The sequence below is a fragment of the Variovorax defluvii genome, from assembly GCF_039541515.1.
Taxonomy (GTDB): Bacteria; Pseudomonadota; Gammaproteobacteria; order Burkholderiales; family Burkholderiaceae_C; genus Variovorax; species Variovorax defluvii.
Window position 1 is genome coordinate 1 of the sequence record NZ_BAABGJ010000002.1, and the last position, 56,845, is coordinate 56,845.

The 56,845-nt window shown below is 68.4% G+C and carries 45 protein-coding genes, 1 rRNA gene and 1 other RNA gene (1 of these 47 cut by a window edge); 14 read left to right on the top strand and 33 right to left on the bottom strand.

The genetic code is table 11. The features are described 5' to 3' along the window. Nucleotides 1-108: 108 nt before the first annotated feature. Nucleotides 109-221: ribosomal RNA gene (rrf, locus tag ABEA07_RS01400) — 5S ribosomal RNA — on the top strand. Between the two features lie 65 nt (nucleotides 222-286). Here rrf and ABEA07_RS01405 read toward each other — a convergent pair. The 6 genes from ABEA07_RS01405 to ABEA07_RS01430 form a co-directional block, all read right to left on the bottom strand. Then, nucleotides 287-1,414 carry a DNA topoisomerase IB gene (locus ABEA07_RS01405; protein WP_345535400.1) on the bottom strand — a complete coding sequence of 376 codons (1,128 nt, stop codon included), beginning with the start codon at nucleotides 1,412-1,414 and terminating at the stop codon, nucleotides 287-289. Between the two features lie 171 nt (nucleotides 1,415-1,585). Next, nucleotides 1,586-3,586: a hypothetical protein gene (locus ABEA07_RS01410; RefSeq protein WP_345535401.1), complete on the bottom strand. Its 2,001-nt coding sequence runs from the start codon at nucleotides 3,584-3,586 to the stop codon at nucleotides 1,586-1,588. Nucleotides 3,587-3,595: 9 nt separating this feature from the next. Next, nucleotides 3,596-8,143 (bottom strand): hypothetical protein, encoded by a 4,548-nt coding sequence (locus ABEA07_RS01415; protein WP_345535402.1) that lies wholly within the window; start codon nucleotides 8,141-8,143, stop codon nucleotides 3,596-3,598. A gap of 4 nt (nucleotides 8,144-8,147) precedes the next feature. Then, nucleotides 8,148-10,964, bottom strand: a complete 2,817-nt coding sequence (locus tag ABEA07_RS01420) for a hypothetical protein (protein WP_345535403.1) — start codon at nucleotides 10,962-10,964, stop codon at nucleotides 8,148-8,150. A gap of 23 nt (nucleotides 10,965-10,987) precedes the next feature. Then, complete coding sequence (locus ABEA07_RS01425) at nucleotides 10,988-14,473, bottom strand: DUF6603 domain-containing protein (protein ID WP_345535404.1); 3,486 nt, start codon at nucleotides 14,471-14,473, stop codon at nucleotides 10,988-10,990. Continuing rightward, nucleotides 14,470-16,983 carry a hypothetical protein gene (locus ABEA07_RS01430; RefSeq protein ID WP_345535405.1) on the bottom strand — a complete coding sequence of 838 codons (2,514 nt, stop codon included), beginning with the start codon at nucleotides 16,981-16,983 and terminating at the stop codon, nucleotides 14,470-14,472. The genes ABEA07_RS01425 and ABEA07_RS01430 overlap by 4 nt, the downstream gene beginning before the upstream one ends. Before the next feature lie 533 nt (nucleotides 16,984-17,516). Here ABEA07_RS01430 and ABEA07_RS01435 point away from each other — a divergent pair. Then, nucleotides 17,517-18,860: a WD40/YVTN/BNR-like repeat-containing protein gene (locus ABEA07_RS01435; RefSeq protein WP_345535406.1), complete on the top strand. Its 1,344-nt coding sequence runs from the start codon at nucleotides 17,517-17,519 to the stop codon at nucleotides 18,858-18,860. 18 nt (nucleotides 18,861-18,878) lie between these two features. Here the strand turns inward: ABEA07_RS01435 and ABEA07_RS01440 are convergent, their stop codons facing one another. From ABEA07_RS01440 to ABEA07_RS01450, 3 genes are read right to left on the bottom strand one after another with little or no spacing between them, the layout of a single operon-like run. Next, complete coding sequence (locus tag ABEA07_RS01440; protein ID WP_345535407.1) at nucleotides 18,879-19,790, bottom strand: RibD family protein; 912 nt, start codon at nucleotides 19,788-19,790, stop codon at nucleotides 18,879-18,881. Beyond that, nucleotides 19,787-20,665 carry a hypothetical protein gene (locus ABEA07_RS01445; RefSeq protein ID WP_345535408.1) on the bottom strand — a complete coding sequence of 293 codons (879 nt, stop codon included), beginning with the start codon at nucleotides 20,663-20,665 and terminating at the stop codon, nucleotides 19,787-19,789. Before ABEA07_RS01445 ends, ABEA07_RS01440 begins: the two co-directional genes overlap by 4 nt. Nucleotides 20,666-20,700: 35 nt before the next feature. Further along, the gene (locus tag ABEA07_RS01450; protein ID WP_345535409.1) at nucleotides 20,701-21,372 is read right to left on the bottom strand and encodes a glutathione S-transferase family protein; all 672 of its coding nucleotides are present in this window, start codon (nucleotides 21,370-21,372) and stop codon (nucleotides 20,701-20,703) included. A 111-nt stretch (nucleotides 21,373-21,483) separates the two neighbouring features. Between ABEA07_RS01450 and ABEA07_RS01455 the strand changes: the two genes are divergently transcribed. After that, the gene (locus ABEA07_RS01455; protein WP_345535410.1) at nucleotides 21,484-22,713 is read left to right on the top strand and encodes an NAD(P)/FAD-dependent oxidoreductase; all 1,230 of its coding nucleotides are present in this window, start codon (nucleotides 21,484-21,486) and stop codon (nucleotides 22,711-22,713) included. On the opposite strand, the gene ABEA07_RS01460 is transcribed toward ABEA07_RS01455, so the two are convergent. The 3 genes from ABEA07_RS01460 to ABEA07_RS01470 all read right to left on the bottom strand — a co-directional run bounded on the left by ABEA07_RS01460 (nucleotide 22,710) and on the right by ABEA07_RS01470 (nucleotide 24,985). After that, a complete protein-coding gene (locus ABEA07_RS01460) occupies nucleotides 22,710-22,943 on the bottom strand; it encodes a hypothetical protein (protein ID WP_345535411.1) in 234 nt (77 codons plus the stop codon). The two genes, ABEA07_RS01455 and ABEA07_RS01460, sit on opposite strands and share 4 nt — an antisense overlap. An 80-nt stretch (nucleotides 22,944-23,023) precedes the next feature. Next, nucleotides 23,024-24,478, bottom strand: coding sequence for a DHA2 family efflux MFS transporter permease subunit (locus ABEA07_RS01465; protein WP_345535412.1), 1,455 nt, complete (start codon nucleotides 24,476-24,478; stop codon nucleotides 23,024-23,026). Between the two features lie 192 nt (nucleotides 24,479-24,670). Next, on the bottom strand, nucleotides 24,671-24,985 hold the full coding sequence (locus ABEA07_RS01470) for a thrombospondin type 3 repeat-containing protein (protein WP_345535413.1): 315 nt from the start codon (nucleotides 24,983-24,985) through the stop codon (nucleotides 24,671-24,673). A gap of 165 nt (nucleotides 24,986-25,150) precedes the next feature. Here ABEA07_RS01470 and ABEA07_RS01475 point away from each other — a divergent pair, with 165 nt between their 5' ends. Beyond that, complete coding sequence (locus ABEA07_RS01475; RefSeq protein ID WP_345535414.1) at nucleotides 25,151-25,339, top strand: hypothetical protein; 189 nt, start codon at nucleotides 25,151-25,153, stop codon at nucleotides 25,337-25,339. Between the two features lie 67 nt (nucleotides 25,340-25,406). Here ABEA07_RS01475 and mnhG read toward each other — a convergent pair whose 3' ends face one another. The 21 genes from mnhG to gyrA form a co-directional block, all read right to left on the bottom strand. After that, a complete protein-coding gene (gene mnhG / locus ABEA07_RS01480; RefSeq protein WP_345535415.1) occupies nucleotides 25,407-25,760 on the bottom strand; it encodes a monovalent cation/H(+) antiporter subunit G in 354 nt (117 codons plus the stop codon). Then, nucleotides 25,757-26,035, bottom strand: coding sequence for a K+/H+ antiporter subunit F (locus tag ABEA07_RS01485; protein WP_345535416.1), 279 nt, complete (start codon nucleotides 26,033-26,035; stop codon nucleotides 25,757-25,759). Before ABEA07_RS01485 ends, mnhG begins: the two co-directional genes overlap by 4 nt. Further along, nucleotides 26,032-26,526: a Na+/H+ antiporter subunit E gene (locus ABEA07_RS01490; protein ID WP_345535417.1), complete on the bottom strand. Its 495-nt coding sequence runs from the start codon at nucleotides 26,524-26,526 to the stop codon at nucleotides 26,032-26,034. The genes ABEA07_RS01485 and ABEA07_RS01490 overlap by 4 nt, the downstream gene beginning before the upstream one ends. Beyond that, nucleotides 26,523-28,256 carry a monovalent cation/H+ antiporter subunit D gene (locus ABEA07_RS01495; protein WP_345535418.1) on the bottom strand — a complete coding sequence of 578 codons (1,734 nt, stop codon included), beginning with the start codon at nucleotides 28,254-28,256 and terminating at the stop codon, nucleotides 26,523-26,525. The genes ABEA07_RS01490 and ABEA07_RS01495 overlap by 4 nt, the downstream gene beginning before the upstream one ends. Further along, a complete protein-coding gene (locus ABEA07_RS01500; protein ID WP_345535419.1) occupies nucleotides 28,253-28,606 on the bottom strand; it encodes a Na+/H+ antiporter subunit C in 354 nt (117 codons plus the stop codon). Before ABEA07_RS01500 ends, ABEA07_RS01495 begins: the two co-directional genes overlap by 4 nt. Beyond that, complete coding sequence (locus ABEA07_RS01505) at nucleotides 28,606-31,560, bottom strand: monovalent cation/H+ antiporter subunit A (RefSeq protein ID WP_345535420.1); 2,955 nt, start codon at nucleotides 31,558-31,560, stop codon at nucleotides 28,606-28,608. Before ABEA07_RS01505 ends, ABEA07_RS01500 begins: the two co-directional genes overlap by 1 nt. A 51-nt stretch (nucleotides 31,561-31,611) precedes the next feature. Beyond that, entirely contained in the window at nucleotides 31,612-31,989 is a 378-nt protein-coding gene (gene crcB, locus ABEA07_RS01510) for a fluoride efflux transporter CrcB (RefSeq protein ID WP_345535422.1), read from the bottom strand. Between the two features lie 19 nt (nucleotides 31,990-32,008). Continuing rightward, nucleotides 32,009-33,310 (bottom strand): TRAP transporter large permease, encoded by a 1,302-nt coding sequence (locus tag ABEA07_RS01515; protein WP_345535423.1) that lies wholly within the window; start codon nucleotides 33,308-33,310, stop codon nucleotides 32,009-32,011. Continuing rightward, the gene (locus tag ABEA07_RS01520) at nucleotides 33,303-33,809 is read right to left on the bottom strand and encodes a TRAP transporter small permease (protein WP_345535425.1); all 507 of its coding nucleotides are present in this window, start codon (nucleotides 33,807-33,809) and stop codon (nucleotides 33,303-33,305) included. The genes ABEA07_RS01515 and ABEA07_RS01520 overlap by 8 nt, the downstream gene beginning before the upstream one ends. A gap of 17 nt (nucleotides 33,810-33,826) precedes the next feature. Then, a complete protein-coding gene (locus ABEA07_RS01525; RefSeq protein WP_345535427.1) occupies nucleotides 33,827-34,795 on the bottom strand; it encodes a TRAP transporter substrate-binding protein in 969 nt (322 codons plus the stop codon). 191 nt (nucleotides 34,796-34,986) lie between these two features. Beyond that, nucleotides 34,987-35,322: a ComEA family DNA-binding protein gene (locus ABEA07_RS01530; RefSeq protein WP_345535428.1), complete on the bottom strand. Its 336-nt coding sequence runs from the start codon at nucleotides 35,320-35,322 to the stop codon at nucleotides 34,987-34,989. A gap of 131 nt (nucleotides 35,323-35,453) precedes the next feature. Further along, on the bottom strand, nucleotides 35,454-36,638 hold the full coding sequence (lapB, locus tag ABEA07_RS01535; protein WP_345535429.1) for a lipopolysaccharide assembly protein LapB: 1,185 nt from the start codon (nucleotides 36,636-36,638) through the stop codon (nucleotides 35,454-35,456). After that, nucleotides 36,628-36,948, bottom strand: a complete 321-nt coding sequence (locus ABEA07_RS01540) for a LapA family protein (RefSeq protein ID WP_345535430.1) — start codon at nucleotides 36,946-36,948, stop codon at nucleotides 36,628-36,630. Before ABEA07_RS01540 ends, lapB begins: the two co-directional genes overlap by 11 nt. A gap of 32 nt (nucleotides 36,949-36,980) precedes the next feature. After that, nucleotides 36,981-37,301, bottom strand: a complete 321-nt coding sequence (locus ABEA07_RS01545; protein WP_345535431.1) for an integration host factor subunit beta — start codon at nucleotides 37,299-37,301, stop codon at nucleotides 36,981-36,983. 46 nt (nucleotides 37,302-37,347) lie between these two features. Continuing rightward, a complete protein-coding gene (rpsA, locus tag ABEA07_RS01550) occupies nucleotides 37,348-39,036 on the bottom strand; it encodes a 30S ribosomal protein S1 (protein WP_345535432.1) in 1,689 nt (562 codons plus the stop codon). 172 nt (nucleotides 39,037-39,208) lie between these two features. Then, nucleotides 39,209-41,206, bottom strand: a complete 1,998-nt coding sequence (locus tag ABEA07_RS01555) for a bifunctional 3-phosphoshikimate 1-carboxyvinyltransferase/cytidylate kinase (protein WP_345535434.1) — start codon at nucleotides 41,204-41,206, stop codon at nucleotides 39,209-39,211. 3 nt (nucleotides 41,207-41,209) lie between these two features. Beyond that, entirely contained in the window at nucleotides 41,210-42,088 is an 879-nt protein-coding gene (locus ABEA07_RS01560) for a prephenate dehydrogenase (RefSeq protein ID WP_345535436.1), read from the bottom strand. Between the two features lie 10 nt (nucleotides 42,089-42,098). Further along, entirely contained in the window at nucleotides 42,099-43,217 is a 1,119-nt protein-coding gene (gene pheA / locus ABEA07_RS01565; RefSeq protein WP_345535437.1) for a prephenate dehydratase, read from the bottom strand. A gap of 18 nt (nucleotides 43,218-43,235) precedes the next feature. Continuing rightward, nucleotides 43,236-44,354, bottom strand: coding sequence for a 3-phosphoserine/phosphohydroxythreonine transaminase (serC, locus tag ABEA07_RS01570; protein ID WP_345535438.1), 1,119 nt, complete (start codon nucleotides 44,352-44,354; stop codon nucleotides 43,236-43,238). After that, nucleotides 44,354-44,929, bottom strand: coding sequence for a DUF2059 domain-containing protein (locus ABEA07_RS01575; RefSeq protein WP_345535439.1), 576 nt, complete (start codon nucleotides 44,927-44,929; stop codon nucleotides 44,354-44,356). The genes serC and ABEA07_RS01575 overlap by 1 nt, the downstream gene beginning before the upstream one ends. Further along, nucleotides 44,926-47,568 carry a DNA gyrase subunit A gene (gyrA, locus tag ABEA07_RS01580; protein ID WP_345535440.1) on the bottom strand — a complete coding sequence of 881 codons (2,643 nt, stop codon included), beginning with the start codon at nucleotides 47,566-47,568 and terminating at the stop codon, nucleotides 44,926-44,928. The genes ABEA07_RS01575 and gyrA overlap by 4 nt, the downstream gene beginning before the upstream one ends. Before the next feature lie 226 nt (nucleotides 47,569-47,794). On the opposite strand from gyrA, the gene ompA reads away from it, so the two are divergent. The 10 genes from ompA to ABEA07_RS01630 form a co-directional block, all read left to right on the top strand. Beyond that, on the top strand, nucleotides 47,795-48,451 hold the full coding sequence (gene ompA, locus ABEA07_RS01585) for an outer membrane protein OmpA (protein ID WP_086920482.1): 657 nt from the start codon (nucleotides 47,795-47,797) through the stop codon (nucleotides 48,449-48,451). A gap of 112 nt (nucleotides 48,452-48,563) precedes the next feature. Then, a complete protein-coding gene (gene ubiG / locus ABEA07_RS01590; protein WP_345535442.1) occupies nucleotides 48,564-49,286 on the top strand; it encodes a bifunctional 2-polyprenyl-6-hydroxyphenol methylase/3-demethylubiquinol 3-O-methyltransferase UbiG in 723 nt (240 codons plus the stop codon). After that, nucleotides 49,283-49,951 carry an HAD-IA family hydrolase gene (locus ABEA07_RS01595; RefSeq protein ID WP_345535443.1) on the top strand — a complete coding sequence of 223 codons (669 nt, stop codon included), beginning with the start codon at nucleotides 49,283-49,285 and terminating at the stop codon, nucleotides 49,949-49,951. The genes ubiG and ABEA07_RS01595 overlap by 4 nt, the downstream gene beginning before the upstream one ends. Before the next feature lie 13 nt (nucleotides 49,952-49,964). Continuing rightward, nucleotides 49,965-50,352: a transfer-messenger RNA gene (ssrA, locus tag ABEA07_RS01600) on the top strand. A 342-nt stretch (nucleotides 50,353-50,694) separates the two neighbouring features. Beyond that, nucleotides 50,695-51,477 carry a phytanoyl-CoA dioxygenase family protein gene (locus ABEA07_RS01605; protein WP_345535445.1) on the top strand — a complete coding sequence of 261 codons (783 nt, stop codon included), beginning with the start codon at nucleotides 50,695-50,697 and terminating at the stop codon, nucleotides 51,475-51,477. 133 nt (nucleotides 51,478-51,610) lie between these two features. Beyond that, the gene (locus tag ABEA07_RS01610) at nucleotides 51,611-53,209 is read left to right on the top strand and encodes a methyltransferase regulatory domain-containing protein (protein WP_345535446.1); all 1,599 of its coding nucleotides are present in this window, start codon (nucleotides 51,611-51,613) and stop codon (nucleotides 53,207-53,209) included. A gap of 183 nt (nucleotides 53,210-53,392) precedes the next feature. Then, nucleotides 53,393-54,133, top strand: coding sequence for a pseudouridine synthase (locus ABEA07_RS01615; protein WP_345535448.1), 741 nt, complete (start codon nucleotides 53,393-53,395; stop codon nucleotides 54,131-54,133). Nucleotides 54,134-54,180: 47 nt separating this feature from the next. Next, nucleotides 54,181-55,167, top strand: coding sequence for a YVTN family beta-propeller repeat protein (locus tag ABEA07_RS01620; RefSeq protein ID WP_425584056.1), 987 nt, complete (start codon nucleotides 54,181-54,183; stop codon nucleotides 55,165-55,167). After that, nucleotides 55,154-56,023, top strand: coding sequence for a polysaccharide deacetylase family protein (locus ABEA07_RS01625; RefSeq protein ID WP_345535449.1), 870 nt, complete (start codon nucleotides 55,154-55,156; stop codon nucleotides 56,021-56,023). The genes ABEA07_RS01620 and ABEA07_RS01625 overlap by 14 nt, the downstream gene beginning before the upstream one ends. Nucleotides 56,024-56,041: 18 nt before the next feature. Further along, nucleotides 56,042-56,845, top strand: partial view of a sterol desaturase family protein gene (locus ABEA07_RS01630; protein WP_345535450.1) — the 5' portion only. Its footprint extends 168 nt past the window's final position; 804 of the gene's 972 nt are visible here — the first part of the coding sequence; it begins with the start codon at nucleotides 56,042-56,044; the stop codon falls past the right edge of the window.

Consider the following 56,845-nt stretch of genomic DNA (forward strand, 5'->3'; position numbering starts at 1 on the left):
TTGATCAGTCGATCAGGTTGTTATGCCAAGTGACGCAATCAAACAAAAGCTGATTCCAGACTCTATGAATTCGCCGTCTTGGCCAAGCCAGGACAGCAACTTTTTATGCCTGATGACCATAGCGAGGTGGTCCCACTCCTTCCCATCCCGAACAGGACAGTGAAACGCCTCAGCGCCGATGATAGTGCGGGTTCCCGTGTGAAAGTAGGTCATCGTCAGGCTCTTACAGCCCTCAAAAAGCCCGACCACCAAACACGGTCGGGCTTTTTGTTTTTTAACGCACGCCTCACACCTCGCCACGCTTTTCTTGGCGGCGCTGGATACGCTTGGCTTCCAGGCGATGGTTTCGTAAGAACGCCAGCAGGCGCGCCTCGGCCGCATACAGCCGGCGTATACCTTTATTCCGTGCTGTTAACTCCGCCCAGATTTCCGTCATTCCTCCAGCATCCGCCGCCAGCTTTGTGCCGAGCGCCAAAACCGCCGGGTGGATGTATGCCTTTTTGCAGACAGCGGGCGTATTCCCGAGTTGGCTCGCGACCGCAGCTAGGATTTCCCTGGCGTTGTAGCGCGTGCTCGCCTCAACATCCGCACCCTCAGCGCCGCATGCCAGCCGTGTGAGTTCAAGCGCTTGCACGGTGCCGTGCCAGGTACGGAAGTCCTTGGCCGTGAAGTTGTCGCCCGCCGCCTCTCGAAGGTAATCGTTGACGTCGGTCGACGACACGTTGCGCACCTGACCGTCCTCACCCTGGTACTGGAACAATTCCTGGCCCGGCAATTGCTGGCATCGCCGTACCACGCGAGCGACAACAGGGTCATCGACTTGTGCTTCGTGAAGAATCCCGCTCTTGCCACGGAAGCGCAGCTTCAGTGAAGCGCCACGGACGTCGACGTGCCTGTTCCGCAAGGTCGTGAGCCCATAGGACCGATTGGTGCTTGCGTACTCTTCGTTGCCGACGCGCATGAAGGTGACATCCAGCAAGCGCACGATGGTGGCGAGCACCGTGATCCGCTGAGGCGACCGCTCCTTCATGCCAGCGCGCAAATCGCGCACGACGCGGGCGCGAATCTTCGGCAATGCTCGGCCGAACAGTTCGAGACGCTCGAACTTTGTTTCATCCTTCAATAGCCGCCACTCGGTGTGGTAGCGATACTGCTTGCGCCCCCGCGCGTCGATGCCGGTCGCCTGCAGGTGGCCATTGGCCAGCGGACAGATCCACACGTCTGAGTACGCCGGCGGAATCGCCAAGCGGCGGATGCGCGCAATTTCGCTGGCGTCGCGAAGCGGACGACCTTCGACATCCCGATAGCGAAAGTGCGCGCCGTGCTTGATGCGGCGCAATCCGGGCATGGCCGGGTCGACGTAGACGAGACCGTTGGCGAGCGGGGTGGGACGGGTGCCTTCGGAAGCTGGCATGGCTTGGTCGAGATGAACCTACACCGTAATTTGCGAAGCTGCGCTCGCGAGTTGCCGCGGCCTTGTCCGGCTGTAGGACGCTGGGCGCGCCGCGAGTGCGAAGCCGTCTCTTCGCCGTGCAATCGGCGAGCGAGCGCACGAATCGTCATCCTCCATGAGGCTGCGCGATGTTTAGGGCGGCGCGTTGCCGCTCCCGTCTTCCGCCTGGTCCAGTCGCAACCCGCTCGACCCCTCACCCCGTCCGACCTGCCGCCGAAAGGCCGTCCAAAGCCAGCTCGACCCATCGATCCAGCGCGCCATGCGCCGGCTGCGCGTCACGTGCGCGCCTTCGCGCGGCACTTCCTCGTCGTAGAGCAACAGCCGTGCTCCCGCATTGAGCACCGTACCCTGGGCCGGATGGGTCTTCCTGGCGCCGTCGGGTTGCAGCACGGCCCCACGCTGCAGACGCTGCACGCGCCGGCCTTCTTCCATGAGTTGCACCGGCAGCAGCGGAATCCAGTGCGGCGGCACGGTCGATGACAGCACGTAGCGCGGTGGCGCCCCCCCGGCTGCGGGTGCCTGCGACGCAGGTGGGTCCTGGTTTTCCGCCCGCCGCACGGCCGCCTCCAGCGGGCCCTCGACGCTGCGCTCGATGGCCCACGCCAGATTGGCCATCTCGTCGCGCATGAGCACCACCTCTTCCAGCGCACTGCCCTCCAGGGTGCGACCCAGCGAGGGCGGCAGAAAAAACAGGTTGGCTTGCGGCCAATCGGTGAGCGCCTCACCCGCGCGCCGCAGACAGGCCAGTTGCCACATGCCCCAGTGCGGCTTGGGCAAGGCCGGGTCGCCAAGAGGGCGCAGCAGGCTGCGCACACCGAAGGTGTCGGTCACGACCAGCGAGTCCACGCGCGTCAGCGAGCCGACGGGCACCGTGAGCGGCACGACGAACCAGTCGTTGCCCCAGCCACCCGCGTACTCGATCGCCAGCAGATGGGCGAGGTCGGTGGCGCCCACCGGCAACAGGCCGTAGGCCAGCCGCGCATCCTCCATCTCCCAGAAGCGCGCGGCCGGCGCACCCTCGAAGACGATCGGCGCCGGCACGGTGGTTTCGACGATGGCATGCAGGTCGTGATCTCGATCGCTGTCCGTGCCCATGCGGACTTCGATGTTGCGGTCGAAGCTGCTCCAGTCGAGCCGGCCGTCGTCGTACTCGGCGGCGGTGAGCGCGATCTCATCCGCGGCCCGCTCGGACAGCCGGCCTGCGACGGAGACGGCGTACTCCAGGCGCGAGGGCTGCCACGCTTCGAAGGGTGCTTCAGGCGGGTCACCCGAAGCATCGGGTGCGGCTGCAGGTTCGTGGACCAGCCCGTCATACCAGGCCAGCCAGGCGCCTGCGGCCTGCTGCACTTCGGCGCGATCGGCCACCGCGATCTTCAGCGCCGGCTCCAGCACCACCTGGGCCGCGCCGCCGCTGCGAAAAGCGGCCGCCAGCCGGCGCGCATCGGGCGCACGTCCTGCCATCGTCTGAAGGAAAAGGGCGGTCTGCTCGTCCAGGGGCTCAGCCTCCGCCGGCCGGGGCGGCGGCGCCAGCGCAAAGCGTTTGACCATGGCGGCGCGATAGCTCTTCGACAGCGGCTGTGCGTCGAGCATGCGCAGGAAGTGCAGCCCGGCTTCGACCGCCAGCGTCAGCATGCGGGCGTCGTCCGGCCCAGCCGGCCGCATCGGCCGGCGTTCGACCTGGACCTCCAGCGGCATGGTCCGCGGGTCGTAGCGCGGTGCCTGCACCTGGGTGTCGTGCTTCAGCTCACCGAGCCAGCAGCACGAGAGCATGGCCGAGGTGGCACGCACGCGCGCGTGCACCGGCGAGCCGGTGTCCTCGGCCTGGAACTCGCCCACCTGCCACTGCCGCGCGAGCAGCCACAGCGGATCGAAGACGCGCGCGCCCGGCCCGCTGGCCATGGCCTCGTCGCGGCAGTGCGGTTCGAGCCGTGTCCAGCTGGTGATCGAGGCGTTGCTGGGCCCGGCGGGAGGAGGCGGCACCGGCTGCGGCGGGGGCGGCGGAGGGCGCGGCGGTGGCGGGCGCGGTGGCGGCGGCTCGGGTGGCTCCGGCGGCTCTCTCGGCTCCATGGGCTCGCGGGGTCGACGCGGCGCCGGCGCGATGGGTGGGAGCGGCTTGATCGGCTTGATGGCCATCACGGTTTCCTAGCGGATGAAGGCGGCGGCGTCGGTCGATACGGCATCGTCCTTCGCGTTGAAGGCGAGGTAGAGCGCCGGCAGGTACTGCGCCGTGTTGGTCAGCGCCTCCGGATCGATGGCCCGCAGCTTGGCCAGGTCGAGCGTTTCGGCCAGCACCCGCCAGACGCCCGCGATGGTCCAGTCCTCGTCCGGCGCAGGAGGCACCGCCAGCAGCACGCTCTGCGGCGCGCAGGCATCGGGCGGGTCGTACTGGAAGGTGATGGCCGTGGTCTCGCGCGGGCTCGGCACCACCTCGACCCACTCGTCGACGGCCAGTCCGCACAGCGTCTGCGCGGTGTCGAAGGTGGTCGGCGTGTGCAGCAAGAGCGAGAGCTTGCCCGCCGGCGGCCCGGTGTCGGGGTCGCAGGGCAGCGCGACCCAGCGTTCGCCGCGCACGAAGGGCAGCTGTGCCACGCGCAGGTTCGTCCGCTCCCCGGTGTTCAGCACCTCCGCGCCGCGCAGGCAGGCCGACAGGCGCGCCACCGGGTCGCGCACACGTGCGCTGCGTGCCAACCAGGTGTGGGGCGCGAAGACGTCGTCGTCCAGCGTGCCAGACTGGGCAGCCAGCGCGTCGGCCAGCTCGGCGCCGCCGGCAGCATCGCAGGCGAATCGGGGCAGGACGACGAAGCCGGGTCCGAAGACGGCGCGCAGACGCTCCAGCAACTGTTCACGCCGCGCGCGAAGTTCGGTGGCGGCCGGCGCGCTGCGCAATCCGCTGCCTCGCGCGATCCGTTGCTGGCTCTGCTGAAGCACGGCCGCCGCCTGCTGCCGCAGCGCGTCGCGTGCCGTTGCTTCTTCGCCGGGGGCGATGACAGGCACGGTCGGCGACATTCCGAAGCCGCCGAGCTTGAGCAAGGCTGCGCGCAGGCCTTCGGCGCTGCTGTCCGCACCTTGCTTCACCAGCGTGTCGAGCGCCTTGTGCGCGGTAGTCAACGCCTTCTCGGCCTTCAGCACGCGGGCTTCCAGCTCGGAGAGATCCAGCGTGCCGGCGCCCGCGCGTTCGGGGGGATTCAGGTCTTCCGCATCGGCGGCGCGCGCACCTGCCAGCAGCCGGCGCAGCGCGCGGGCCTGCTCCAGCACGTCGAGCAAGCTCAGCTCGCCGGCGGCCAGGTCGTCCGGACGCACGTGCCGGACGCGCAGGCGGGCCGCTGCGCCGAAGCCATTCGGTCGCGTGCGTGCGAGATGCAGCAGCCGCTGCTCGACGTCGTCTGGCGCGCGCTCGGCTGTGCGGTGACCCGCCGCCGGCTCCACGCCGTATACGACGTCGATGGGCGCGAGCTGCAGCTCGCTCAGCCGTAGCACCAGCGTCTGCACCACCGCGCCCGCATCGTCGAGCCTGTCGACGGTGCAGCGCACCTTGCGCGGATCGCCCATCAGCTTCGCCGCCCAGGCATTGAGCATCGGCTCTGCGCTGGCGCGCGCGGAGCTCGACACCGCGGCCCAACCCGTGGTCGAGGCGGGCTTGCCGCTCCACAGCGCCAGCACGCGGTGCGTGAGCGCGATTCCGCTGCGCGGGAAGCGGGCCACCTCCAGTTCGGGCGCGGGCGCATCGCCATGGGCGATCGCCGCCAGTGTGCTGGCGACGCGCGAGGTGTTGCCGCGCGCCATCTGGTAGGCGGTCTCGGCCGTGAGGGCATCGCCCAGGCCATCGATGGCATCGCCCAGCGCGTCGAGTTCGCGCGTCATCTTGTCCAGTTCGGCATCGCCGGCACCGGCCCTCAGCAACAGGGAGCGCAAGGGCCGCCCGTCCTCGCGCCAGCGGCTGTGCAGCACCAGCCCGTCGACCACGTTGTGGGCGGCGATGGATTCCAGGGGCTGGGTCTTGGGCTCCAGCTTGCCGCCCACCAGGGGCGCGAAGTCGCGCAGCGGCGCGACGAAGCGGTCCAGCCCCATGTCGTGCAGGTTGCGCTCGAAGCGGTAGCCGAGCAAAGCCCCGAGCGGCTGGCCCTGGCGCACACCTTCGAGCAACTGCGCGGCTTCCCGCACGCGGCGCGAGTTCAACTCGATGGCGAAGGGGCCGCCTTCCTGGGGCACGCCGCCGGCGCCGAGGTGGGCATTGCGCAGCAGCGCGGCCGCAGTGGCATGCGCCGTCGAGGGCGCATGGATGAAGCCGCTGTCGTTCGGCATCGCGACGAGCGGAGCGCTCTCGCCGGGCGGGGGCGCGACGGGACTCGCGGCCGCGGCGGGCGTGGGCCGCAGGTTCTCGACCCAGCCGTAGGCGCCCGCATAGATGCCTTCGGGCGCGGCGGCGCGCATCGCGGCCAGGCGCTTGGTGGCGAAGGAGCTGATCCAGGCATCGAGGCGATGCGCGCTCAGATCCAGCGTGCCCTGCATCAGCAACTGCAGCGCCTCGCTGTCGAGGGTGCGCAGCCAGGCCAGGCCGTCGCGGAAGGCGCCCAGCGAGGCGAGCGGCGGCTGTGCGAAGTCCGTCGCCGCCTCGAGGAACTCGCGGATCGTGCGATCGCCCGTCACCGCCGGCACTTTCAGTTCGAGCTGCCGCTTCCAGCTCAGGGTCGGCGCGGCGCCGGCGACCAGGTCCACCAGCTCGGGATCGCGCATCAGTATCGCGGCATCGTGGCCGGGCAGGCCGGCCGCGATCAATGCCGTCGCCTGTGCCAGCTCTCGCAGCAGCGCATGGCGCAGCAGGGTCTGCAACAGGCTCGCGCCGGCGGCGGGATCGGCCGGGTCGGGCCGCATCGAGGTCAGCGTATCGATGCTGCGCTGCGCGAGCAGAGCGGCGATGTAGTCCGGCTCGAGCATGTGCCAGGGCGAGACCTCGCCGGCCTGCACCAGCGGTGCGCCGACGGGGAAGTCCAGCTCGGCATGGATGGCGCGCGTGATGCGAGGCCGCCACGGAAAGCCGAGGCGATCCAGCAGGCCGGTCGCGATCGCGTCCTGCATGGCCAGGAAGCCGCTGCCCTGCAGGTCTTCGCCGAGGAAGGCCCGCAGGTGCTGGAAGTAGTGTCGGCCCAGCACCACGCGCGTGCCGTAGCTGCTGGAGACCGCGTCGGTGCGCATGACGTCGGCCAGGTCGGCATCGGGGTCGGGCGGCTGCCGGCGGCCCACGCGGGCCGCATCGCCCAACCGCGGCCGCCAGGCCGTGTCGCGCAGCTGCAGGAGGATGTTCTGCAGCCAGCGGTCGCGTGCCATTGCATCTTCTTCCGTAGCGCGCGGGCGCCATTGATCCAGCGAAGTCACGGGCAGGATGCCGTAAGGCTGGCGCCCCAGACGCAGTGCGGCGAAAGGGCCGGCGCTGCGCACGTGGTCGAGGAAATGCGAACGCGCCCAGTCGATGTGCGCCGGCGTGAGCCCGCTGCCTTCCGGGCCGGCGAGGTTGCTCAGGAAATAGCCCCACCCCACCGGCCACAGCGTGGTGTTCATGGCGCGCATGTCGGCGTCGGGCTGCGCGGCAGCGCCTGGCAGGCGGCCGAGCACGGGCGCGATCCTCTCGGCCGGGAGACCGAGCGCGAGGCCCAGGCGCCTGGCGTTCGATGCGGTGGTGAGCATGGCGGGGTCGGCCTGCACCTCGGTGGCGAAGCTCCGGGCCTGGCCGGGGTCGGACGAGGCATAGTCGGGCCGCCGGTCGGCCGTGTTGTTGGTCGGCGTGCCGGTTCGCACGAAACCGGCGCCGTCGGTGTAGTGATGCGCATCGAGCAGCTCGGCCAGCGCCGTCGCAGTGCTCTCGGCGTCCGTCGCCGCCGCCCCGAGCACGAACAGGCTGTCGAGACCGGCGGCGAGCAGCGGCGCGGGGACCGCGATGCGCAGCGCCATGCCGGCCTGCTCGGCGGCGTCGAAGTCGACCATCCAGCGCATGCCCTCGTCGACGGCCAGCTGGTCCGCCGCCACTGCCGCCGCGGGTGCGCGCGGATCGGGTCCGGCCGCGAGCGGCGTCCGCACTGGGCCGCCGCGCACCGCGATGACCGGCAGGCCGCCCGACTGCACGATCGCGATCCAGTGCGCGGGCATGAGGCGCGCGAGCGGCGGTCGGCGCCAGGCCGCGTCCTGTCCGTCGTCGACGACCGCGACGGCTGGCCACTGCGGCGCATCGGGCAAGGGCTGCGCCGCCGGCACGGGCGAGGCGGGCCGCTGCGATGCGTTGAGCGGCGCCAGCATCCGAGCGATCCACGCCGCGCGCGCCGCGCCGAAGCGGTCGGCCAGTTGGCGCCACACATCGGCGCGTGCGGCCGTGTCGGCGCCGGCGCGCCAGTCCTGCTCCCAGTAGTGCCGCCCCCATTCCTGCTCGCCCGGCATCAGCTCGGGCTCGTGCGAATCGAGGTGGATTTTGTCGGGGTAGATGCGCACGCGCAGCTCGCTGCTGCCGTCGGGTTGGGCGAAGAAGCGCGTTTCCAGCCGCACGGGCAGCAGCGCCAGCGGCCGGTCGCTGGCGCACAGGCGCTCGCCCATCAGCGCCGGCAACTGCGGCGGATGCGGCGCGGCGGCCGTGGTCGTGGTGGCTGCCGCGAGCGTCATGCCGCTGCGGAAAAAGGTGCTGCCGGAGACGTTCGAGGTGCCCATGTTCTCAGTGCTGGACCAACTGCGATGCGTGGATCGCGATGCGCACCGGCAACTGCCGCACGATGCCGGCCATGTGCGCCGCGTTGCGTCCCCACTGCAGGCCCTCGGTGGACAGGCCGGCCGGCGGGCCCGCACCGATACCGAGGTGGCTGGCGCCGCCGGTCGGCGTGTCTTCGTCCAGCCCGAAGCGCGGCTCGGTTGGATGCTCCTGGATCACGATGTAGTAGCCGGCCCCGCCATCCTTGCCTGTGGCTCTCTCGGCAGAGAAGTCGAAGCCGAAAAAGGACACGTCCGGCTCCAGGCTGCCGCGGAAGGCGGGTTGCCGCTCGGCGGCCGCATCTTCGCTCGGTGCGCGCACGCCGTTCGTGACGATGCCGGGCACCGCGAAGATCGCCGCATTCGGGTAGCGCCGCAGCAGTGCGCTGCGCATCAGCATCACGAACTGCTCGCGCACCGGCGCAGTCGCAGCATCGGCCAGCGGCCGGTCGGCCCACTGGTGCAGCGGCGCGATGTCGGGGCGCGGCTGCGCCGCGCCGCGCACATCCCAGAACTGGTCGAAGCAGGTGCCGCGCTGGTCGGTCGGAAAGCCGCGCCACAGCAGCTCGCGCGCCATCTCCACGTTGAGCCCGACCATGTAGGCCTCGACGAAGCGGCGGTTGGTTTCCAGCCCGATCACGCTGTCGGCCGGCACCGTCTGCAGGCCCGGCAGCAGCAGGTCCTGCGAGACGTCGCGCAGCGGCTCGTACATGGGCTGCGCGAAACGCGGCGCGGCCAGGATGGTGTCGATGCCCACCGCGGCGCTGGCTGGCGTGTCGACCGGCGGCAGCGCGCCCGCGCCCACCGCCACGGCGGCCCGCGCCAGCGCCACCAGCGTCTCGCGCGGGCGGGTCTGCGCGAGCACGGTGGTCTTGAGCTCGTCCAGGGCCATGGCCACCGGCGGGCCACGCAGGATCTTGAAGCGGCCCGGGTTGATGCGGCCCAGGTGCTCGCTCGCGGCCTGCCGGAAATGGTGGGCCGAGGGGCTGTCGGGCAACGCCATCATGATGACGACGGCCGGCACGTTGATCGGGGCACCCTCGGGCATGACCTGGAAGTTGGGTCGGCCGGAGAGCCCCTCCATCAGCACCTTCGTGAGCTCGCGGTACGGCCGGATCGTGATGTTCGACGGCAGGCGGGCACGCACCGCACTCACGGTGGCCTGGTCGGTGGCCGCCGGCGCGTCGAAGACCAGCCCGAGGTTGAGCATCGCCACCCAGTTGCGCGCGGGGGAGCGCGCCACGCCCTGCGCGGCGACGCGCCGCGTGAGGGGCCCGCGCTCGCGGCCGATGCGCCGCATCGCGGGGCTGGTGGCGGCGACCGGCACGGCCTTGTCGGCCATGCGTGCGACCAGGGTGCGCGTCAGTGTCTCGCCCGTGGGCATGGTTTCGGCCGTGCGGATGCGCGCGAACGCGGGCGCGCCCACGCGCAGCAGCGCGTTCGCGCCGAGCGCCACGAAGTGGCGCGTGTGCAGGCTGGTGCCCACGGCCAGGCTGAGCTGCAGCTGCCGCATGCGCTGGTTGGCCTGCTGGAGGTCGGCGGCCTGCTCCCAGGCGGCGGCCATCAGCGCCTCCTGGTGCTCCTGCACCACGCGCGTGCCGAAGGCGGCGACGGCCCGCGTGCGCGGGTCGAGGTTGAGCTGGTCCAGCCACTTCGGCACGCCGGGCGCCACGGTGGCGCGCGCCGCATGCCAGCGGCCGTAGACCGGGGGCGCGAGCAGCGGGTCCGCGTTCGGGTCGGCCGCTTCCTCGAGGCCAGGGCCGTTGACGATCTCGGCCAGGGCGGCCTGGAAAGGCGCCTCGGTGCCCGGCGGCCAGGGCGCGGGGGCATCGGGTGTCCCGATCGGCTGCAGCGCGCCTTCGAGGCCCAGCTGCGCGCCCGCCGGAAAGGTGGCGGGCAGTTCGAAGCCGGGTCGGCTGATGTCCATCGGACGGCGCCCCAGTCCCTCCGGCACGGGCTGGGGCTTCAGACGGCGTGCCAGCGATTCGAAGTCACCGCCGGGCCCGGTGCGGAATTCCCAATGGTGGTATGCGGGCAGGCGCAGGGGCAGCCGCGTGGCCGACGACCAGGCCGGCGCCAGCGCGTTCGCGGCGACCAGTTCCGCATCCGTGATCGGCAGCCCCAGCCCCGCCTTGCGCCCGAGTTCGAAGGTGGGCACCACGCAGGCGACGTAGTCCGTGTCGGCGGCCAGGATGCGCGGGCACAGCAGGCGCGACAGCGACAGCGCCGGCGATCCGGCGAGCGCCTTGCCGACCTGTGCCGCGCTGCCGTCGGCCGCTGCGGCCTGGGCATGCGCCCAGGCCCAGCTCTCGTCGAGGTCCGGCAGCTCCGTCGCGAGCTGCGCGGGGGCCGCGATCTGCAGCAGGGTGCAGGGCGCATCGGGCGCCGCGCCCAGCGTCACGCCATCCTGCCGCCGCACGACGACCAGGCAGAGCCAGGGCCGCAGCCTGCCCGTGGCATCGGCACGCGCGGGCGTGAAGAGCCAGGGGAAGTCGGCCCGGTCGAACTCGATGCTTGCGAAGTAGTTGGGCTCGAAGTCGATGCTGCCCGGGCGCGGCTCGCGGCGCACCACCTGGTGGGTGTCGATGCCGACCACGTCGGCCGGCCCGCGCAGGCGCACGGTGACGGGCGGTGCGGCACTGCCGTTGACGGACAGGACGGCCGGGAGATCGGCCACGGCCGGCTGCCCCGGGCCGAGCGAATCGGTGCGCGTGATGCTGGACGGCGCGCCCTGCCGCACCCAGGGCAGGAGGCTCAGGCGGGCGGGGGTGTCGATCGGTGGCATCGCGTCCTATGGCCTGTGACCTGTCAGCCCTGCACTTCGTGCAGTGGCACGACCTGCCAGCGCGCACCGCCGCGGTTGAGCGCACCAAGCCTGGCGCGGTACTCGCTCCAGGTGTGCAGCGTCCCATCGGCGGGGATCGGCGCGCCGTCGGCCAGCGGCACGATGGCCCAGCGCGGCGACTGCATCCGCACGCCCGGCGGCGGCGCTGCGGCCACGGCCGCCACATGCGGCTCATCGTCCGCTTCCGCCCGCCGCCTGAAGCGCGCCAGGCTGACGCCGCGCACCGGCGCCCGCGCCGCGGCACCCGTCGCGCTGAGCGCATGCAGTTGCGCGAAGGAGATGAAGAAGGGCGGCCGCGCGGGTGGGTCCTTCGGCGGCGGCCGGCTCATGTCGTCGATGACGATCGGCTCGTACCGGAGCGGCGCCCCGACGATCTCCGCCGCATCGAAGCTGAGCTCGTCGCTGCCGAAGAGCAGGCCGGCATCCATCACCTCGAAGGACGGGCCGGCCAGTTTCTCGTCGTCGCTCATCGTGAAGAACTGCGCCGGCGCGAACTGGTCGCGCAACGCCGTCGCCCCCTGCGGCCGGCCGTTGAGCGTGGCCTGGAGTTCGAAGCGCCGCGCGCCCGTCACCGGCGCGCCGCCGAAGATGTCGACATCGCGCGCGGTGTTGAGCGGCACCACCTGCTGCTTCACCACCACGCGGCCCAGCGGGTCCAGCACGATCGGCCCACCCGCCCCGCCTGTCGTCAGCTTGCGCAGGGCCACGCCGTGGCTGGCATGAGGCGGCGCCAGAGTGGTCCAGCTCTGCGGCGTGCCCAGCGCCTTGTGCAACTCGGCCAGCACGTCCACCGCAGGCGGGAGCGGCGGCTTCTCGCCGCCGATCAGCGTCTTGTCGAAGCGCACCGAGAAGTCGCACCACAGGATCTCGAAGGAGGCCCTGCCGCTCACCCGCAGCGGACGCGGGCCTTCCAGCTCGCCCTTGAGCGACACCTTGAACAGGTTCCTCGAGCCGCGCTTCAACTGCACCGAGGCATGGAAGTCCGCCAGGAAGTGCAGCGGCACCCACTGGATCAGAACGTCGAAGCCGATGTCGCCGTGCAGGCTGAAGCCATAGGCCGCCGCGTACAACTGCGCCCGCGCACCGAACTGCAGCGTGTTGGAAGTGATCGCGAAATAGGCCTCGCAGGTGATGCGCGGGTTGTCGCCCGAACACAGCGCGATGGCGATGCGGTCGAGGCGCGGCAGCGGGGCCGGCGGCGCGAAGCGCGGGTTGAGTCCGCCCACCGCCAGCACGAAGCCGGCGCCCGGCCCCGCACCCCAGCGCGCGCGCAGGGCCATGGCGCCGGTCAGGGCGAACTTGTGCGCCAGGCGCGAATCGACCAGCACCGCATCGATGGCGGCGGTGCCTTCGTCGAAGTCGAGCACGCCCATCGCATCGAGGTTGAGGCGCACCAGGTCGTTGTCGCGCGAGGGCAGCATCGAGCTGATGCGGCCGAGCACCAGCAGCCGCGAGCGCGCGCCGAACTGCAGGATCAGCGCCAGGTCGAGCTGCACCAGTGTGGGCGTGGCCCAGCCGATGCGCGCGAGCAGGCCCAGCAGATAGCTGCCGCGCAGCGCGGGGAAGGCGCTGGCCAGCGATCGGATCACGGCTGGCGCATTGCTGACCGGGTCACGCGGAAACAACAAGTTGGCCAGCGTGCCGTTGGCCAGGCCGGCGCGCAGCACGTCCTGGTCGAAGCTGCGGTTGACCGCCACCATGCCGCCGATGCCCTGTAGCGTGAAGCCCATGCCCAGCGGCACGGGCCGAAAGTCTTCGGCCGTGATGAACACGATCATCGAGAAGCCCGGCCGGCCGTCGGGCATCTGCGTGGCGATCAGCCCGAAGGCCTTGAGCGTGATGGTCTCGTGCAGCGACAGCTGCATCGCGCCCGCGTACAGCTTCTGCGCCTCGTCGTGGAAGAGGAAGCCGCCGCCGGTCAGCACGCCGCCCGCTTCCACCGACAGCCCGACGCCCCCGGGCGGCTTGAAGCCCAGCGCGAGGTTCGCCACGCCCAGGTTGCCGCCCGTGGGCGGGAAGCCCAGGCGACCGGCGATGCCGATGCGGTCGAGCACCGCCTTCAGCGGCCCGATCGAGGCCGCGACGCTGGCCGACACCTCCGCCACCACCTCGGCCTCCTGCGGCTTGATCGCGAGGTTCAGGGCGGACAAGGTGACGCCGCCGACGGACAGGCCGACCGGCACCGAGGCCTCCAGCGTCGCGCTGCCGCGCAGCGTGAGCCCCTTGTCGCTGGACCAAGCCAGTCCCAGGTCGCCCTGCGCGCGCAGACCGCCGCTCGGCAGGATCGCGTCGAGGAAGCCGTCGCCGCCGCCTGAAGCGATGACCACCGTCGCCTTCTGCACGTCCGCCGACATCGCCAGCAATGCGCGGTCTTCCGACAGCGCGAACTCCAGCGCCAGCCGCGCGCCTACCACTTCGATGCGTGCGCCGTCGGGCTGCCCCATCACGTACGGCGGCTGCGCGTCGATGGGCGCGAGCGTGGCCGATGCGCTGCCCTTCGCTTCCACCGTGCCAGGGCTGGCCAGCAGCGTCACGCCATGGCGCCCCCACGCCACGACATCGATGCCCGCGCCGAACTCGGCCGCGAGCGTCCACGGGCCGGCAGTGTCCTGCAGCGCGATGCTCCCGAAGGGGCTGATCACCAGGCCCAGGTCGCCCTGCTGCGCCGCCGACAGCGAGAGCACCAGGCCGGACTCGGCCTTGGCGCCATAGAGCGGATCGTCCACGTACACGATCAGCGCGTGCGACATCAATGCCGCCGCATCGCCCAGGGCGGCCACTTCGAAGGGCTCGACGCCGTAGCGGCAGCTCAGGCCCAGTGCGCGCAGCAGGCGGGCCAGGCGCGGGAACAGCTTGCCGGCCATCGCATGGGCATCGGCCTCGGTCTGCATGGGGTTGCCGTACTCGGCGCGCAGCACGGCCATCGGGTCCTTCAGCAGCGCGGGCAGGCGGCCGAGCTGCCAGCGGTCGAGCCGGTAGCTGTCGCGCACCAGGCGGCCGTCGCGCACCACCGGCTCGCTGGGCGGGCGTTCGTCGCCGGGTTCCAGCAGCGTCAGCAAGGCGGCTGCGGGGCGTGCGGCGGGCACGCGGTTCTCGAGGAAGCCCATCACCAGCAGGTCGACCAGCTCGCGGCCCAGGCCTTCGAGGGCGGCGAGCGGGCCTTGCTGCTCCAGCCGCTGCAGGGACTCGACGGCCTGCGCGGCGGCATCGAGGACGGCCGCGATGGATTCGAACGAAGGCGTCTGCTGCACAGCCAGGACCTCGATGCGCCGCCGCAACTCGGCCACGGCGGAGAGCGCATCGATCAAGGCGTCGTGTTCGGCGTTCGGCGGCACGCCCAGCGTCACCAGCAGCCGCTGCAGCCGGGCCGGCTCGTCCACCACCTGCAGGATGGGGTCGAGCAGGGCGGCCAGGCCGCGCGAGAGCGAGTCGAAGAGGTTCGCGCTCATGGTGGCGGCGCTGCAGACGCCATCTGGCGCGGCACGAGTTCGGGGAAGGCGGCGTCGTCCGGATCGAGCGGCACCACGTAGTCGCTGAGCTGGATCTCGCCATCCTTGTCCTTGCGCCAGCGCACCGTGTGGTGCAGCCGGCGCAGCGCCACGTTGCTCGGGTGCCAGTCGAAGCTGATCTCGCAGAAGTTGTTGGTGCCGATCACGCGATTTACCGCGCCGCCGGCGTTGAGCATGCGGTACTTGGCCGCGGCCAGCCGCAGCGCCTCGGCGGCCATCTTGCGCTGGTCGGGCGTGGCGCCGGCGGGCAGCAGGGGGATGGGCGTGGTGTCCACCGGTACCGTGACTTCGGGCGGCGTGAGGTAGTCGAGCCGGTAGCTGTAGTCGGGCGGCGTCTGCGGATCGACCGCGTTGCCCAGAACCCAGCCGTCCGGCGCGGTGGCCAACGTCGGCTGGTCGAGCGTGAGGGTGTAGAGCGGCACGAAGCCGCCGGCCGCGGCCAGGCCGCCCTGGCCCACCTTCCTGCCCGATCCGACAGCGGTGTTCCAGCCCACGTAGCCCTGCGGCGTGGTCTTCGGGATCAGCAGCCAGGCGATCCAGTTGGGCGCGAAGTCGTAGCCCTTGCGCTGAAAGCCGAGCGTGTTGCCCGTCTCCTTGCGGAACGAGCTGGCCACCAGTTGCGCAATCACCGCCTTCACCGGCTGGGGCGTGATGTCTTCCAGCCGCGTCGTCGCCTTGTAGAGCAGCCGCGAGGCGAAGCTGAAATGCACGTCGCCCGACACCAGCGCCAGCGCGCCGGTGCGTTGCCCGTTCACCAGCGGCAGCTTGTCGCTGAGGCTCACCATCAGCCGGTCGAAGTGCAGCGAGGGCAGCTCCCAGGCCTCGTACACGTCAGGGTAGTGCTCGAAGATGTTGGCGACCAGGTCGTGCCGCGCCGCGGAGCGGATCGCCTCCACCGGTGGCGCGTTGGTGGTCATCACCACGATCAGCATGCGCTCGCCGGTCGGCGGCGTGCCGCCGATCTGCAGCGCCAGTTGCTCGGCGGGAATGAGCACGCCGCCGCCCACGCGGCCGTTGGGAAAGGCGCGCCACGAACGCGAGTCGGTGAAGATCACCTGGTGCCCCGGCCCCTCGACCGTGTAGTGGTAGAGCAGCGAGCCTTCGTCGTGGAACACCGCGTTGGCGGGGCGCGTGGCGAGCGTGGCCTCTTCGTGCACGCCGACCAGCGTGCGCAGCGCGGCCCCCTTGCTCTCGTAGGCACTGTCGCTGACGATGCCGTCGACGAGTTCGAGCAGGGCCTTGCCCGGGGGCTTGGGCGCGCCGGGCGCCGCATCGTCGAACACCTCCGGCACGTTGCCCCAGTGCTGGCACAGCGCATAGGCCACCAGCGCGTTCTGCGCGAGGCGCAGCCCCAGCGGATGGCCGTAGAGCGAGCTGCAGGTGTCGCGCGTCATGTTCCAGTCGTCCGTCACCTCGTGGTCGTCGAAGATCATGTAGCTCGGGATGTTGGCGAGCATGCGCCGCACGTCCTTCAGGTCCTTGCGGAACAGGTCGATCTTGACGGCGTCGCGGTCCATGCCGAAGTGCTGGCCTTTCTTCGTGCGTTGGCCGAACCAGCGGCTCATCGCGTCGGCGTCGCCGCCCAGCACCGCGCGCGTGGCCTTCGTCACGTCGCCGAAGTTCGGCATGTCGGCAGGCCACAGCACATCGGACCAGACCATCAGGTACATGCACAGGTACTCGCCCAGCGAGATCAACTGGCCATCGAGGTCCTCGGAAGTGAAGCCCGCCTTCTCCAGCGGTTCGCGGCGCAGGTAGGGCAGCAGCTTGTCGACCGTGGCCTTGTTGCCGGCGTCGTCGAACGGAATCTCTTCCTGCCAGCCCAGCAGCACGTGCGCGGCGTCGGACAGCACCATGAGCAGCGAGGCCGCCACGTCGTCCGCATAGATCTGGTCGCCGGTCAGCAGCAGCTGGTGCGGCCGGGCCAGCGGATTGGCGGCGGCCTGTGCAATCAGCTTGTCGCCGATGGAAAAGGTGTCGCGCCCGTTGCCGTGCGGGATGCGGCAGGAGCCGCACAGAATGCGCAGGTCGTCGAGCGAGGCCGGCGGCAGGCAGAAGCTGGGCAGGCCGAAGGGCACGTAGGCGAAGGCGGCGGGCAGGGTGGTGGTGCCGGTCGCCTCGGCCAGGTTCATCGCCTGGTTGTCATCGAAGGCGAAGGCCAGGTCGTAGCGATAGACCACGCCTTCCACCAGGTCCGGCGAACCGCTCGTCGGCGTGGCCGTGACGCAGACGATATGCAACTGCGTGCCGAGGGCGACGGTGTGGCGCCGGCCGCTGGCGCGCGTCGCCCCGAGCGCCTCGGGCGCATCCAGCACCGTGAGCGTGACTTCGCAGCCGATGCGTGTCGCGAGCCAGACGCTGACCGTGCGCGGCGCCACCTTGCGCAGGATCGGACCGCACAGCACGCGCGGCAGCGAGGGAAGGGCGGCGGCGAGCGATTGCCAGGCCATGGGCGCCGCCCGTCTTCAACGGGTGGTGCGCCGGGCTGGCGCAGACGGACGCAGGCCCGGCGCGCGGGCGGCAAGGCGCAGTCTCATCGAGCCTCCTAGGGCGCGCTGCTTCTGGGGCGGCGCGGCTGACCGAAGGGCGCCATCGTGGCGCAGGGCCCAGGGGAATTCAAGCCGGCGGACGGCCTATATGGCGAAGGGTGTAGGGAGGCGCGAGGCCACTGGGGCGGCGTCTTGCCGGCAAGCCGCAGGTTGTTTGTCGCGAAAGCTGACGATTCTCACGCAGGGCAGGCGAGATTTCTCACCATGCCGCGATGCGAACCTTCCATTGCTTCATTTCCACAGTGTTCATGTCCCTTTTGCTCGGCGCCTGCGGCGGTGGCGGCGGCAGCGGGGGAGCCGAATGGGCGGCCGTGGCTGCGCTCTGGGCTGCACAAGGCCTCTACACCGCCCCCGCACCTGCGCCCCGCCCTGAGCCGGGAACAGCACCTGAACCCGCGCCCGTGCCTGCCCCCGCTGTTCCGAACGAGCCGGCCATGCTGACGAGCGTCGACGGCGAAGCGGTGGGGGCGAACTGCGGCTATGGCGGCAAAAAGGTCATGACGGGACGGGACAGCAATGCCAATGGCGTGCTGGACGCGGAGGAAATCAGCAGCACGAGCTACATCTGCAATTGCGCTTCCGACGGCTGGGTCGACGCGACCGGCACAACGGTCCAGGCGCAGTCCAACATGTGCTACATCGCTCGCGACGATGCGGCGCAGGTGGTGCTGACCCTGCCTGCCAATCCGGACGTCGGCGCCCTGGTGCGCGTCAAGGGTGGGGGCGCTGGAGGCTGGAAGATCGCGCAGAACCCGGGCCAGGCCGTGTACGCCGACAAGCTGGGTGGCATGGCTGGTGCCGTCTGGACAGCGCGCGACTCCGATCGACGCTGGGCATCGGTAGCCTCCTCGGCCGACGGCAGCAAGCTGGTGGCGTCGGCTTGGGGCGGTCGGATCTACACCTCGACCGACAGTGGTGCGACCTGGATCCCACGCGCGACCGATCGTGGATGGTATGGCGTGGCTTCTTCGGCTGACGGCAGCAAACTGGTCGCGTTGGACAGGTTCAATCCGATCCAAACGTCGAATGACGGCGGTGTGAGCTGGTCTGCACATGGGCCCATCGGGGATTGGGCTTCAGTGGCGTCCTCGGCCGACGGTCGCAGCCTGTTGGCGGTGGAGTTCACCGGTCGGATCCACGTCTCGACGGACGGCGGCGAGAACTGGACTCGGTGCACGGGGCCCAATGCGCCCTGTGATCGTGATCGGTATTGGAGCTCGGTCGCTTCCTCTGCCGACGGCAGCAGGATGGTGGCAGTGGAGTGGGGCGGCCAGATCTACACGTCGGCCGATAGCGGTGTGAGCTGGACCGCCCATGAATCCACTCAGGACTGGTACTCGGTGGCTTCATCGGCCGATGGCATGAAGCTCATGGCAGGGGTGTACGGCGGTCAGATCTACACCTCCGTCGACGGCGGCGCGAATTGGACCGCGCGCGAGTCCAGTCGACCATGGCAAGAGACGGCCGCCTCCTCCTCCGACGGCAGCAGGCTCGTGACCGCGGTGGCCGGCGGCCAGATCTACACGTCGGACGACGGCGGCGTGAGTTGGACAGCACGCGAAACCGATCGAGCCTGGAGTTCGGTCGCCTCCTCCGCCGACGGCAGCAAGATGGTGGGCGTGGTCGATGGGGGGTGGATCTACACCTCCGTCGCCACGACCACCCCGGGCGTCGATGGTTCGGTCAGCGGCACCGCAGCCGACGGCATCGAACTGCAATACGTGGGCGGGGGCATGTTCAACGTGCTGAGCCATCAGGGCAGTCCGGCACACCGATAGCTGCCATCCGCGGCACGCTCAAAGCCTTGACGCTGGCCGCAAGTCGAGATCCCACAGCACATCCGCCCCCATCCGGAACACGGTGGCCGGCGGACGCGGGCAGTCGCGCATCACCATGCCCACGGGCAGCGAGAGGCCGGGGCGGCCGCTGCCGATGAGCACCGGCGCGATGCTCAGGTGCAGCCGGTCCATGCAGCCCTGCGCGATGAAGCGCGAGACGGTGACGCCGCCGCCCTCCACGAAGAGCACGCGCAAGCCGCGCTCCTGCAGCGCATGCAGCAGGAGCGGCAGGTCGAGCCTGCTGTCCTCCTTCAGCAGGCCGGGCACGCCCAGGACTTGATCGGCCCCGACCAGTGCGGCCGCCTCGGCCTCGCGCACCGCGTCGCACACCAGGAGCGTCGGCGCCTGCCCGTCCGTGAACACACGCAGCGTCGGCGCGAGTCGCAGCGACGGATCGATCAGCACGCGCACCGGGTGCTCGCCCGTCACCCGGCGCGTGGTGAGCTGCGGGTTGTCGATGGCGGCTGTCGCCGCGCCCACGATCACCGCGTCGCTCAGGGCGCGCAGCCGGTGCAGGTGCACCAGCATCTCGGGGCCGTTCACGAAGTTTGCGTCGCCGCCGCGCGTGGCGATGCAGCCGTCGAGGCTCTGGCCCAGCTGGCCGATGACCCAGGCCGGGCCTTCGGGCGGGTGGTCGAGCAAGGGCTTGAGCAGCGAGAAGAGTTCGAGCGCCTCGGGGTGCCACGCCTTCGGATCGAGCACGAAGCCCTGCGACCCCTGGTGCCGGAAGCGCCGGGCCGCATCGGGCTCGGGCGCAGGCCCGTTGCCGCGCCGATGGCGCGCGATGGCCAGGCACAGCGGCCAGAGTGCGTCCACGCCGGGCAAGGTGCGCGGGGCGGTCGTGAAGGCAGGGGGGTCGTAGGCAGTCACCACTTGGGCTTGTAGTAAGGGTCGTCGGTACCGGTCGGAAGGCCGGGGCCACCCCATGCGGCGAGCGCCAGCGCGGCCGCGACCCAAAGGGCGGCCACCAGGGCCACGATCAGCGGTTCCACCCAGGTCCTGGCGCGCGGGCCGGGCGGTGCGGCGGGGCGCTGCAGGCGGCGTCGCATCCAGCGCACCAGCGGGCCGGCGGTGAAGGCGCCCGCGAGCAGCAGCAGCGTCAGGGGCCGCGCTTCCGTCAGCACGGCGGTGGCCTGCATCAGGCTCAGCCAGGCCAGCGCGGCGACGATGGCGCCGCTCGCACCGAAGGCGATGCGCACGATCGGCCAGAGCCACAGCGCGCAGCCGCCGACCGCGGCAGCCAGCGCCAGCGCCAGTTCGAAGAGCAACGCGGAGCCGGCCATCATCGCGGCCGCCGCCAGGCCCAGGCTGGACAGCACCAGCACCGCGGCCGCGTCGGCGCGCGCCGCGTATTCGCGCAGCACGGCCCTCAGCACCGCCAGGCCCAGCAACCAGATGCCGAGCAGCAGCGGCAGCGCACGCGTCGGCAGGACGGCCAGCACCAGGGCCCACAGGATGCCGGCGGCCAGCCACTCGGTGCGCCGGCCGGCGTGCAGCGCCTCCAGCACCAGGCCCAGCAGCGCCGCCGCCGCGTAGATCCACGGCAGCCGCTCGGTGAGCGTGCCGGGCGGCATCTGCCAGCCCAGTTGCCACACGGCGGTGCCGACGATGGCCAGTGCCGCGCCGGCCGCGGCCCAACGCCGCCCTTGCACCGGGCCGAGCGCGCCGCGCAGCATGCCGGTCACCATGAAGGCGACGAGCAGCGGGAGCGCGAGGCTCTGGATCAGCGGGTGGTGCAGGTCCATGGTGCCGACCGTGACAGGAGGCCTGGCTGTGGCCCTCAAGGCCCCAGCGGGTGTTGTGGCGAGACGCCCTGCGCCAGCGCCGCCGCTCGCTGCGCCTCGAGGGCGCGCTGGAAGCCCTCCCGTTGCTGCAGCCGGGCCCAGTAAGCAGCAACCGCTTTCGGCCACTGCGGCCGAAGGCCCAGCAGTTCGCCCAGCATCAGCGCGTAACCGACCGAAATGTCGGCGGCGGTGAAGCGGTCCGCACTCAGGAAGTCATGCGTCTGCAGCACGGCGTCGATCCAGCGCAGCCGTGCCAGGGTCCACTTCGTATAGTCTTCCGCCGCCTGTGGCAGCTTGCGCCCGTCGGGTTCGAAATGGGCATAGCGCAGCACGATCGTCTGCGGAAAAGTCAGTGTCGCTTCGCCCTGATGCAGGCCGTTGAGCCAGGCGCCGAAACCCGGCTCCTGCGGACGCACCGCCAGGCCCCGGAGGTTCTGCGGATCGAGGCGCTCGGCCAGGTATTGGCAGATGGCGGCCGACTCGGTCATGCGCGTGTCGCCATCGACGAGGAAGGGAATGGTGCCCAGCGGGTTGATCTCGAGATAGCTGCGCTGAAGGGCCCGCGGCGGGAAGGGCAGCATGCGCAACTCGTACGGCGCGCCGAGCTCTTCGAGCATCCAGAGCGGGCGGAAGGAGCGGGCACTGACGCAGTGGTAGAGAAGGACCATGATGGCGCCACTCTAGCGGCCCGGACTGCATCCACACCGAGGGTCGCACCCGATGGCGTCGCCGCCGCAGGGGACGAAGTCGCCTGCATGCCTGGTGGAGAATCCCAGTCCATGAGCTCAAGCCAAGACATCGTCATCATCGGCGGCGGCCATGCCGCCGCACAGCTTTGCGCCGGCCTGGCGGAAGCGGGACAAGGCGCCCGCGTGCACCTGGTGTGCGAGGAGGACTGCATCCCCTACCACCGCCCCCCGCTGTCCAAGACCTTCCTCAAGAGCCCTGACGAGACGCCGCAACTGCACCGCGCCGAGGCCTGGTATGCGGAGGCCGGCATCACGCTGCACCTGGGCGATCCGGCCCTGTCCATCGACCGGGCGGCGCGCACCGTCGCGCTGCGGTCGGGCGCCGTGCTCGGCTGGCATCGCCTTGTGCTGGCCACCGGCACGCGCGCGCGCCGGCTGCCGGCGCTGGTGGGCCTGTCGAACGTCGCCCTGCTGCGCGCGGCGGACGAAGCGGCGCAGCTGCGCTCGATGCTGTCCGCGGCGCAGCGGGTGACGGTGCTGGGCGGCGGGTTCATCGGCCTGGAGGTGGCGGCCACCGCACTGGCGCTGGGCAAGGAGGTGACCGTGCTCGAAAGCGCGCCTCGCCTGCTCGCGCGAGCCGTATCGCCGGCGCTCTCCGAGCATGTGCTGGCGACCCATCGCGCGGCGGGCATGGGCATCCGGGTGGGCGCGAAGACCGGCGAATGGCGCACCGAAGGCCAGCGCCTGGCAGCCATCGAAGTGGACGGCGAGGCGCTGCCGGTGGACCTGCTGATGGTGGGCATCGGCGCCGTGCCCGAGACTGCGCTCGCACAGGCTGCGGGGCTGGAGTGCGCCGACGGCATCGTCGTCGATGCCTACATGCAGACCAGCGACGAGGCCGTGCTCGCGGTGGGCGACTGCACGCGCTTTCCCGATCGCCGCGGCGGGCCGTCGCTCCGGCTGGAATCGGTGCAGAACGCCAACGACCAGGCACGCACCGCGGTCGCCACGCTCACCGGCGCGGCGCGGCCGCACGATGCCGTGCCGTGGTTCTGGTCGGACCAGGGCGTCCTGCGGCTGCAGATGGCAGGGCTGGTCCCCGCATCGGGCACGCCGGGGGAGCAGATGGTGCGCCGGCCCGGCGCCAACGCGGCTTCCTTCTCGCTGCTGCATTACGTGGACGGCCAGCTGCGCTGCGTGGAATCGGTCAACGCACCGGTGGACCACATGATGAGCCGCAAACTGCTCGAAGCCGGCCGCAGCCCCGACCCGGCGGTGGCCGCGGACCCCGCCGTGCCACTGAAGACGCACCTCGCCTAGGATCGGGCTGCGATGAGCTGCTTGCGCTGGTCGGTGGCCGCGCTCTTGCGCAGCTCGGCATCCATGGCGCGGGTGCCGGCGGCGAGGGCGGCTTCGTAGCTGTCGTAGTTGTCTTCGGCTGCTTTCATGACCTTCTTCGGCGCGCCGCCGTCGTCGGTCTGCAGCAGGGTCCAGACGAAGGCGCCGGGCGCGGCTTCGTCGATGGTGAGCTTGAGAGGAGGATGTTTCATAGCCCATTCATCGTGGTCGCCGCCGCAGGCGATTTCTGTAGGCCAAGTTCGATCGTCGCGGCGGTTACATCGGGTCTCGCTCAGCCTGGATGCGGGGCGCCGGCCGACTGCGCCGCCACCGAGGCCTGCGAGCCCGAACGCAGCATCAGCGCGCCCAGCACCGCCGCCACGGCGGCGAAGGCCGCACCGACCATGAAGGCGAGCTGGTAGCCGGCCACCAGCGAAGCCGCAGTACTCGCGCCGGCGGCTGCCATGCTGTCGGTCCGAGCGGCCGCGAGGCTCGCCAGCACCGCGAGCCCCAGCGCGCCGCCCATCATGAAAGAGGTGTTGACGATGCCGGACGCCAGGCCCGATTCGCTCGGCGCCACGTCGCTCATCGCCACCAGCAGCATCGGGTTGAGCGCGATCCCCGCGCCCAGCCCGAGGAGCGTCATGCCGGGCATCACGTGCAGCAGGAAGCGGCCTTCCACCGGCGCGCCCGCGAACAGCGCCAATCCCGCCGCCGCCAGCAACAGGCCGAAGGCGAGTGGCCCACGGTGCCCGAAGCGCATTACCAGCCGGGCCGACAGGCCGAGCGAGAAAGCCGCCATGATCAGGTTGGCCGGCAGGAAAGCCAGGCCCACCTGCATCGGGCTGTAGCCCAACACCAATTGCAGGTAAAGGGCGGAGATGAAGAACCAGGCGAACATGGCCGCCGCCCACAGCACCCCCATCACATTGGCCACCGCCACGTTGCGCAAGGCGAACAGGCGCAGCGGCATCAGCGGATGGCGCACCCGGGCTTCGATGGCGATGAAGGCCAGCAGCAGCAGGGCCGCGGTGCCGAGCAGGCCCAGCGTGCGGGGGGAGGTCCAGCCGGCCTCGTTGCCGTTCACGATGGCATAAACCGCCAGCATCAGGGACACCGTGACCGTGAGCGCGCCGCCCGCGTCGAGGCGCTCGCCGGCCGCGTGGCCCGGCATGCGCGGCAGCAGCGCGACGCACAGCGCGTAGACCGCGGCCCCGATGGGCAGGTTGACCAGGAAGATCCAGTGCCAGCTCAGCGCGTGGGTCAGCAGCCCGCCGAGCAGAACGCCGATGCTGCCGCCCCCGGCGCAGACGAAGCCGTAGACGCCCATCGCCTTGGCGCGCTCGGCCGGCTCCGTGAAGAGGTTCATGATCAGCGACAGCGAGACCGCCGAAACCACCGCGCCGCCCAGCCCCTGCACGGCGCGCGCAGCAATCAGCAGGGCCTGCGAAGTCGCCAGCCCGCAGGCCAGCGAAGCCAGGGTGAACAGGGTGATGCCGGCCAGGAACAGGCGCCGGTGGCCGTAAAGGTCGCCCAACCGTCCGCCCAGCAGCAGGAAGCCGCCGAAGGTGAGCATGTAGGCGTTGATGACCCAGACCAGCGATGTCTCGCTGAAGCCGAGGTCGGTGCGGATCGAGGGCAGCGCGACATTCACGATCGTGGTGTCGAGCACGATCATCAGCACGCCCAGGCACAGGACCATCAAGGCCAGCCAGCGCTTGCGGCCCTCGATGGGTTGGTGGTGCATGTCGTCCATCACTCGGCGGGCTGGCACTGCACGGGCGCCACGGCGGTGGCGCGATGAACGAGGTCGCTACCGTGGGGAAGCGGCATGTCAATCTCCTGGTTTGTGGATGGTGTACACAAACCTTAGCAGAGGCGATGGACGCTGTCCACATCCCTCCGGAGATGTTGCGCCACCCAGGGCGCCGGGTCGGGCTCAGTACCGGTAGGGGTTGTTCGGCCGGCGGTCGTAGTAGTTCGGCACACCGTCGCCGTCGCGATCGCGATCGTAACGGTTCGGGATGCCGTCGCGGTCGTTGTCGCGATAGCCGCGGCGGTGGTGATAGTGCCGCCCGTCGTAGCCGTGGTAGCGCGGCGGGGGCGGCGCGTGATAGACGCGCGGAGGCGGGGCGGGCACGACGATCACGCGGTTGTCGTACCGGTCTCTCCCGTCGTAGGCCTGTGCCGGAATGGCCAGCGTGCCGAGCGACAGCAGGGCAGCGGCGCCGAGAGCGAAAGCGGTCTTGTTCATGCGAGCTCCTCGTGGTTGGGCGATGGGTGCATCGTGCGCCCCTTGTGTGAAGCGTCGGTAAGCCGCCGGCGAAATCTTGTATGGCTGTGTGAAGCTTCTGACGGGAGGGCCAAAAATAAACGGCCGCGTTGTGAAATCTGTTGACGTGTACCTAGAATGTATTACATGAATACAGATCGCGACAATTTTCACGATTGGGCACGAGACAAGCCCGACACCGCCTTCAGCCCGATATCACGTTACCTGCCGCTGGAACACAAGGCGGGGCCGGTCATTCGCTGGGGCCGGCTGTTGATCGGTGTGTTGCTGGGCGCCGGGCTGGTCGTCGGCTTCAAATGGGTTGCAGGGCTGTGAGAAGCGCCTGAAATCATGCCAGGCCGACATGCCCCGGCCCATCCCCTGAGCAGGCGCGGCAGCTTCGTCAGCCGCGCCCCGGTGGCGGCACGTCGCCGCCCTTCTGGCGTTCGCGGAACAGCGCGGCACGCATGAGGAAGATCGTCGTAACCGGCGCCGTGACGGCGACGAAGAAGGCGACCAGGGCCGCATGCAGGAAGAGGCTGCGTCCCTGCACCGAGAAATAGACGATGGTGGCCAGGGTGACGCACCAGGTGCCCAGGGTCGCACCGAGCGTCGGTGCGTGGATCCGGCGGAAGAAGGTCGGCAGGCGCACCAGCCCGAAGGAACCGATCGCCGCGAAGGCCGCGCCCACCACCGCCAGCAGGCCCGTGAGGAGCTCGGCCCACAGCGGCAGAGGGCCGAGGATGAGGTCCGTCACTCGATCACCTCCCCGCGCAGGAGGAACTTGGCCAGCGCCGTGGAGCTGACGAAGCCGAACAGCGCGATCAGCATCGCCGCCTCGAAGTACACGCTGCTGGCGTAGACGATGCCCAGCACCAGCATCATCAGCATGCCGTTGATGTAGAGGCAGTCCAGCGCCATCACGCGGTCCTGCGCGGTGGGGCCGATGAGCAGCCGGGCCACGGCGCAGAGCATCGCGACCGCCAGCAGCAGCAGGGCGAGCTTGAGGGCCCAGAAGAGGATGGGCGTCATGATTCGAAGATCTCCATCAACAGGCGTTCGTAGCGCGTCTTGATCAGGGCGATGAAGGCGGCCTCGTCCTCCTCGTGGAAGAGGTGGATCAGCAGCGTGGAGCGGTCGAATGCGATCTCGCCCCAGGCGGTGCCCGGCGTCAGGCAGAGGATCATCGCCAGGGTGGCGAGTGCGTTGGGGTCGCGCATGTCCAGGGGAACGCGCACGAAGCTCGGCTTCATGTCGCGGCTGCGCCGGGTCATCAGCAGGCGGGCCACGGTGAAGGCCGACACCACCAGATCATGGGCCACCAGGCCGCCCAGCCGCAGCACGAGCATCGGCTTGCGCATCTTCACCCGGGCCGGGCGCAGGCTCTGCGTCAGCAGGGGCACGGCGATCGAGAGCAGGGCGGCCAGCAGCAGGGTGGCCGGATGCAGCGACTGGTTCAGCAGCAGCCAGACGACGAACAGCGCCAGCGACAGCAGCGGCGAGGGAAGCCAGCGCTTGATCATCGCGTCGTCTCTCCGGGGACGGGGGCGGGGACGGGGGCGGGATGATCGGTGGGCCCGGGCCGCTGGCGCGCGCCGAACACCGCCTCGCGGTACGCGGTCGGCGAACGCAGGCCCTGCGCTGTCGCGCTGGCGTGCTGCATCACCGGCTCCGCCATCAGCGTCAGGGCGATGCAGGCGCCCAACAGCACGGCCACTGGCAGCACCTCGAGCGCAGGCAGGGAGGGCAGCGTGGCATGCGGCTGGGTCCAGAAATGGCGGATGCCGCTGCGGCTGAACGCGATGAGCGTGAGGAAGCCCGAGGCGATCAGCAGGGCGACGAAGGCCCAGTCCGCCGGCGCGATGCCGCGCACCGACCCGAACAGCAGCCCCGAGAGCATGGCGAACTTGCCGACGAAGCCCGACAGCGGCGGCAGGCCCGCCAGCAGCAGCGTGCAACCCAGGAAGCCCAGGCCGAGGAAGGCGATGCCGGCCGGGATGGCGCGGCCGTAAAGGGCCTGGGCTTCGTCGTCGAGGTTGACGTCGTTGAAGCTGCTCAGGTCCTCCGCCAGGAAGGGGGCGTTGTCTGCCGCCTCGTGCGGGGCGATGCTGAGCCCGGCGTTGCGCCAGCGCTCGATCATGTCGATCAGCAGGAAGAAAGCGCTCACCGCCAGCGTGGAGCTCAGCAGGTAGTAGAGGGCGCCGGCCCACACGGCCGGCTGCCCGAATCCGACGGCGGCGAGCAGCGTGCCGGCCGACGCCAGCACGCTGAAGCCCGCCAGGTTGGACAGCCGCTGCGTGCCGACGATGCCGAGCGCGCCGACGAAGAGTGTGGCGAGGCCGACCGCCACCAGCACGACCTGCCCGAACTGGGCCGAGGCGCCGGCATCGGGCGCGAACATCAGGCTCCAGAGCCGCAGCACGGTATAGACGCCGAGCTTGGTCAGCAGCGCGAACACGGCGCCCACCGGCGAGACGGCGGCGCTGTAGGCCGGCACCAGCCAGAAGTTGAGCGGCCAGGCGCCAGCCTTGGCGAAGAAGGCCGTCGCGAGGATGGCGGCGCCGGCGTGCGCCAGACCGCGGTCGCCGGGCGCGAGCTGCGCGATGCGCGGGCCGAGGTCGGCCATGTTCAGCGTGCCGGTCACGCCATAGAGCAGCGCGGCGCCGACCAGGAACAGCGAGGAGGCCGCGAGGTTGATCGCCACGTAGTGCAGCCCGGCCTGCACCCGCAGCCGGCCGGAGCCGTGCAGCAGCAGCCCGTAGGAGGCGGCGAGCATGACCTCGAAGAAGACGAAGAGGTTGAACAGGTCGCCGGTGAGGAAGGCGCCGTTGAGGCCCATCAGCTGAAGTTGAAGCAGCGGATGGAAATGCACGCCGGCGCGGTCCCAGCGGGAGGTGGAATAGATCGAGGCGCACAGCGCGATCACACCGGTGAGCGCGACCATCATGGTGGAGAGCCGGTCCGCCACCAGGACGATGCCGAAGGGCGCTCGCCAGTTGCCGGGCAGGTATACGCCGATCGAGCCCGGCCCGCCGCCGGTGTCATCTGCATTGACCCAGCGCAGCAGCGCCAGCGCGGCCAGCAGGCCGAGCAGGCCGGAGACTACGCTGAGCGCGGACTTGGTGCGGCGGCGCTGCTCGCCCATCAGCAGCATCAGCGCGGCGGTGAGCATCGGCACCAGGATCGGCATCGCGACCAGGTGCGGCATGCCGAACTCGAGCAGGCGGTCGAGCAGGGAGGCGAGCTCCCTCATTCGACGTGCCCCTTCTTTTCCTCGCCGTCGACGTGGTCGGTGCCCGACAGGCCGCGCGAAGCCAGCAGCACGACCAGGAACAGCGCGGTCATCGCGAAGCCGATCACGATGGCGGTCAGCACCAGGGCCTGCGGCATCGGGTCGGCGGTGTTGGCGAGCGTGGCCGTGATGCCGGCCATCAGCACCGGCTCGCTGTCGACCTTGACGCGGCCCATGCTGAAGATGAACAGGTTGACCGCGTAGGAGATCAGCGTGAGCCCCATGATCACCTGGAAGGTGCGCGGGCGCAGCAGGAGGTAGACGCCGGAGCCGGTGAGGATGCCGATGGCGATGGCAAGCACGGCTTCCATCAGACGCCGCCCCTCGCCGTCGCGACGTCGTCCCGGGCGCGCTCGGCTTCCGCGATCTTCTCCGCCTGTTCTTCGGACCAGCGGTGGCTGCGGATGGATTGGTGGGCCAGCGCCGTGAGGATCAGCATGGTCGCGCCCAGCACCAGCGCGAATACGCCGCTGTCGAAGAAGAGCGCGCTCGGCACGTGCACTTCGCCCAGCACCGGCAGATGCAGATGCGCGGTGTGGGTCGTCAGGAAGGGATAACCGAGGACGATGGAGCCCGCGCCGGTGCCCAGCGCCAGCAACAGGCCGGCCGCGATCCAGCGGCGCGGATAGATGCGCAAATGCTCCTCCACCCACTCCGTCCCGGAGACGATGAACTGCAGCAGCAGCGCCACCGACATCACCAGCCCGGCGACGAAACCGCCACCCGGCTGGTTGTGGCCGCGCATGAAGAAGTAGATGGACACCAGCACCGCCAGCGGCAGCAGCAGGCGCACCAGCACCGCCGGCACCATGAGGTAGCCGACGGCCGTGTCCGTGGCACGGCGCGGATTCAACAGGTCGCTGCTGCCGTCGTCCGGCTGTGCGCGTTGCTGGGAGGGCAGCGCCATGGATTCGGGCGCGGGCCGGAAGCGACGCAGCAGCGCGTAGACCGTCAGCGCCACGATGCCGAGCACGGTGATCTCGCCGAAGGTGTCGAAACCGCGGAAGTCGACCAGCATTACGTTGACCACGTTGGTACCACCGCCCTGCGGCAGTGCGTGCTCCAGGAAGAAGGGCGAGATGCTCTGCGGGAAAGGCCGCGTCATCATGACCCAGGCCAGCGCAGCCATGCCGCTGCCGGCCGCGCCGGCCACCACCAGGTCGCGGCCGCGCCGGCCCCAGGGCCGCAGGCGTGCGCGCATGGGCTGCGGCTTGGCGGTGCGCATCGGCAGCCAGCGCAGGCCCAGCAGGATGAGCACGGTGGTCACCGTCTCCACCACCAGCTGCGTGAGCGCGAGATCCGGGGCGGAGAACCAGATGTAGGTGGTGCAGCAGACCAGCCCGGCACCGGCCGCCAGCATCAGCGAGGCCAGCCGGTGGAACTTGGCCTGCCAGGCTGCCGCGATGGCGCAGGTACAGCCGATCAACCATGTCATCGCGAACATGGGCGAGAAGGGCAGCAGCTCGCGCGTACCGCGTTGCGCGGGCACGAGCCAGAGCGAGGCGGCGGCTCCGGCCACGGCCACCAGCACCATGAGCAGCAGTTGCGTCTGCAGGCGCCGGGTGCCGAGCAGGCGGCGGCTGCGCCGGCCGGCCTCGCTCAGCCGCGCAAGCACGTTCTCGAACAGTCGCTGGCCGTCGAAGGGGTGCAGGAGCGGCGTGTGCTCCAGGGCACCGCGCGCACGGCCACGTCGCTGCAGCAGGTAAAGCCCGCCGCCGCAGGCCAGGGCGATGAAGCTCATCAAGAGCGGGAGATTGAAGCCGTGCCACACGGCCAGGCTGTACTCGGGCAGCGTCCCGCCGACGACCGGCCGCGCGGAGGTCGCGAGGAAGGCGCCCACGGACCAGGCCGGTGCCACACCGACCACCAGGCAGACCAGCACCAGCAGCTCGGCCGGCACGCGCATCCAGTGCGGCGGCTCGTGCGGCTGCTTGGGCACCTCGGGCCCGCAGGGCGGCCCGAAGAAGACGTCGAACACGAAGCGGGCCGAGTAGGCCACGCTGAACACACCGGCCAGCGTGGCGATGACCGGCAGGCTGCGGTTCACCCAGGGGGTGGCCTGGATGAAGACGGTTTCGGCGAAGAACATTTCCTTCGACAGGAAGCCGTTGAGCAGCGGCACGCCCGCCATCGAGGCGCTGGCGATGATGGCCAGCGTGCCGGTGATGGGCATCAGCCGCAGCAGCCCGCTGAGCTTGCGGATGTCGCGCGTGCCGCTTTCGTGGTCGATGATGCCGGCGGCCATGAACAGCGAGGCCTTGAAGGTCGCGTGGTTCATGATGTGGAAGACCGCCGCCACCGCGGCCAGCGGACTGTTGAGCCCGAGCAGCAGAGTGATGAGGCCCAGGTGCGAGATGGTGGAGTAGGCCAGCAGCGCCTTGAGGTCGCGCTGGAACATCGCGATGTAGCCGCCCAGCAGCAGCGTGGCGGCACCGGCGCCGCCGACCAGCCAGAACCAGGGCTCCGTGCCCGAGAGCGCCGGCCACAGCCGCGCCATCAGGAACACGCCCAGCTTCACCATGGTGGCCGAATGCAGGTAGGCCGAGACCGGCGTGGGCGCGGCCATCGCGCGCGGCAGCCAGAAGTGGAAGGGAAACTGCGCGCTCTTGGTGAAGGCGCCGAGCAGCACCAGCACCAGCGCCAGCGGATAGAGCGCGTGGGTGCGGATCCGGTCGCCCGCGGCGAGCACCGCATCGAGCTCGTAGCTGCCGGCGATGCGACCCAGCACCAGCACCCCGACCAGCAGACACAGCCCGCCGGCGCCGGTGACAGTGAGCGCCATGCGCGCGCCGCGCCGCGCATCGCGGCGGTGGTGCCAGTAGCCGATCAGCAGGAAAGAAAACAGGCTGGTCAACTCCCAGAACAGCACCATCTGGATCAGGTTGCCGGAGAGCACCACGCCCACCATCGCGCCCATGAAGGCGAGGAAGAAGGCGAAGAAGCGCGGCACCGGGTCGGAGGACGACATGTAGTAGCGCGCATAAAGCACCACCAGCGCGCCGATGCCGAGCACCAGCATGCAGAACAGCCAGGCGAAGCCGTCCATGCGGAACGACAGGTCCAGGCCCAGGGAAGGGATCCAGTGGATGTTCTGGTGGATGACCTCGCCGCCTGCGATGCGCGGGAAGAGCCAGGCCGCCTGCACCGCGCAGCCCAGCGCGACCAGCCCTGCCAGCGTCGATTCCCGGTTGCGCGCGTTCGACGGCAGCAGGGCCGCGATCACACTGGCAACGAAGGGAAGTGCGACGAGGAGGGCAAGGGGCATCGCGATCGATTCTATCGACCGCTCCCGTGCAGGCACGGGGCGTCCCGACGATCAGGCAGTGAAATGCTGCATGGTGCGAATACCCAGCCAGGTCAGCGCCAGCGAGCCGGCGACATGCAGTGCCGCGGTCCCGAGAGCGAAAGCTACGCGGTCCTGCAGGAGCATCGCCACCACCTCGGCCGAGAAGCTGGAGAAGGTGGTGAGGCCGCCGAGGAAACCGGTGATCAGCAGCAGGCGCCAGGCCGGATCGAGCTGCGGCATGGCCTGGAACAACGCGACGGCGAGGCCGATCAGGTAGCCGCCGACCAGGTTGGAGGCAAGAGTGCCCAGGGGCAGGGCGGTCAGCCCGCCGAGCCAGAGATTCAGCCCCCAGCGACACAGTGCGCCGGCCGCAGCGCCGGCACACACAGCAAGGATTTGAAGAAGCATCGCCCGAGTATGTTCGGTGTCAGGGCCCCATCTGCCGCGGCAGCCAGGTCACCAGGTCGGGGGCTATATAGATGATGAGCACGGCGGCGACCATCAGCGCGAACATGGGCAGCGTGACGCGCGCGATGTAGAGAAGGTCCTTGCCCGTCATGCCTTGCAGCACGAAGAGATTGAAGCCTACCGGTGGCGTGATCTGCGCCATCTCGACCACGAGCACGACGAAGATGCCGAACCACAGCGGATCGATGCCCGCGGCCAGCACCGTCGGCATGACCACGCCCATGGTCAGCACGACCATCGAGATGCCGTCCAGGAAGCAGCCGAGCACGATGTAGAACACGGCCAGCATCATCACGAGCTGAAACTTCGACAGGCCCAACGATCCGATCCATTCGGCCAGGTGACGGGGCAGGCCGATGTAGCCCATCGCCAGCGTCAGGAAGGCAGCGCCGGCGAGGATCAGCGCCATCATGCAGTAAAGGCGAGTGGCGCCCATCAGCGACTCCTTGAAGGTCTGCCAATTGAGCGAGCCCTGCGCTGCCGAGATGACCAACGCACCCACCACGCCCACCGCGGCTGCTTCGGTCGCGGTCGCGATGCCGGCGTAGATCGATCCCAGCACTGCCAGGATCAGGAGTGCCACCGGGATCAGGCTCAGCGATGCCTGCAGCTTCTGCTTGAAGCTCATGGCGGCATCGGGCGGCGGCACGCGCCCCGGATTCACCAGCGCCCAGACCGCGATGTAGCCGGAAAAGAGAAAGGCCAGCAGCAGCCCCGGCACCACGCCGGCAATGAAGAGCTTGGAAATCGACACGTCGGCGCTGACCCCATAGACGATCATGATGATCGAGGGCGGGATCAGCAGCCCCAGCGTGCCCGCGCCGGCCAGCGTGCCGATCACCATGTCGTCCGGGTAGCCTCGCCGCTTGAGTTCGGGCAGGGTCATCTTGCCGATGGTGGCGCAGGTGGCGGCGCTCGATCCGGAGACCGCGGCGAACACGGCGCAGCCGGCCACATTGGTGTGCAGGAGGCGACCGGGCAGGCGCTGCATCCAGGGGGCCAGTCCCTTGAACATGTCCTGCGAAAGTCGCGTGCGGAACAGCACTTCGCCCATCCAGAGAAACAGCGGCAGCGCCGTCAGCGTCCAGCCGGAAGCGGAGCCCCAGATAGTCACGGCCATCGCGTCGCCGGCCGGGCGCGCGGAAAAGAGCTGCATGCCGATCCAGGCAACGCCGGAGAGGGTGAGGCCGATCCACACACCGCTGCCGAGGATGAGGAACAGACTGGCGATCAGCAGCCCCGCAACGGCGATGTCATTCATGGCGCAGCGCCTCCGCGCTTTCCGTCCTCTGGCGGCCACGCCATTCGATGACGAACTCGTCCAGCGCTGCGACAGCGAAGATCAGGCTACCGACGGCCATGGCCAATTGCGGCAGCCACAGCGGCGCGGCGTCGCTGCCGGTGGAGATATCGCTGTAGGCATGCGATTGCCAGGCGAGGCGCACGCTGTAGAAGGCGAAAAGCGCGGCCAGCAATGCCGCCGCTCCTGCAGCCCAGCGTTCGAGCCACCGCCGAGGTCCGTCACGCAGGGCGCCCATGACCAGCGTGACCCGGATGTGCTCTCCACGCTTGAGCGTATGGGCCAGCGCCAGGAACCCGGCGCCTGCCATCAGATAGCCGGCGTAGGCATCGAGGCCTGGAATGTTGAAGTGCATTTGTCTGCCCAGAATGGACAGCAGCACCGACACCAGCAGACCGATCATGAAAAGCGCCGCCAATGCGGCGGCGCTGTCGTAGAGGTAGTCGAGCGACTTGCGCATCGGTGGTCGCGCAGGGCCTACATCTTCTTGTAGTTGTCGAGCACGACCTGCCCTTCGGGGCCTGCCTTGTCGAGCCATTCCTTGATCATGACGTCGCCGATCTTCTTCATGTCGGCCTTGAGCTGCGCCGAAGGCGGATGGACCGTCATGCCGTTCTTCTTCAGCAGCTCGAGGTACTCGACGTTCTTCTTCTTCGACACGTCCCAGCCGCGCTTCTCAGCCTCGGCGCCTGCCTTGAGCAGGGCTTCCTGCGCGGGCTTGTCCAGCGCATCGAAGGCCTTCTTGTTGACCAGCACTGCGTTCTTGGGCAGCCAGGCCTGGGTGTCATAGAAGTTCTTGATGTATTCGTAGGTCTTGGTGTCGTAGCCGGTCGAGCCGGATGACATGTAGGACTCGATGACGCCGGTCGCCATGGCCTGCGACAACTCGGCCTGCTGCACCGTCACCGGCTGAGCGCCGACCAGTTCGCCGATGCGCGCGGTGGCGGGACTATAGGCGCGCCACTTCACGCCCTTGAGATCGGCGGCGGACGCGATTTCCTTCTTGACGAAGATGCCCTGTGGCGGCCAGGCCACCGAGTAGAGCAGCATCATGCCTTGCTCGGCCAGCTTCTTCTCCAGCACCGGCTTCTGCGCCTGGTAGAGCTTCCATGCCGCGTCGTAGCTGTCGGCGAGGAAGGGAATGCCGTCGGTTCCGAACAACTGCCACTCGTTCTGGTAGTTGCCGAGCAGGATCTCGCCCATCGGTGCCTGTCCCCCTTGAACGGCGCGCTTGATTTCGGGCGCCTTGAACAGCGCGGCGTTCGCATGAACGGTGATCTTGAGCTTGCCGCCGGTCGCTTTGTCGACATCGGCGACAAACTGCGTGATGTTCTCCGTGTGGAAGTTGCTTGCGGGGTAGGCGGTGGGCAGGTCCCACTTGACCTGTGCAAAGGCCGCTGCGCCGAGAGTGAGGCCAGCGAGGGCAATGCCGAACTTGTGATTCATGAGCTCTCCAGAACGTACGAATGAGAGAAGGCGTCGCGGAGCATACGTGCAAATATCGGGCCATCGCGTGGGGCTTTCCCCTGAGCGCGGTCCACCGGGCGGCGCGGTCGGCCACGAAAAAGCCGCCCCTCGGGGCGGCTGGAACGGGCTGCGGCCTCACGGAAACCCGGCAGCCCTGCGTCGCAGTGCCGTCACTTCCTGGAGGACTCTGCCTTGTCCTTCCGGGCCTCGGCCTTCGCGACATGGTCCGCAGCCGCGCCACCGAAGCTCTGGCCGTTGACCGTCAGGCCCTCGGCCGAAAGCTTGGCCGCCTTCGACTCCTTCACGCCCTTGACCCGGGCCATGAGGTCGGGCCAGTCCTTGAAGCTGCCGTTCTTGCGCGCGTCGATGATGCGCTTGGAAAGCGACGGGCCCACGCCCCGGATCGCATCGAGCTCGGCGTCGCTCGCCTTGTTGGCGTCGACTGCGGCCCAGGAAGAGGCGGCCGCGAGCAGCATGGCCGAGACGGCCAGGATCTTCTTCAACATCTTGATGTTCCCTGTGTTGATTGTGATGAAACGGGACGCCTTGCACGTCCCGCCGCCGACGGGGTGCCGGCGGCGCGAGTTTCAACGACAGAGTCGCGAATGTCGCGAGCGTTGCGACAATTTGTGGGATTTCAGAGCTCTTCGACCCGGCGCGGCGGGTAGCTGTCCCAGGCCTGGCAGCCCGGGCAATGCCAGAAATGCTGGTGGGCCTCGAAGCCGCAGGCGGCGCAGCGATAGCGCAGCAGCGGCCGCGCGGCCTGGTCCAGCGCGCGCTGCACCGGTTTGCGGTATTGCTCGTGCGCGAAGCGCTCGCCGGCCAGCCAGCGCGAGGCGGCGACCAGGGAAGTTTGATGGCTCAAGTGCGCGATGTAGCCATCGCGCGGCTCGGGAACGGCGGCCTCTTCGGTCACGAGGTCATCGGGCAGCATCGGTGTGCCGCCGAGCGCCATGATGGCTTCGAGCACGTCGATGGAGGGGGACTCGGCATAGCGGCGCTGAAGGATCAACAGCGCCTCGCCGCCGCGCTGCGACGCGACCGCGGCCTGCTGCAGCATGGCCGCGTAGAGCGGCAGCGCCAGGGGCGCGGTATCGCACAGGGCCGCCAGCGTCTCGTAGGCGCCTGCGGCATCGCCGTGGCGCAGCTTCAAGGCGGCGGTGTCGATGGCCGGGCGCGGCGCCTGTGGGGCCAGGGCGCTCGCCTGGGCCAGCAGGTGTTCGGCGTCCGCCAAGTCGCCTGCGGCCGCCTGCTCGGCGGCTTTTTCGCACAGGTGATGGGCGCGGCGCACGCTGTAGCTGGCCTGCTCGGCCTCGTCGAGCTTCTGCGCCACCGCGGCCGCCTGCTCCCACTCGCGCGAGCGTTCGTAGATGGCCAGCAGCGCGAGCCGGGCCTCGTTCTCGTAGCGCGTGCCTTCGAGCTTTTGCAGTGCGGCCTCGGCGCGGTCGAGGAGGCCGGCGCGCAGGAAGTCTTGCGCCAACGCATGCTGGGCGCGGTCGCGGTCGGCGCGGCTCAGGTCGCCGCGGCCGAGCAGGTGCTCATGCACGCGGACGGCGCGCTGGTATTCGCCACGGCGCCGGAACAGGTTGCCGAGCGCAAAGTGCAACTCCTGGGTGTCAGGGTCGTTCTGCACCGCCTCGATGAAGGCGTCGATCGCCTGGTCCTGCTGCTCGTTGAGCAGGAAGTTGAGGCCGCGGAAGTAGGCCTTGGGGGCCTGGCGATTCTCGATGCGCAGTTGCCGCAGGTCGAAGCGGGAGGCGAGCCAGCCCAGGACGAAGGCCAGCGGCAGGCCCAGCAGCAGCCAGCTGAAATCAAAGTCCATGTTGGCGTACGGCAGGAAGGTCGGTGGCGGGGGGCGGGACCGAGGCAGCGGACGTGCCAGCGCCAGCGGGGGGCGTGGTGTTCATGGGCAGCTGGGCTGCGGCGCTGCGGTGCTTCCACCAGCCCGGCAGCATGCCGAGGGCGCCGGTCACCAGGCCGCCGGCGAAGGCCGCGAGCACGACCAGCACCAAGGGGGCGCGCCAGGAGGTGCCGAAAAAGAAGTACACGGTGGCGTCGTGCTGGTTGTTCAGCGCGAAGGCGAAGAGGGTAAAAAAAATGGCTGCCTTGAGCAGCCACAGGAGATATTTCATGCGCGTCCCCGTTGGCGGGGGAATTCTATGCTTCAGCTTTCCTGCTGACGCTGGCGGGCATCGAGCTCCGCCGTTCGCGCATCGACCGCTTGGCGCAGCGCCTTGCCCGGCTTGAAGTGGGGCACGCGCTTCTCGGGAATCTGCACGCTTTCGCCCGAACGCGGGTTGCGCCCGATGCGCGGCGGGCGCCGGTTCACCGTGAAGCTGCCGAAGCCGCGGATCTCGATGCGGTGGCCACGCACCAGGGCGTCGCTCATCGCGTCGAGAATGGTCTTGACGGCAGATTCGGCATCGCGGTGCGTGAGCTGGGCGAAGCGGGCCGCGAGTTCTTCGACGAGGTCCGAACGGGTCATTCTCGAAGGTCACGGGACCGGCCGGGACCGGCCCCGTGGCGACTCCTTACTTTTCGTTGGAGCTGTCCAGCTTGGCGCGCAGCAGCGCACCCAGGCTGGTCGTACCCGCGTTCTCGCGTGCCGACTGCTGGCTCAGATTCGCCATGGCGCCTTGCTCGTCAGCCAGGTCCTTCTGCTTGATGGACAGCTGGATGTTACGGGTCTTGCGGTCGACGTTGACCACCAGGGCGGTGACTTCGTCGCCTTCCTTGAGCACATTGCGAGCATCTTCCACGCGGTCGCGGGAGATTTCGCTGGCGCGCAGGTAACCGATGATGTCGTTGCCGAGGTCGATCTCGGCGCCGCGCGGGTCGACGGTCTTGACGCGGCCGGTCACGACCTGCCCCTTGTCATTCACCGTGGTGAAGGTGGTGAAGGGGTCACTGTCCAACTGCTTGATGCCCAGGCTGATGCGCTCGCGGTCGACGTCGACGGCCAGCACGATCGCCTCGACTTCCTGGCCCTTCTTGTAGTTGCGCACGGCGGTCTCGCCGGGCTCGTTCCAGGACAGGTCGGACAGGTGCACCAGGCCGTCGATGCCGGCAGCCAGGCCGACGAACACCCCGAAGTCGGTGATCGACTTGATCGGGCCCTTGACGCGGTCGCCGCGCTTGGTGTTCTGCGCGAACTCCTGCCAGGGGTTGGCCTTGCACTGCTTCATGCCCAGGCTGATGCGGCGCTTGTCCTCGTCGATTTCCAGGACCATGACTTCGACTTCGTCGCCCAGCGAGACGATCTTGCTGGGGGCGATGTTCTTGTTGGTCCAATCCATCTCGGACACGTGCACCAGGCCCTCGATCCCCGGCTCGAGTTCGACGAACGCGCCATAGTCGGCGATGTTCGTGACCTTGCCGAACAGGCGGGTGCCCTGCGGGTAGCGGCGCGAGACGCCCATCCAGGGGTCGTCGCCCATCTGCTTGAGACCCAGCGAGACGCGGTTCTTCTCCGTGTCGAACTTGAGGATCTTGGCCGTGATTTCCTGGCCGGCCTGCACCACCTCGCTGGGGTGGCGCACGCGGCGCCAGGCCATGTCGGTGATGTGCAGCAGGCCGTCGATGCCGCCGAGGTCGACGAAGGCGCCGTACTCGGTGATGTTCTTGACCACGCCGCGGACGATGGCGCCTTCCTTCAGCGTTTCCATCAGCTTGGCGCGCTCTTCGCCCATGCTGGCCTCGACCACGGCACGGCGCGACAGCACGACATTGTTGCGCTTGCGGTCGAGCTTGATGACCTTGAATTCGAGGGTCTTGTTCTCGAAGGGGGTCAGGTCCTTGATTGGACGGGTGTCGATCAGCGAGCCCGGCAGGAAGGCGCGGATGCCGTTGACCAGCACCGTGAGGCCGCCCTTGACCTTGCCGCTGGTGGTGCCGGTGACGAAGTCGCCCGATTCGAGCGCCTTCTCGAGCGCCAGCCACGAGGCCAGGCGCTTGGCGGTGTCGCGGGAAAGGATGGTGTCGCCGTAGCCGTTTTCGACGCTGCCGATGGCCACGGAGACGAAATCGCCGGCCTGGACTTCGAGCTCACCCTTGTCGTTCTTGAATTCCTCGATCGGCACGTAGGCTTCGGACTTGAGGCCGGCATTGACCACGACGTGGTTGTGCTCGACGCGCACGACTTCCGCAGTGATGACCTCGCCGCTGCGCATCTCGGAACGCTTCAGGGACTCTTCGAACAGTTCGGCAAAAGATTCAGACATGTGTCAGTTCCTTCCGTCACGCAGGGTTTGCGGCCGCAAATGCAAGATCGCGGGCGACCGGTTGGGTCTGGAGACGGCGGTTGGTTGTGGGCTCTGGAGCCCGGTTGAGTTGAACAACCAGCAGGCCGGTGCACTGTCGCGCGGAGGGAACCTGCTGGACCGATAACACCCCTCAGGCGGACCCGAAGGGCTGTGCTTCCTGCCACCAGGCCAGTACCTGCTCGACCGATTGCTCGACCGATTGCGAGGAGTTGTCCAGGAGACGGGCGTCAGGCGCAGGCTTGAGGGGAGCGACGCTGCGGGAGGAGTCCCGCTGGTCGCGCGCTTCCAGGTCGGCGCGAAGACTGTCGAGTGTAGCTGGAATACCCTTTGAAATCAACTGCTTATGCCGCCGCTCGGCCCGCTGGGAGGCGTTGGCCGTGAGGTAGACCTTGAGCCGGGCATCTGGGAAGACGACCGTGCCCATGTCGCGCCCGTCGGCCACCAGCCCGGGCAAGCGGCGAAAGCTCTTTTGCAGTGCCAGCAGGGCGGCGCGCACGGCCGGCAGCGCGGAGACGCGCGAGGCGTCCATGCCGGCCGCTTCGGTGCGGATGGCGTCGCTCACATCCTCGTCGTCCAGCAGCACCTGGCCCTTGATGAAGCGCAGGGGCAACTGGCGGGCCAGTTCGGCGATCTGCGCCTCGTGGGCCGCATCCGCCTCCAGGCCGGCGCGGCGCATCGCCAGGCCAGTCACCCGGTAGAGCGAGCCGGAGTCGAGGTAGTGATAGCCCAGCTGATAGGCCGTTGCCACGGCCAGCGTGCCCTTGCCCGAGGCGGTCGGGCCGTCGATGCAAATGACCGGCACGTCGGCCGTCTGTGCCACCGAGAACAGGGTCTCGAAGTAATCGGGGAAGGTCTTGGCAACGCAGTGCGGATCGAGGATGCGCACAGGCATCCCGGCTGGGTTGAAGGCCGCCAGCGAGAAGCACATCGCCACGCGGTGGTCGTCGTAGGTGCGGATGGTGGCGGCCCGCCAGCTTGCCGCGCCGAGCGGGTGCACGCGGATGAAATCGGGGCCGTCCTCCACGGTGGCGCCCAGCTTGCGCAGCTCCTGCGCCATGGCTTCGATGCGGTCGGTTTCCTTGACGCGCCAGCTCGCGATATTCCGCAGCAGGCAAGGGCCGTCGGCGTAGAGCGCCATCACCGCCAGGGTCATCGCGGCGTCGGGAATGTGGTTGGCATCCAGATCGATCGCCTTGAGCGGCCAGGCGCCGCGCGAGACGGCGAGCCAGTTCGGGCCGCTTTCGACCTTCGCGCCCATCTGCCTGGCGGCTTCCACGAAGCGGATGTCGCCCTGGATCGAATCCGCACCCACACCCTCGATGCGGATGACGTCGCCGCGAGCGATCGCACCGAGTGCGATGAAATAGCTGGCGGAGGAGGCGTCGGCCTCGACATGGATGTCCCCGGGCGAGCGATAGCGGCTGCCGGCCGGGATGACGAATCGCTCCCACCCCTGCCGCCGCACCACGACGCCGAAGCGCGCAAGCAGGTTCAGCGTGATCTCGATGTAGGGCTTGGAGATCAGCTCGCCCACGACGTCGATCGTGATCTCGCGGGAAGCGGAGGCCAGCGGCAAGGCGAGAAGCAGGGCGGTGAGGAACTGGCTGGAAACGTCGCCGCGCACCCGGATCGGCGCGTCGACTTGCAGGGCATCGAGCGACATGGCGTGGATCGCCAGGGGCGGATAGCCGGGATTGCCGAGGTAGTCGATGCGGCAGCCGAGCTGGACGAGCGCATCGACCAGGTCGCCGATGGGGCGCTCGTGCATTCGCGGCACGCCCGACAGCTCGAACTCGCCGCCGAGCAGGGCCAGCGCCGCGGTCAGCGGCCGCATCGCGGTGCCGGCGTTGCCAAGAAAGAGCTTGGCGCTGGCCGTGCGCAGCTGGCCGTCCAGGCCCTCGATGCGCAGCGCGGCGCCCTCGCGCCCGATGCGGCAGCCAAGGGCGGACAGCGCGTTCAGCATCACGCGTGTGTCGTCCGAGTCCAGCAGGTCGTGCACGGTGGTCGTGCCACCGGCCAGCGCGGCCAGCAGCAGCACCCGGTTGGAAATGCTCTTGGAGCCGGGCAGGCGCACCGTGCCGGAGGCGGCCTCGAGCGGCGGAAGATCCAGGAAAGGCGTGGAGTACATGCTTCAGTCGGGCGAGGTGCTGCTGCCCGGCTGCCATTGCGCGCGTGCGTGGCTGGCAGCCGCGATGCGCTCCTCCAGGGCCAGTGCATCGCCGGTCTGCATCAGCGTCTCGAGTTGCGAGAGTGCCGCGCGGAATGCCTGGGATTGCTGCAGCACCTGTTCGCGGTTGGCCAGGAGAACGTCGCGCCACATCGCCGGGTCGCCCGCCGCGATGCGCGTGAAGTCGCGAAATCCGGGGCCGGCGAGCTCCAGGAAGCGAGCCCCTTCCGGATCGGCGGTGATCGCGTTGGTGAAGGCGAAGGCCAGCAAATGAGGGAGGTGGCTCACGGCGGCGAACGCGCGGTCGTGGGCCTCCGGCGTCATGTTCACCACCTTGGCGCCGATGCCGGTCCAGAGCTGCGTTGCGCGCTGGACGTTGGAGCGCCGCGTGGCCTTGACCGGCGTCAGGACGACCTGGCGCCCCAAGTAGAGTGCGGCATCGGCATGCTCGACACCCGCGAGCTCCTTGCCGGCGATGGGATGGGCCGGGACAAAGCTGTTGAACTGGTCCTGCAGGCCGCGCCGGGCGGCCTCGATCACGTCGCCCTTTGTCGAGCCCACGTCCATGACCAGCATCTGATCGGTGATGCCGTGACGGATCGCCTTGAAGGTGGACTCCGAGGCGCCGACCGGCACCGCGATCAGCACGAGGTCGGCACCCGATACCGCGAGCAGCGCGGATGGGGCGGCCACGTCGATCACGCCCAACTGCCGCGCACGCTCTGTCGTCGAGGGCGACTTGCTGTACCCGACCACGCGCTTGACCAGCTTGGCGCGCTTGAGCGCCAGTGCGAAAGAGCCGCCCATGAGGCCGCAGCCGACCAAGCCCAACTGTTCGAACATTCTGGTGGCCTCAGGCGGTGACGGGATAGGCGCCGATGACCTTGTAGAACGCGCAGAGCTTGCGCAGTTCGCTGAGCGCGGCGGCCACGTTGGGCTGCGAGGGGTGGCCGTCGAGGTCGATGTAGAAGTAGTACTCCCACTGGCCGGTGCGAGCCGGGCGCGACTCGAAGCGCGTCATGGACACGTCATTGACCTTGAGCGGCACCAGAAGATCATGCACCGCACCGGGACGGTTGGGCACGGACACGACAAGGCTGGTGCAGTCCTTCCCCGACGCCGGTGGCATGGCCAGGGTCTGGGGCAGGCAGATGACGGCGAAGCGGGTGCGGTTGTAGGAGTCGTCCTGGACGGCATGGGAGACGATGTGCAGCCCGAAGCGCGTTGCCGCACGCTCGCTTGCCAGCGCGGCACAGGCCGGATTGCTCGCGGCAAGGCGGGCGCCTTCGGCATTGCTGGACACCGCGCGCCGCTCGGCGTGCGGCAGGTGCTTGGACAGCCATGTCTGGCATTGAGCCAGCGCCTGGGGATGCGCGAGCACTGCCTCGATGCCATCGAGCGAATTGGTACTGCGCAGCAGGTGATGGCGCACCAGCAGGCTGACCTCGCCGACGACATGGGTCGGGGAGTGCAGGAAGAGATCGAGCGAACGGGTGACCACGCCCTCGGTCGTGTTCTCGACGCCGACCACGCCGTACTCGGCGCTGCCGGCGGCGGTGGCATGGAAGACCTCGTCGAAGCTGGCGCAGTAGATCAGGTCGGCCGCGCCGCCGAAGTACTCGATCGCGGCCTGTTCGGTGAAAGTGCCCTCCGGGCCCAGCACGGCGACGCGCTGTGGCGATTCGAGCGCCAGGCAGGCCGACGTGATCTCGCGCCAGATCGCGGCGATATGCAGCGACTTGAGCGGGCCGGGGTTGCTCCGCTGCATCTTCTCGATCACCTGCGCCACGCGGTCAGGGCGGAAGAAGGGCGTGCCTTCGCGCTTCTTGATCTCGCCCACCATCTCGGCCACGTGGGCACGCCGGTTGAGCAGATCGATGAGTTGCTGGTCGAGCGAGTCGATCTGCATGCGCAGATCGGCGAGGCTTTGATTCGGGTCGGAGGCTGGGGGCTGAGAGGTCGGTGCGGTCATCGGTCGGGTCGCAGGCGTCTACGCGTGCGACCGTTCGAATTCTCGCATGTAGGCCACCAGGGCCTGCACACCCTCGAGTGGCATGGCGTTGTAGATGCTGGCCCGCATGCCACCGACGGACTTGTGGCCCTTGAGCTGCAGCAGGCCGGCCTCGCGCGCGCCGGCGAGGAAGGCGTCGTTGCGGCTCTCGTCGCGCAGGAAGAAGGGCACGTTCATGCGCGAGCGGCAGTCGGGCGAAACCTTGTTCTCGTAGAAGGCGGAGGCATCGATGAAATCGTAGAGCAGCCCCGCCTTGGCGAGATTGCGTTGCTCCATCGCCGCGACGCCGGTCAGCCCGCCTTCGGTCTGTCCGAGCAGCCACTGAAAGGTCAGGCCGGCGATGTAGATGCCCCAAGTCGGCGGCGTGTTGTACATGGACTGGTTGTCCGCCACGATCCGGTAGTTGAAGGCGCTCGGGCAGATCTCGAGCGCATGGCCCAGCAGGTCGTCGCGCACGATCACCAGCGTGAGCCCGGCCGGGCCGAGGTTCTTCTGGGCACCGCCGAACGCGAGACCGACGCGACGCCAGTCGACCGGCCGTGACGCGACGTGCGAAGAGAAATCGATGACCAGCGGCGCCTGGCTGCCCAGCGTGGCCAGGTCGGGCAGTTCCTGGAATTCCACGCCGTGGATGGTCTCGTTCGAGCAGATGTGAACGTACGAGGCATCGGCCGAGAGCTGCCAGGTCGAGGGCGCCGGCAGTTGCGTGTGATTGCTGTCGGCGTTGGAGGCGGCCACGTGGGCCTGGCAGTAGCGTTGTGCCTCTTTCTGGGACTTGGCGCTCCAGCTCCCCGTGATCACGAAGTCGACCTGGCCGCCGCGCGAGAGGTTCATCGGCACGATGGCGTTCTCCCCGAGGCCCCCACCCTGCATGAAGAGGATGTGGAAATGCTCCGGCACCGCCAGCAGCGTGCGCAGATCGGCTTCCGCCTGCGCGCAGATCGCGCCGAACTCCTTTCCGCGATGGCTCATCTCCATCACGCTCATACCGCTGCCGTGCCAGTCGAGCATCTCGGAGGCGGCGCGCTGCAGCACCGCCTCCGGCATTGCGGCCGGACCGGCGGAGAAGTTGTACGGGCGTCGACCCGCGCCGGCCATCACTTCTTGGCGGGCGCCTTGGGCGCTGACTTGGCCGGGGACGCGCCTTCAGTCGGGGCGCCCAGCGCCTTGGCGACGTTGGCATCGAGGGTGCGCATCTTCGGCTCGATGCTGGCGCGGGTCTCGGCGACCAGCTTTTCCGTCAACGCGCTTTGCATCTTCGGATTGAGTTCCTGGTACTTCTTGCTCAGGGGTGAGTTGATCCAGGCCAGCAGCTGGCGCAGTTCGTCCTCGCTGAAGTTGTCGCGCAGAATCGGCCCCAGTGCCTCGGGCGCGAGTGAAACCGCCTTGTCGCGCACGATCGGATAGGCCTCGTCGAAGTACTTCCGGAGTTCTGCGTCGGCCGCCTTGGCCGCTGCCTCACGCTTTTCGGCAGGCACCTGGGTCTGCAGATACTGCGAACCGGCCTGCGCAATCGGTGCGCTGGACTGTTCGACCAGGCCGCGCGCCAGCGCTTCGATGCCGGGGCGCTGCAGGTCGAGGAACTGATTGACCATTGCCGCCTTGTCCTGGGCCATGGCCACCGAGCCGCCGGCCAGCGCCACCGCGACGAGCGCGAACTTGAATTTTTTCACTGAGGATTCTCCATTGAAGATGTTGAGGAAGCGTCGTCGGCATCGTTGTCCGCGTTCGCGTCGTTCTCGACGATGCGCTGCAAGCCGCTGAGCTTGGCGCCTTCGTCGAGTCCGATCAGCGTGACCCCTTGGGTTGCGCGGCCGAGTTCGCGGATTTCGGCGACCCGGGTGCGCACCAGCACGCCCTTGTCGGTGATGAGCATGATCTCGTCGTCCGCATGCACGAGGGTGGCTGCGACGACCTTGCCGTTGCGCTCGCTCTGTTGAATCGCAATCATGCCCTTGGTTCCCCGGCCATGGCGCGTGTACTCGGTAATGCTTGTGCGTTTTCCGTAACCGTTTTCCGTGGCGGTGAGCACGCTTTGCTCTTCGTCTTCGGCCACCAGCATGGCAATGACGCCCTGGCCGTCCTCCAGCGTCATCCCGCGCACGCCGCGGGCGTTCCGGCCCATCGGACGCACGTCGTTCTCGTCGAAGCGCACGGCCTTGCCGCCGTCGGAGAAGAGCATGACGTCATGGGCGCCGTCGGTCAGCGCGGCGCCGATCAGGTAGTCGCCCGGGTCCAGGTCGACCGCGATGATGCCGGCCTTGCGCGGGTTGCTGAACTCGTCGAGCGCGGTCTTCTTGACCGTGCCCATGGAGGTCGCCATGAAGACGAACTGGTTGGCCGGAAAGCTGCGCTTCTCGCCGGTGAGCGGCAGGACGACGTTGATCTTCTCGCCTTCTTGCAGCGGGAACATGTTGACGATCGGCCTTCCGCGAGAGCCCCGCGAGCCCGCCGGTACTTCCCACACCTTCAACCAGTACAGCCGGCCGCGGTTGGAGAAGCACAGGATGTAGTCGTGCGTGTTGGCGATGAAGAGCTGATCGATCCAGTCGTCTTCCTTGGTCGCGGTCGCCTGCTTGCCGCGGCCTCCGCGCTTCTGAGCCCGGTATTCACCCAAGGGCTGGCTCTTGATGTAGCCGGCGTGCGAGAGCGTCACGACCATGTCGGTAGGCGTGATCAGGTCCTCGGTGGAAAGGTCGAAGGCGCTGTGCTCGACTTGGCTGCGGCGCGCGCCCAGCTTGGTCTGACCGAACTCCTGCTTGAGGGAGGTGAGTTCCTCGCCGATGATGGTCGATACCCGCTCGGGCTTGGCCAGGATGTCCAGCAGGTCGTCGATCTCGGCCATCACTTCCTTGTACTCGGCGACGATCTTGTCCTGCTCCAGGCCGGTCAAGCGCTGCAGGCGCATCTGGAGGATTTCCTGCGCCTGCGTATCGGACAGACGGTAGAGGCCGTCGCCCCCGAGGCCGTACTCGCGGTCGAGGCCGTCCGGGCGGTAGTCATCGGCATTGACGACGCCGCCGTCCGCGCGCGTACGGGTGAGCATCTCTCGCACCAGCTTGCTGTCCCAGCGCCGCTGCATCAGCTCGGCCTTGGCCACCGGTGGCGTCGGTGCGTTGCGGATGATCGCGATGAAATCGTCGATATTCGCCAGCGCCACCGCCAGGCCTTCCAGCACATGGCCCCGCTCGCGCGCCTTGCGCAGGTTGAACACGGTGCGCCGCGTCACCACCTCGCGGCGATGCTGCAGGAAAACCTCGATCAGGTCCTTCAGATTGCACAGCTTGGGCTGGCCGTCCACCAGCGCCACCATGTTGATGCCGAAGGTGTCCTGCAACTGGGTCTGCTTGTAGAGGTTGTTGAGCACCACCTCCGGCACTTCGCCGCGCTTGAGTTCGATCACCAGCCGCATGCCGGATTTGTCGGACTCGTCCTGGATGTGGCTGATGCCCTCGATCTTCTTCTCGTGAACGAGCTCGGCCATGCGCTCCTGCAGCGTCTTCTTGTTGACCTGGTAGGGCAGCTCGTCGACGATGATCGCCTGACGCTGGCCGCGGTCGATCTCCTCGAAGTGGCATTTGGCCCGCATCACCACTTTGCCGCGGCCGGTGCGGTAACCGTCCTTGATGCCGTTGATCCCGTAGATGATGCCGGCGGTCGGGAAGTCCGGCGCCGGGATGATCTCCATCAGATCGTCGATGCTGGCGGCGGGATGGCGCAGCAGGTGGAGGCAGGCGTCGACGACTTCATTCAGGTTGTGCGGGGGAATATTGGTCGCCATGCCAACCGCAATACCGCCGGAGCCATTGACCAGCAAATTCGGCAGTCTGCTCGGCAATACGAGCGGCTCTTTTTCGCTGCCGTCGTAATTCGGCCCGAAATCGACGGTCTCCTTGTCGATATCGGCCAGCATTTCATGCGCAATCTTTGCCAGCCGAATTTCGGTGTAACGCATGGCTGCGGCATTGTCGCCATCGACAGAGCCGAAATTGCCTTGGCCGTCGACCAACATGTGGCGCATGGAAAAGTCCTGCGCCAGGCGAACGATGGTGTCATAGACGGATTGGTCCCCATGGGGGTGGTACTTGCCGATGACGTCGCCTACGATACGGGCCGACTTCTTGTAGGGCCGGTTCCAGTCGTTGTTGAGTTCGTGCATCGCATACAACACGCGCCGGTGCACCGGCTTGAGACCGTCCCTGGCGTCGGGGAGCGCGCGTCCGACGATCACGCTCATGGCGTAATCGAGGTAGCTTCGGCGCATCTCCTCTTCAAGGCTGATGGGGAGGGTCTCTTTGGCGAACGAGGTCATGAGCGGAGGACTGGCGGCAAGGAACCGGAAATTTTACGTCGCCAGGGGTGTCGCACCGCCGCAACACAAGGCCGGGATTCCGCCTCCGTCCTACGTTTCCAGGGCGCCTCTCGGGCGGTTTGCCAATGATCCCATGGCACAATCGCCTCAACGTTTTGGGTGGTGGTCACTTAAAGCGTCCTTGATTCGCAGCGCGGCTGCGGCTTTTTCCCCCAAGAGGAGAACCATGAAGAAACTGAATAAAGTGGCGATGATGTTTGCAGTCGCTGCGCTCGCCACTGCCGCCGGCGCGCAGACCCGTGTCACCGCCGCGAATGGTGGGCCCGTGATCGACAACTGGCAAAACGGCACTGGCGAATTGGTCTGGAAGAACGGCACGAACGAACTGTGCTGGCGCGATGCGAACTGGACTCCGGCGACCGCTGCTGCTGGCTGCGATGGCGCCCTGGTTCCGCCCCCGCCGCCCGCCGCCGCCGCTCCGGCACCCGCACCTGCTGCTCCGGCCCCGGCTCCGGCTGTCGCCGCCTCGAAGGTCACCTTCGCCGCCGACGCCTTCTTCGACTTCGACAAGTCTGTGCTCAAGCCCGAGGGCCGTGCCAAGCTGGACGACCTGGTCTCGAAGATCCGTGACGTGAACCTCGAAGTGATCATTGCCGTCGGCCACACGGACTCGATCGGCAGCGACTCCTACAACCAACGCCTGTCGGTCCGCCGTGCTGAAGCGGTCAAAGCCTATCTGGTCTCGAAGGGCATCGAACGCAACCGCGTCTACACCGAAGGCAAGGGCGAGAAGCAGCCTGTGGCTGACAACCGCACCAAGGAAGGCCGTGCCAAGAACCGTCGCGTGGAAATCGAAGTGGTCGGTACCCGCGCCAACCGCTGATTCTCAGCAATCACCCGGACACCCCGCCTCGGCGGGGTTTTTTTATGCTCGATCGGCCGTCTATCCATTGCATGCCATCGAGCGGCATTTGGTGCCGTTTCATAATCCGCACATGACCGATACCGTGAACGCCGACCCGGCAGAACTTGCCAAATTTTCCGAACTGGCCCACCGCTGGTGGGACTTGGAAAGCGAATTCAGGCCGTTGCACGAGATCAACCCGCTGCGCTTGGACTGGATCGACTCCATCGCCCCGATAGCCGGGCGCAAGGTGCTCGACGTGGGCTGCGGTGGCGGGATCCTCGCGGATGCCATGGCACGTCGCCAGGCGGATGTGCTGGGCATCGATCTCGCGGACAAGGCGCTCAAGGTTGCGCAGTTACATGCGCTGGAGGCCGCGACGCACGGTGTGAAGTATCGGCGTGTCAGCGTCGAGGATCTAGCGGCTGAGCAGCCGGAGACCTTTGATGTCGTCACCTGCATGGAAATGTTAGAGCACGTGCCGCAACCGGCCTCAGCCGTAGACGCATGTGCTCGGCTTGTCAAGCCCGGCGGCTGGGTTTTCCTCTCGACGATCCATCGCAATCTCAAGTCTTTTCTGCTCGCCATCGTCGGCGCGGAGTACGTTCTGGGCATGCTGCCTCGCGGGACGCATGAATATCAGAAGCTGATCCGGCCGAGCGAACTGGCTGCGTACTGCCGTGCCGCCGGGCTTGAACTGCACCATACCCGCGGCTTGCAACACAACCCGATCACTCGCCGCTATTGGCTCAGTGACGACACCAGCGTCAATTACATGTTCGCGACGCGCAAGCCCACGGTATCGCAACAATGAGCGCGTCCTCAGCCCTCCAAGCCGTGCTCTTCGATCTTGACGGGACCTTGATCGACAGCGCGCCCGACCTGGGCGCTGCCGCCGACCAGATGCGTGTGGATCGTGGTCTCGCCTCGCTTCCGTTGGAGCGCTATCGGCCGATGGCCGGCTCCGGCGCCCGCGGCATGCTGGGGGTCGCCTTCGGCATCACGCCGGAGGCGCCGGAATTCCCGCCGTTGCGCGAGGAGTTTTTCGTCAACTATGAGGCCAGAATGCTCCAGACCCGCGCCTTCGACGGCGTGGCCGAGCTCGTGGCCGCGCTGCAGGCGCGTGGCCTGCGCTGGGGGGTGGTGACGAATAAATCCCTACGCTTCACTGGCCCCTTGACTCGCGCCATGCCGCTGTTCGACACGGCGGGAGCGATCGTCAGCGGTGACACCACCCCCTATGCCAAGCCCCACCCGGAGCCGCTGTTCGAGGCGGCGCGACGCTTGGGCGTGATGCCACAGCACTGCATTTACGTCGGGGATGACGAACGCGACATGACGGCTGGCCGGGCCGCCGGCATGCGTACGGTTGCCGCCGCGTATGGCTACATGGGGGCCGATGCCGATGTAACGCTCTGGGAGGCAGATGCTGCGATCGGGTCGCCCCTGGAACTCTTGCAAATTCTGAAAGCAGCCTAAAATGCATGTCCTTGGGGCTGCATTGGTTTCGACGTGGGTTCGGAATCGCAGTGGTGCATGTCGAGCTGAATGTGCTCGTAAAACTGATTCAACCAAAGTAACTGCAAACGACGAACGTTTCGCACTCGCCGCTTAATCGCAGGTGAGCTTTGCAACAGCACGCCGATGGGCTGGGCAAGGGGGCGTTAGAGCAATCTGACGCCTCCCGGCTGCAAAGTTAATCCACATCGGCTGGCCTCGATCCGGGTACCTTGGGTCGAGGCGAGATCCAAGGGTGCTGGCGGCCGGTGGAGCGTGCGACTGCGCGACACCGGTGGCGAGACTTAAACCAGATCGCTAAACATGTAGATCTGCGCGACGAAGGCTTGCGGACGGGGGTTCAAATCCCCCCAGCTCCACCATACACCTGTGGGACCTTGGCTTAAGTCCCGTTTTGGGCCGCCAGATCTTCGCGAATTCTTCTTTCGCGATCTGACTGGCCAACTCCCGAAGCTAGGATGCGTCCCCATTGGGTCCAGCGGGCGGCAGATGGTGACCGTGGTGCTCGTGATCCGGGAGCCGAGCCATGAACCCCACCGTGCCTCTCCAGCGAATCCTGACCTGGGAGGCCTTGTGCAGCGTCAGCTTCTGGCGCGAACTCGCGCCTCGACTTCACATCGGGGAGCTGCATTCGGCCGCTGAAGCCACGCCGCGCCAAAGCTGGGGTCGGCTCGCCCAGCGCATGGCGAAGGACGGCTATTTCAGTGACCGCGACGAAGAGATCGGGCGTCTGGCGCTGTCGATTGCCGAAAGGCGTCGCGAAATGTGTCGCCGTGGGCCTACCGGCCGTGTTCGCCTGGGTCTTCGACGAACCGTGGGCGTGCTACGAGCGGCTCCGACCCGTTCTCTCGAACTTCCTCGGCGACGATTACAGGACCATGCCGGCATTCTGGGCGTGGCATGTCGATCCTCAGAAAGGCGAAAGCGGTTGGAAGCCGCACCGGGACAATCGCCGCGCCGCGCTGGCACCGGACGGCTCCCCCTGCACGCTCACATGCTGGATCCCGCTCTCGGACGCCAATCCGCTGAACAGCTGCATGTACATCGTGCCTGCGCACATGGATCCGGGCTATGACATACCAGCCGGCATGCCGGAGCCGCCTGCTCCCGCGTTTGCTGCGCGTGCGTTGCCAGCCACGCCCGGCGACTACCTCATCTGGAACCAGCGAGTTCTGCACTGGGGCGGTCCGACCAGCGAGTTCGCCGAGCATCCACGAATAAGCATGGCGCTCGAATTCCAACGAGGCGACATCCCGCCGATCATGCAATCCTTTCAGCTTGGCGGCGATCGCCCACCCCTGCCATCCTTGCTCGAGCAGGGCTCGCGCCCGAACTTTGGCATGCGCTTGATGCTGATCGCGCGTCAGATCCTGCAGTACCAGCACATGTATGGCTTGTCGGAGGAGCTGGCTCATCTCTCGACCGCCCTGCTGACGGCGCGGGCACTCGACGCTTCGCTAGAAGGTATCGACGTCGCCAAATTCTGAAGATTTCTTTTTGCTTTCTCGCAGCTTGTTCAACGAAAGCTATAGTCGCGCTCGCTCAGGCCCTCGGCCGGGAAGGGTTGAGCCGCCTGCACTGCCCAGCAGTTCTTGTCGCTGCTCGGCATTTGAGGAATACATGGACTCATCGACATCGCCCTCGCTCACGACGAACTACTACGACGTCGTTCCCTACGACTCTCATCCTTTCCCGCAGTCGACCATCGAGCATCTGGAGGCTCTGGCCTTCCTTTTCGGTCTGGCTGCACCAGCGCCCGCCCGGGCTCGTGTACTCGAACTGGGTTGTGCTGCGGGCGGCAACCTGATTCCGATCGCCGCGCGGCATCCGGGCGCCCATATGCTCGGTGTGGATCTGTCCTCCGTGCAGATCCGCCAGGGACAGGCCGCCATCGATCACGCTCATCTGAAGAACATCGAGCTGCGCGCCCTGGACATCTCCCGCATCGATGCCTCCTTCGGACAGTTCGACTACATCATCTGCCACGGTGTCTACAGCTGGGTGCCGGCGCCGGTCCAGGAAGCGATTCTTCGCGTGTGCTCGCAAAACCTCGCGCCGGACGGCGTGGCTTACGTGAGCTACAACGTCTATCCCGGCTGGAAGGCGCGCGAGATCGTTCGCGATGCCATGATTCTGCGCGGCGCCCCGCGTGACGAACCCGACGAAAAGCTCTCCTACGCCCGCGGCATGCTCGAGTTTCTGGAGCAGTCTGCGCGACCGGACAGCGTGCTCAAGAAGACGCTGGAAGAGAACATGCCGATCGTGCGCAACTCGGGGGCATACTACCTGCTGCACGAGTTCCTCGAGCCCCACAACGCGCCGTGCTACTTCAAGGAGTTCGCCGCCCGCGCGAGCGTCCACGGGCTCGGCTACCTGGCCGACGCCGAGCCTTCCACGATGTTCGTGCAGAACTACGGCGAGAAGGTGCGCGATCCGCTCATGCGTGAATGCGGCGGAAGCCAGATCATGATGGAACAGTACCTGGATTTCCTGGTCAACAGGACCTTCCGCCAGTCGCTGCTGGTCAAGCAGGAGCGCGCCGCGCAGATCCGCTATCGCCTGGATGTGGAACGCCTCCGTGCCCTCGAGTACGCCGGCGTGTTCTCGGCCGTGGATGGCGGCGTGCTCACGCTCGATGCCCAGGCGCAGCCCTGCAGCGCGATCCGCAATCTCAAGGTCACGTTGCGGCTGCCGGTGCACAAGGCCGTGGCCCAGGTGCTGGACGAGCGCTACCCGGCCAGCGTATCGACGCAGGCGCTCGTTGCCGCCGTGTCGGCACGCACGGGCGAGCCCCGTGCCTCGGTCGATCCGGTGGTCATGGCGATGCTGGAGGAGTTGGTGATCCTCGGCGCGGTGCGCATTCGCCGGACTTCTCCCAACGCGAGCGTCGATGTGCCGGTGTTTCCGAGCGCTTCCTTCGTCCATCGCCGCGCGCCCGGCCTGGCGCTCAGTGCCGGCGCCACCGCAGTGGCCTGCAACGAGTGGCACGAACTGGTCAGCCTTTCTCCGCTCGAGCGCTGCCTGCTGCCCTTGCTCGACGGCAAGCACTCGCACGAAGCGTTGGCGAAGCATCTCGCCGAGGAGGCGCAGGCTGGCCGTCTGCGCTTCATCAAGCACGACAAGCCCCTGACGGACGAGGCGGCGCTGCGCGAACTCACGCAACGACAAGTGGCGCTGGCCCTGCGCGACCTGCGTCGAAAGGCACTGCTTCAGGCATGATCGTTTCCTTGGCAACAAGGATGCGTCAATGAAACAACCCTTGGATTCTGCGCGGCGCCGGCGCGGCGGTGCTGGCTGTGGCTGGTGCGCCTCCTCTGCATGCCGCCTCGCGGGCCCAGCCTGCGGCGCGATCTTCCTCAACAAGGGCGAGCCCCAGATCCCGCCTGCGATGGGCCACGGCTGATGCGGCTCGAGGACATTCTCTACAGCCAGGGCTTCGGCACCCGGCGCGTGTGCGCCGGGCTCGTCCAGCAGGGGTTCGTGCGGGTTGGGGAGGGCGTCGTCACCGATCCGGGCACGGATGTCGACTTGGCGGGACTGCGCTTCACCGTCCAGGGCACGGAGTGGGCCTACCACGAGAAGGCCTATCTGATGCTGCACAAGCCGGCCGGCACGGAGTGCTCGCAGAAGCCTTCCACCTATCCCAGCATCTACACGCTGCTTCCGGTGCCGCTCCGGCAGCGGCCCAATAAGGGCGCGGTGCAGGGCGTGCAGGCGATCGGCCGGCTGGACCAGGACACCACCGGCCTGCTGCTCCTGACCGACGACGGCCAGTTCATCCACCGCATGGGGTCGCCGAAGCACCACGTGGCGAAGGTCTACGAAGTCGGAGCCAAGCATCCCGTCACGCAGAAACAGGTCGACCGGCTGCTGGAAGGCGTGGTGCTCGATGACGATCCCAGGCCGGTTCAGGCGGCGGCTTGCGAGGCGATCGGGCCCCGCCAACTGCGGCTCACGCTGACCGAGGGCAAGTACCACCAGGTCAAGCGCATGCTGGCGGCGGTGGGCAACCGGGTCGAGACCCTGCATCGCTCCCGCATCGGCCCGCTGGCCTTGCCGGCCGACCTGGCGCCTGGCCAGTGGCGCTGGCTGGAGCCGGAGCAAGTCGAGGCGCTGCAAGGAAGGGTGCCGGTCAGCCGATAGACAGGGTCGCTCGTTAATATCCGACGCCTTCCTTCGGAACTTTTCCCTTGAGATTCAAGTTCTCCGCACCAGGCCGCCTCGCGGCCTTTTTGTTTGCCTGCGCGTTCCTGCCGTCGCTGGCCGCCGAGCCGCCCCCGGTCTTCGTGCTCAACTCGCTCGATGCGACCGTGAGCGTGATCGATCCGGTCCACTGGACGGAGAAACAACGCATCCCGACGGGCAAGGAACCGCACCACCTCTACCTGACGCCCGACGAGCAGTCGCTCATCGTCGCCAACTCCGCCGGCGATTCGCTCACCTTCCTGAACCCTCGTACGGCCGAGGTCCAGCGGGTGGTCTACGGCATCATCGATCCGTACCACCTGCGCTTCTCCCCGGACATGAAGTGGTTCGTGACCGCGGGCAACCGCCTCAACCACGTTGACATCTACCGCTGGGAAGGCAAGGAGCCCAAGCTGGTCAAGCGCATTCCCTCCGGCAAGACGCCCAGCCACATCTGGATCGACGGCAAGAGCACCACCGCCTATGTCACGATGCAGGACAGCGACGAGTTGGTGGCCATCGACCTGCCCACTCAGAGCATTCGCTGGCGCACCCCCACCGGGCCGATGCCCGCCGACGTTTTCGGCATCCACGACGGCAAGACGCTGCTGGTGGGCCTGACCGGCAGCGATGGGGTTCAGGTGTTCGACGTCGCCGCGGCCGAGCCCAAGGCGATAGGCAAGATCCCGACCGGCAAGGGAGCCCATGCCTTCCGCGCGGGCGGCGACGGCCGCAGCGTCTTCGTCAGCAACCGCGTGGCCAACAGCATCAGCCGCATCGACCTGCAGACCCTGCGGGTCAGCGACACCTACCCGGTGCCCGGCGGGCCGGACTGCATGGACCTGTCGGTCGACGGCAAGATGTTGTTCGTCACCTCCCGCTGGGCCAGGAAGCTCAGCGTGGTCGACCTGGACGGCCGGAAGGTGGTGCAGCAGGTCCCGGTGGGGCGCTCGCCGCACGGTGTCTGGACCCTGGCCCATGCAAAACGATGAGCTCTCCTTCTGGCGGCGGGCACCTGGTGTCGCGCGGCCGACCCGCCGGCGAACGGCCTTCCGCACGGGCCTCGGCGCACTGGCCGTTGTCCTTGCCACGGCCTTCGCGACAGGCTCCGAGGCCTGGGCTGAGGCAAACTGCGCCAAGCCTGTCTACCTGACCTTCGACACCGGCCACATGGGCGTGGCCCCCCTGGTCGCGGAGGTTCTCCGGCGCCAGGACGTCCGCGTCACCTTCTTCGCGGCAGCCGAGCGCACGCAGACGGAAGGCGACAGCCTGGACAACCAATGGGCGCCCTGGTGGAAGGCGAGGGCGGCCGAAGGCCATGAGTTCGCATCCCACACCTACGACCATGCGTACTGGCGCGGCGACGTCCAGGGGACCGCGCCCCGCTTCCGCATCCAGCCGTCGGCCGGCGCCTTCGCGGGCCGCCAGTTCACCTGGGATGCGGACCAGTACTGCGCCAACATCGCCAAGGCGTCCGAGCGCCTGCAGCACGTCACCGGCAAGAAGCCGTTGCCGCTGTTCAGAGCCCCCGGCGGCAAGACTTCGGCGAGGCTGCTGGCCGTCGCGAAGGGCTGCGGGTACGCCCACGTGGGTTGGTCGCCAGCCGGCTTCCTGGGCGACGAATTGCCGAGCGAGAAGTTCAGCAACGAGAAGCTGCTTGCCCAGGCCCTGGAACACATTCGGCCCGGGGACATCCTGCTGGCGCACCTGGGCATCTGGTCGCGCAAGGACCCGTGGGCGCCGGCCGTGCTGGAGCCGCTTATCGTGGGCCTCAAGGCCCGCGGCTTCTGCTTCCAGACGCTGCGCCAGCATCCGGCGTACCGCGACTGGATCGCGTCGCATTCCTGAGCCGTGCAAGGTGTGCCGATGGACTGGCTGACGGAGCTCTTCGCCGACGCGCAGCAGTGGCTGTTCGAGGCTGCCGTGCAACCCCTGGTCTATGGCGTCGGCTTGGGGGGCTGGGTCGAAGACGCGTTCGACGCGACCGGCTGGCTGCTGGTCGGCCTGATCCAGATCGCGGTCCTGGTGGTCGTCATCGGCCCGCTGCAGCGCTGGTGGCCGGTCGAACCGGTGACGGACCGCCGCGCCGTTCGGGTCGACATCCTCTACACCCTGATCCACCGGCTGGGCCTGTTCCGCCTGGCCATGTTCTTCGCGCTCGATCCGCTGTTCGACGAAGCGCTCGGCGCCGTGCGGTCGGCCGGCTGGGGCTCCTGGCACCTGGACCAGATCTGGCCGGGCGTGACCGACGTGCCCTGGGTCGCTTTGCTCATCTACCTCGTGGTGCTGGATTTCGTCGAGTACCTCATCCACCGCGCGCAGCACCGCTTCAATTGGTGGTGGGCGCTCCACTCCCTGCACCATTCGCAGCGCCAGATGACCATGTGGAGCGACAACCGCAACCACCTGCTCGACGACGTCATCCACGACACCATCATCGTGGTCGTCGCCCAGTTGATCGGCGTGGCGCCCGGACAGTTCATCGCCATCGTGGCCTTCACCCAGCTCAGCGAGAGCCTGCAGCACGCCAACTTGCGCTTGCACTTCGGCGCCATCGGCGAGCGGCTGTGGATCAGCCCGCGCTTCCATCGTTTGCACCACAGCATCGGCATCGGGCACGAGTCCCATGGTCCGCGCACGCTGGGCGGCCACAACTTCGGCGTGCTGCTG

Excerpts from the sequence above, each read along its gene's own strand:
- ABEA07_RS01470 (WP_345535413.1), bottom strand. The coding sequence starts at position 24,985 with ATGAACAAGACCGCTTTCGCTCTCGGCGCCGCTGCCCTGCTGTCGCTC.
- pheA (WP_345535437.1), bottom strand. The coding sequence starts at position 43,217 with ATGACCGCACCGACCTCTCAGCCCCCAGCCTCCGACCCGAATCAAAGC.
- ABEA07_RS01530 (WP_345535428.1), bottom strand. The coding sequence starts at position 35,322 with ATGTTGAAGAAGATCCTGGCCGTCTCGGCCATGCTGCTCGCGGCCGCC.
- ABEA07_RS01445 (WP_345535408.1), bottom strand. The coding sequence starts at position 20,665 with ATGGACCTGCACCACCCGCTGATCCAGAGCCTCGCGCTCCCGCTGCTC.
- ABEA07_RS01615 (WP_345535448.1), top strand. The coding sequence starts at position 53,393 with ATGCGGCTCGAGGACATTCTCTACAGCCAGGGCTTCGGCACCCGGCGC.
- ABEA07_RS01450 (WP_345535409.1), bottom strand. The coding sequence starts at position 21,372 with ATGGTCCTTCTCTACCACTGCGTCAGTGCCCGCTCCTTCCGCCCGCTC.
- ABEA07_RS01430 (WP_345535405.1), bottom strand. The coding sequence starts at position 16,983 with ATGGCCTGGCAATCGCTCGCCGCCGCCCTTCCCTCGCTGCCGCGCGTG.
- ABEA07_RS01465 (WP_345535412.1), bottom strand. The coding sequence starts at position 24,478 with ATGCACCACCAACCCATCGAGGGCCGCAAGCGCTGGCTGGCCTTGATG.
- ABEA07_RS01490 (WP_345535417.1), bottom strand. The coding sequence starts at position 26,526 with ATGATCAAGCGCTGGCTTCCCTCGCCGCTGCTGTCGCTGGCGCTGTTC.
- ABEA07_RS01415 (WP_345535402.1), bottom strand. The coding sequence starts at position 8,143 with ATGGGCACCTCGAACGTCTCCGGCAGCACCTTTTTCCGCAGCGGCATG.
- ABEA07_RS01515 (WP_345535423.1), bottom strand. The coding sequence starts at position 33,310 with ATGAATGACATCGCCGTTGCGGGGCTGCTGATCGCCAGTCTGTTCCTC.
- ABEA07_RS01500 (WP_345535419.1), bottom strand. The coding sequence starts at position 28,606 with ATGGAAGCCGTGCTTGCCATCGCCATCGGCATCCTCACCGGCTCCGGC.
- ABEA07_RS01460 (WP_345535411.1), bottom strand. The coding sequence starts at position 22,943 with ATGAAACATCCTCCTCTCAAGCTCACCATCGACGAAGCCGCGCCCGGC.
- rpsA (WP_345535432.1), bottom strand. The coding sequence starts at position 39,036 with ATGTCTGAATCTTTTGCCGAACTGTTCGAAGAGTCCCTGAAGCGTTCC.
- ABEA07_RS01405 (WP_345535400.1), bottom strand. The coding sequence starts at position 1,414 with ATGCCAGCTTCCGAAGGCACCCGTCCCACCCCGCTCGCCAACGGTCTC.
- ABEA07_RS01595 (WP_345535443.1), top strand. The coding sequence starts at position 49,283 with ATGAGCGCGTCCTCAGCCCTCCAAGCCGTGCTCTTCGATCTTGACGGG.
- ABEA07_RS01555 (WP_345535434.1), bottom strand. The coding sequence starts at position 41,206 with ATGTACTCCACGCCTTTCCTGGATCTTCCGCCGCTCGAGGCCGCCTCC.
- ABEA07_RS01420 (WP_345535403.1), bottom strand. The coding sequence starts at position 10,964 with ATGCCACCGATCGACACCCCCGCCCGCCTGAGCCTCCTGCCCTGGGTG.
- serC (WP_345535438.1), bottom strand. The coding sequence starts at position 44,354 with ATGGCCGGCGCGGGTCGACGCCCGTACAACTTCTCCGCCGGTCCGGCC.
- ABEA07_RS01475 (WP_345535414.1), top strand. The coding sequence starts at position 25,151 with ATGAATACAGATCGCGACAATTTTCACGATTGGGCACGAGACAAGCCC.
- ompA (WP_086920482.1), top strand. The coding sequence starts at position 47,795 with ATGAAGAAACTGAATAAAGTGGCGATGATGTTTGCAGTCGCTGCGCTC.
- ABEA07_RS01485 (WP_345535416.1), bottom strand. The coding sequence starts at position 26,035 with ATGACGCCCATCCTCTTCTGGGCCCTCAAGCTCGCCCTGCTGCTGCTG.
- ABEA07_RS01435 (WP_345535406.1), top strand. The coding sequence starts at position 17,517 with ATGCTGACGAGCGTCGACGGCGAAGCGGTGGGGGCGAACTGCGGCTAT.
- ABEA07_RS01455 (WP_345535410.1), top strand. The coding sequence starts at position 21,484 with ATGAGCTCAAGCCAAGACATCGTCATCATCGGCGGCGGCCATGCCGCC.
- gyrA (WP_345535440.1), bottom strand. The coding sequence starts at position 47,568 with ATGACCTCGTTCGCCAAAGAGACCCTCCCCATCAGCCTTGAAGAGGAG.
- ABEA07_RS01495 (WP_345535418.1), bottom strand. The coding sequence starts at position 28,256 with ATGAGGGAGCTCGCCTCCCTGCTCGACCGCCTGCTCGAGTTCGGCATG.
- ABEA07_RS01560 (WP_345535436.1), bottom strand. The coding sequence starts at position 42,088 with ATGTTCGAACAGTTGGGCTTGGTCGGCTGCGGCCTCATGGGCGGCTCT.
- ABEA07_RS01505 (WP_345535420.1), bottom strand. The coding sequence starts at position 31,560 with ATGCCCCTTGCCCTCCTCGTCGCACTTCCCTTCGTTGCCAGTGTGATC.
- ABEA07_RS01410 (WP_345535401.1), bottom strand. The coding sequence starts at position 3,586 with ATGGCCATCAAGCCGATCAAGCCGCTCCCACCCATCGCGCCGGCGCCG.
- lapB (WP_345535429.1), bottom strand. The coding sequence starts at position 36,638 with ATGGACTTTGATTTCAGCTGGCTGCTGCTGGGCCTGCCGCTGGCCTTC.
- ABEA07_RS01520 (WP_345535425.1), bottom strand. The coding sequence starts at position 33,809 with ATGCGCAAGTCGCTCGACTACCTCTACGACAGCGCCGCCGCATTGGCG.
- ABEA07_RS01545 (WP_345535431.1), bottom strand. The coding sequence starts at position 37,301 with ATGACCCGTTCGGACCTCGTCGAAGAACTCGCGGCCCGCTTCGCCCAG.
- ABEA07_RS01625 (WP_345535449.1), top strand. The coding sequence starts at position 55,154 with ATGCAAAACGATGAGCTCTCCTTCTGGCGGCGGGCACCTGGTGTCGCG.
- ABEA07_RS01540 (WP_345535430.1), bottom strand. The coding sequence starts at position 36,948 with ATGAAATATCTCCTGTGGCTGCTCAAGGCAGCCATTTTTTTTACCCTC.
- ubiG (WP_345535442.1), top strand. The coding sequence starts at position 48,564 with ATGACCGATACCGTGAACGCCGACCCGGCAGAACTTGCCAAATTTTCC.
- ABEA07_RS01425 (WP_345535404.1), bottom strand. The coding sequence starts at position 14,473 with ATGAGCGCGAACCTCTTCGACTCGCTCTCGCGCGGCCTGGCCGCCCTG.
- crcB (WP_345535422.1), bottom strand. The coding sequence starts at position 31,989 with ATGCTTCTTCAAATCCTTGCTGTGTGTGCCGGCGCTGCGGCCGGCGCA.
- ABEA07_RS01525 (WP_345535427.1), bottom strand. The coding sequence starts at position 34,795 with ATGAATCACAAGTTCGGCATTGCCCTCGCTGGCCTCACTCTCGGCGCA.
- ABEA07_RS01610 (WP_345535446.1), top strand. The coding sequence starts at position 51,611 with ATGGACTCATCGACATCGCCCTCGCTCACGACGAACTACTACGACGTC.